Raw genomic sequence first — 57,671 nt, forward strand, 5'->3', positions numbered from 1 at the left:
CTCCCACAGGGTTATGTGTGCGCCGCAGACCCAATGTGGGAGCGAGCCTGCTCGCGAAGGGGCCGGACCTGCCTACCCCAGACTCTCACGCACCATCTCCAGAAACGTCGCCACAATCCGTCGCGAACTCTGCTCACGCAGGCACACCAGCGTCTCGGTCAACCGCCGCTTGCAATCGGTAATCGGCAACGCGCACACCCTGGAATCGGCACCGAATTCGGCAGCGGAAACCACCCCCACACCAATCCCCACCACCACCGCCTCCCGAGCGGCTTCGCGGCCTTCCACCTGAATCGCCGGTCGTATGCGAAACCCGGCGCCGGCCATTTCTTCTTCCAGTGTCTGCCGGGTCACCGAGCCGATTTCCCGCAGCACCAGCGGCGTGTCGTCGAGGTCCGCCAGGCAGATGGATTCGCGGTCGGCCCAAGGGTGATGGCGCGACACGAACGCCACCATCGGGTCATTGCGCAGCGGCAGGGAGATCAGGCGTTCGTCACTGACTTCGCGGCCCAGCAGCGCCAGGTCGGCCTGGTAATTGAACAACCGGTACAGCGACTCATCGGTGTTGCCGGTTTCGATCTTTACGCTAATGCCCGGGTAGCGCTCACAGAACCTGGCGATCTGCGGCAACACGTGCACGGGCGCATCCACCGCCAGGATCAGGCTGCCGGTCTGCAAGGCCTGGGAATCCTGAAGCAACTCCTGGGCCTCGGTCTCGATCACGAACAGTTTCTGGGTGACGCCCAGCAAGCGCTCGCCCAAGTCAGTGAGGCGCACCGAGCGTTTGTTGCGATGGAACAGCAGCACACCGTAGCGTTCTTCGAGTTTGCGCACCTGGTCGGAAATGGCCGGTTGCGTGAGGAACAGCCGCTCGGCGGCTTTGGTGAAGCTTCCGTGGACGGCGACGGCGTGGAACGCCTTGAGCTGGGCGTGGGAAACCGACATCGAAACCTCCAGTAACAAGCTGAGCTTATTTTTGAAATACGATAAATCGATTTCACTTATTAATCAGTAATTGTTTTTATCCACCTCAGCCCCGGTGACTGGTCAGTCGAACAGCAACGGCGGCCATGAGCCTGTGCGTGCAACAGCAGGACTCATCTGACCGGAATCGCCCACAGGGACCGGACGATTTCGCAGTGCTCAACAATAAAAACACAGGCGTTTTCTTCCAATTCTGCCGGCACACTCACACCCTGAGGTCAGAACCACAATGAACAAGCACATCGGCACCATCAAGCGTTGGCGCGTGCAGATCTTCGCGATCACCTGGCTCGCCTACGCCGCTTTCTACTTCACCCGCAAAGCGTTTTCCGTTGCCAAACTCGGGATCGGCGAAGACCCGACGTTCATGCTCGACAAAATGGCCATGGCCAACCTCGACGCCATCTACCTCACCGCATACGCCATCGGTCAATTCACCTGGGGCATCCTCGCCGACCGCTTCGGTCCGAGAGTGGTCGTGCTCGGCGGGTTGCTGATTTCTGCAGCTGCTGCGCTGGTGATGGGCAGTTTCGCCACGTTGCCGATTTTCGCCACCTGCATGCTGATTCAGGGGCTGGCACAGTCCACGGGCTGGTCGGGGCTGTGCAAGAACCTCGGCAGTTTCTTTCCCGCCGAGCAGCGCGGGCGGGTATTGGGCCTGTGGAGTTCGTGCTACGCCTTTGGCGGTCTGGTGGCGTCGCCGTTTGCCGGATGGTGGGCGTACACGCTGATCGGTTCCTGGCATGCAGCATTCATTTCCAGTGCGGCGGTGGTTGGGCTGGTCGCCGTGCTGTTTTTTATTTTCCAACGCAACAAACCCGAAGACGTGGGCTTGCCGGCCGTGGAGCCGGAACCCGAGCTGACCGCTGAGGAGGCGCACGCCCAGAGCAAGATCAGCGTGCTGGAGCCCCTGAAGGAAATCCTGCGCAACCGCACCGTGCTGATTCTCGGCCTCGCTTATTTCATGCTGAAACCGGCGCGCTACGCGATTCTGCTCTGGGGCCCAGTGATCGTGTTCGAACAGATGCCCTCGGTCGGCAAGGTGGGGGCGGCGATCATTCCCACCGCGTTTGAATTGGCCGGGCTGCTCGGGCCGATCATGATCGGCCTGGCCTCGGACAAACTGTTCGGCGCCCGGCGCATGCCGGCCTGTGTGATCAGCCTGCTGGCGCTGACCGTGTCGCTCGCCTTCTTCATGGGGGCTTTGCATACCGGGAGCGTGGTGCTGGTGGTGGCACTGCTGTTTGTGATGGGCCTGACGCTCTACGGACCGGACTCGATGATCAGCGGCGCGGCCGCCATTGATTTCGGCACCGCCAAGGCCGGTGCCACGGCGGCGGGCTTCGTCAACGGTTGCGGCTCGGTCGGGGCGATTCTCGGCGGGTTGCTGCCGGGTTACTTCGACACCGTGACCGTATTCATCGTCTTTGCCGGCTGCGCGATGTTCTCCGCACTGGTGCTGATCCCGCACTGGAACAGTCGCCCTGGTGGCCTGCGGACCCACTCCCCGTATGTGCCTAACCGGCCGATGACCGTAAAACCCCTGCGTACCTGAACCCAAGTCCCTCGTCGCCTGCTGCGCGTGCGGCAGGCTGGCGTGTGGAGATCTGACCGGAGATTGACCCATGAGACCCTTTTGGCTGGACCAGGCCCTGAAGGCTGAAACGTCCGAAACCTGCCCGCCACTGCAAGGCGATGCCCGCGCCGACGTGTGCATCGTCGGCGGCGGTTATACCGGGTTGTGGACCGCGATCATGCTCAAGGAGCAGAACCCCGAGCTGGATGTGTTGCTGATCGAAGCGGACATCTGCGGCGCCGGCGCCAGCGGGCGCAACGGCGGGTGTGCACTGTCGTGGTCGGCCAAGTATTTCACCCTCGAGCGACTGTTCGGCGTTGAAGAAGCGGTACGCCTGGTCAAGGAATCCGAGCGCAGCATTCACGCCATCGGCGCCTTCTGCGAGCAGTACGCGGTGGATGCCGATTACCGACTCGATGGCACCCTCTACACCGCCACCAACCGTGCCCAGGTCGGTTCGACCGATGCGGTGATTGCGGCGCTGGAGCGCCACGGCATCAACTCCTTCAGCCAGCGGCCGCTGGCCGATGTGCAGCGCATGGCCGGTTCCAGCAAGCATCTGGAAGGCTGGTTTTCCCCGGCCGCCGCCAGTGTGCAACCGGGGAAACTGGTGCGCGGTTTGCGCCGGGTGGCCCTGCAATTGGGGGTGAAGATTCATGAAAATACCGCCATGACCGGGTTGGAAGAGGGCAAACCGGCGGGGATTCAAACCGCGAACGGCACCATTCGCGCTGACCGGGTGGTGCTGGCGATGAATGCCTGGATGGCCCGGGCATTCCCGCAGTTCGAACGCAGCGTGGCGATCGTTTCCAGCGACATGGCAATCACCGAACCCCGCCCGGACCTGCTCAATGAGATCGGTTTGACCAGCGGTGTCACGGTGCTCGATTCGCGGATTTTCGTGCACTACTACCACAACACCCCGGACGGCCGGATCATGCTCGGCAAGGGCGGCAACACCTTCGCCTATGGCGGGCGGATGTTGCCGGTGTTCGATCAGCCATCGCCATACGCCGGCCTGTTGCAAAGCAGCCTGGCGGATTTCTTCCCGGCCTTTGCCGACGTCAAGGTCGAGGCGACCTGGAACGGACCGTCGGATCGTTCGGTCACGGGGTTGCCGTTCTTCGGTCAGATGAGTGCCAGTGGCAATGTGTTCTATGGCTTTGGCTACTCGGGCAGCGGGGTCGGGCCGTGCCATATGGGCGGGCAGATTCTCGCTTCAATGGTTCAGGGCCTCGACAACGCCTGGACCCGTTCGCCCCTGGTGAACGGGCCGTTGGGTTTCTTCCCGCCGGAACCGATTCGCTATCTCGGTTCGCTGATGGTGCGCAACGCCATCCGCCGCAAGGAACGCGCCGAGGATCACGGGCGCAGGCCGCGGCATCTGGACGTGCGTCTGGCGAAGTTTGCCGCGGCGGCGGGCAAGGCTGACAAGGGCTGATGCACTTGCTCCAGGGTTTAGGACTCAGGGTTCGCGGGCCTGATCAACCAATCGAGCAGCAAACGGGTATCGCTGCGCGGTGCCTGGGCGCGAAGGGGACGAGGGGCATGGTGTTGCCCCAGGGTTGCGCAAAACACCGGCCGGTCGGGGTCGCCGTCGAGAAAACTGACCAGCCCGTCGCTACCGGCCAGTGGCAGCCAGGACGGAGCCATACGGTTGTCCGACGCGGACAGGGCAACCGGTATCCAGAGACCGTCGCACGTCTGGGGATCATGCTCCGGCGTGGGCCACACACACACCTGAATTCGACCTTGATCATCCACTACCGTCGGCTGCCCGGTCGGACCACACACGCGTGCAGGCTGGTAGCCGGGGATGTTGGGTCTAGCCTGTTTGAGTGAAGGGCGGAACACGGTCGACCAAGGCACAGCCGTGAATCGGTTGCGATAACGCAGTGGCATGTCGGTCGTGTCCGATGCCAAAACAGAGCCCTGTTGCCCCTGGTGCCGCGCCTCGGTCACCAACCATTGATCGTTGAAACCCGGCAGCGGATGTTCGGCCACCTGCACGATGTGGGCGCTGCGCAATGGGGTGTGATTGCTTTGGCCGTGGAGCTGTACCTGCTGGCAACGCAGGCGCTCAAGGTGCCGACGGGCGATTTGATCGCGATGTCGTTGTTCGATGGTGGGGCGGGACATGGGCGGCACGGCCTGGGCAAAGGGATGATTGGCCGCACTCTTGTTGCCGCCCGCAACGCCACGGTTTCTGGCATCCAGGCTGTGTGAAAACGCAGGCGTGTCATGGCGCTGGAACAACTCACTGATCGTCGGTGGGTTGCCTGCGTTGGGCGCGTCGGTCTGGAACGGCATCAACAGCGGTTCCTGCGGGAAACTCAGGCTGTCTTCAGCGAACACCAGCACATGGGCGTCGTGATGATGTTCAAAGTGATAGTGAATGCCTTCTTCCTCGCACAGCCGCTGCAACAGGGCCAGGTCGGTTTCCTCGTACTGAATGCAGAACGGCCGCGGCGGATAGTGCCCGGTCGCCAGTTCAAAGCGATAGCTGCTGTTGGGCAGGTCATTTTCCACCAGCAATTGGCGCAGGATCATCGGCACGCTGAAGTGTTGAAAGACCCGTCGTGATCGGTGCTGATTCAGTGCCTGCAAGGCGGGCACCAATACCAGTTTGTAGCTGATCCACTGCGGCCCGCGATGTTCGCGACTGACGCTGTGCAGCACGCCATGAATACCCGCACCTTGCCCCAGGTTGAGGTGTGCCGGCTGTTGCAGCAAGCGCTCCAGCGGCATGGCTGGTGCCAGGCCGAGTGCTTCAATGTCGAATCGGAAGGGTTGGTTGAGAGCCTCGTGACCGCTGAACTGCACCACCTGCAGGCTCAAGTTGTCGTCGAGGAGGGTGAGGGTGAAGGGACTTTCCTTGTCGTTATGCATCGATTGCGCTTCTGCCATGGAGTACGGGCGAAGAGGGTACGAAACCACAACGTTGTGTAGTCATCGCAAATCGAAGTTTCAGAATCGCCCTACATCGATCGGTGAAGATGCCGATCCGAAATGCCGCCCTGACCGTGGGACCGATCATGAATTTTTGGTCGATTGCCGACTTTAGGCCGTATAAACTTGGCACCATGCGTCGGCCAATAGATGTCTCGGCGCCATAGACAAGAGAGTGAGTAATGGGCGCACAGTGGAAGGTTAAACACAAAGAAGCGGCAGCCAATGCCAAGGGCAAGATCTTCGGCAAACTGGTGAAGGAAATCACCATTGCTGCGCGCAACGGCGCTGATGTCGCCACCAACGCACACCTGCGCCTTGTGGTTGAACAGGCCAAGAAAGCCTCGATGCCCAAGGAAACCCTGGATCGCGCCATCAAGAAAGGCGCGGGTTTGCTGGGCGAAACCGTGCAATACCATCGCGTGACCTATGAAGGCTTTGCCCCGCATCAGGTGCCGCTGATCGTTGAGTGCGTGACCGACAACATCAACCGTACCGTCGCTGAAATCCGCGTCGCGTTCCGCAAAGGCCAGTTGGGCGCTTCCGGTTCGGTGGCCTGGGATTTCAACCATGTCGGCATGATCGAGGCCTCCCCGGACACCCCGGATGCCGATCCGGAAATGGCCGCCATCGAAGCCGGCGCCCAGGACTTCGAGCCTGGTGAAGACGGTGCGACCTTGTTCCTGACCGAGCCAACCGACCTTGATGCGGTACAGAAAGCCCTGCCTGAGCAAGGTTTCACCGTGTTGTCCGCCAAGCTGGGCTACCAACCGAAAAACCCGGTCAGCGGTCTGAGCGACGAGCAGATGGCTGAAGTCGAAGCCTTCCTCGAAGGCCTCGATAACCATGACGACGTGCAGGACATGTTTGTCGGGTTGGCGGGTTAATCTGTTTCTTCAGTAACACCGCCTTCGCGAGCAGGCTCGCTCCCACAATGGTTTTTGTGATCAGCATCGATCCAATGTGGGAGCGAGCCTGCTCGCGAAGCGGTCACTGAATATCAAGTAGTTGCAAAATTTCGCTGAACCCCGGCCTCGCAAGTACTTGCGGCTGACAGCAGCGCTGCTGCAAGTCTTCCAGCCGCACACGCTGTTCATCACTCAGCCCCGAGTCGATCCTCTCCAGCAATTCCCCCAGCAACACTCCGAACGCACGGACTTCGATTCGCTGCAGTGCGCGGCTTTCAAGGCTGTCCTCCGTGGCATGGAAAGACGCCGCGCCAAAGTCGCCCAGCAGGCAGTCGCCATGCTCGTTCCACAAAATATTGTGACCATAGAGGTCGCCGTGGGTGATGCCCTGACGGTGCAGGTGCCCGGCCACTGACGCGATGCCCCGGGCGATACGCAGGGCGCCTTCGGCACTGAAACGCGTGTCGTCGGCGTAGACGTCACGGCTGCATGACGCCAGGCTCGGCAATCCGGCGAGGTTACGAAAATCCGGGCCGATCAGTTGCATCACCAGTCCGGCCGTTTGTTGCGGATGATCGATGATCCGGCCTTCAATGCGGATCAGGTTGGGGTGAATGCCAGCGGTGATGCAGGCATTCATTTCGTGCAGGGGCGAGCCATCGCTGGTCATTCCGCCTTTGTAGAGTTTGACGGCAACGGGTGTGGCGGGTTGTCCCGGTGGTGTCCACGTGGCGCGATGGATGACGCCCGAAGCGCCTTCGCCGAGTGGTTGCTCCAGGCGCAGATCCGACCAGGGGATATCCGCCGTGGCTTGAAAAGTGGCTTCGGTTTCCAGTGGATTACCGGCGTAGGCCAGCCAGGTGAGGCTCGGCAGCGACAGCAGCCATTCAGGCAATTCGGTCAGGCGGTTGGCGGCGATGCGGATCAGTTCGAGTCGATGGCAGTGTCGCAAGCTGTCGGGCAAGCGTTGCAAGCGGTTGCCCGCGAGCATGAGCTTTTGCAAGTGCGGGCGTTCCCCCAGTTCAGCGGGCAGCTCGCTGATACGGTTATCGGTCAGGATCAGCCAGCGTAGTAAGGGCGGCAACGCCTCACCGGGAACGCGTTCGATACGGTTGGCCTTGAAGCCGACCATGGTCAGCGCTGCGCATTGACCCAGGCAGGCAGGCAGCTCGGTGAATGGGTTATCGGAGCAGAACAGCACACGCAGCCGTGTCAGACGGTGCAGGTCTTGCGGCAGGCTACTCAAGGCGTTGCCGCTGAGGTTGAGCACTTCCAGGGAGTCTGCCAGGTCAAAGATTTCCCGGGGAAACTCGGTCAGGCCTTCGCTGAGGTCCAGGCGAGTAATGCCTGTCAGCGTGCCGGCGCGCAGTTGTGCAAGGGTGTGCATGAGCGGGGATCGCTATCGGTCGAATGAATGGGCGGCATGATAGCGGGAGCAGGTGTTGCCTGTCAGGCCGCTTCGCGAGCAAGCCCGCTCCTACAGTAGACCGCGCTCGACCAGGCAACTCAGCCACCTGTGGGAACGAGCTTGCTCGCGAAGGCGGCCGCAACGGCACCACTTAACTTAAGGTTCCCGCACCTCAACCAACTGCCCCAACCGACTGCGCGTACGCCCCAGGTCGATGGCGTCGCCGTCCAGGCTTTCGCGCAACGAGCGCTGTCCGAGCAATATCAGGTGCTTGTCCTGATCGTACAAGACGTCCACCAGATTGATGAAGCGCTGCTGCGCGGCGATCGAGCAGTCGGCGAGGTTGGGCAGTTCGTCGATGATCCAGTGATCGAAGCGCCGACACAGTTCCAGGTAATCCATGACGGCAGTGGGGTGGTCGCACAGATCGCTGAAGGTAAAGCCCACAGTGCGTCCGTCGCAGTAACGGGCGGGCAGATGGCGGGTGCCGACCGACAGGGCAATGGCCGGTGCATCGACGGCAGGCAGGTTCGAGGCCTGACGCTGTGCCTGCGTGGCGGGCCAGATGTACTGGCCCTGGGTGAACAGCTGCTGCGCGTGGGTTCTGGCCTGGCTGCGGTAATCGTGCGGCCCGCCGACTTCCATCACCTGCATGCTCGCGTTAATCAGGTCGATCACCGGTTTGAAACGCGCGTGGTACAGCGGGTTGGGCAGCAGGCCTTCCGGCGGATAATTGGAGGTGACGAGCAGCAGGATGCCTCGGCGGAACAACGCCTTGAACAGCCGCGTGATCAGCATCGCATCGCCGATGTCGTGGACGTGGAACTCGTCGAAGCACAGGACGCGACAATCGCTCAGCAGCTCATCGAGGGCGGTCTCCAGCGCATCGGGTTGATCGCGATGCTTGAACATCCCTTGATGCAACCGGGCAAAAAACTCGTGGAAGTGCAGGCGCTGTTTTTCCGCGAGAGGGATGGCCTGGAAGAAACCATCGAGCAGCCAGCTCTTGCCGCGGCCCACTGCGCCATGCAAGTAGAGACCGGGCCGGGTTGGCGCCACGGCACCCAGCAGCGTCGTGGCGTGCTGCGCCATGCTGTCGATCACGCGTTGCTGGCTGGGGCTGAGGGTATAGCCCTGGGAACGGGCCTTGTGGTGAAAGTAGTCATGGATGACCTGACCACCGGCGCCACTGTGGGTCGATGCCTTGCCAAAGAGACGGCGCAACGATGTCCAGCGCGGTGTGAGTCGCGAACGGTTGGGCGGTCGAACGGCCACTGTGATTTCACCCCGTTGTCTTCAGGCAGGCTCCCCGAGCTGCGGCGGCGTAGTGTAACCAGAGGGTTAATTTGCTTCCAGTTGTGTCGACGAGTCGCCAGCTTTATTGAACAGAATACTGCGGTGTGTACAGCTTATTACCCGTCACTACGGGGATGTTTATCGATGGTAACCATACGAAACCACCATTTTTGTATGGATCCAATGTTAGTCGCCCTGACTGGCGATTTCCTCGCGTATTGCTAACTCGACCTCACTGCTGTTCGCGTTCCCCTGTGGGCGCGGGCTTGCTCCGGGCGGCGTTCCGACGATGGCGGCCTGAAAGCCGACCCATTTCTCTCAGATTCACGCGATCCAACTGTGGGAGCGAGCCTGCTCGCGAATACGTCTGGACAACGCGGTCTTTCAGACGGGGCGCGTGATCGATGACGTCCTGCGCGAGCAGGCTCGCTCCCACAGAAAAGCCCTTCTCAAAGGGATGTGTGGTGTGATCAGAACTGAACTGTTTGCCTCAGCATCCGCGCCGCCGACGTATCCGCCGGGCTGACCATCGCATAGTTGTAGCCACCCCCGGACCAATACTCGGCCTGCAAGCCACCGTCGCTACGACTGCCCCTGGGCAACAGGAAATTCTTCGGCCCCGGCGGACGCACGTAGAAGCTGATCTTGTGTCCGTCCTGATCCTCATACACCACCATCGCCGCCGGCCCCTGTTCGGTGCTGAGCAGGCGGCCGCTCACCGGTTTGAACCCGGCGCCGCTCAGGTCCGGCAAGCGATTGGCCTGGGTGAAATACCGGTCGAGCCAACCCTGCATGTCGCCGTCTTCGCCGGCCTTGTAGTCCGCCGGCAACAGCCCCTGCTCGGCAATCAGACGGTAAGCCTGCATGGCATCGGCCATCGGTTGCGCGGCGCTGAGCAGGGTCATTTCCCGGGCCTGCCAGCCGCTGACCCCACCGACACTGACGGCAATCAGGAGCACTGCTGCGCTGGCCAGGTGGCGGCGGGACTGGCGTTTGAGGCGCTGGCGGATCAGCGCCGGATCGAGGTCCGGATTGGCCGGTTGCTGCAAGGCACCGCTCAGGGCTGCGCGTAGTTGCTGGGCGTCCTGTTGCCAGGCCCGTACCTGTGCAGCCGTCTCCGGATTGCTGGCGAGAAAGGTTTCCACGAGTTGTCGGTCGGCATCGCTGAGTTGGTGGTCGACGTAAGCGTGCAGGTCACGTTCGCTGGGGGGCATGCTGATCATTTGAGTCTCCGCAGGGCAGGGCGGGTGATTTCGCCATCGCTGAGTTGGCGCAGGGCCTGGCGGGCCCGGGACAGGCGGGACATCACGGTGCCGGTGGGTACGTCGAGAATCTCGGCGACATCTTTATAACTCAGGCCTTCCACCGACACCCACAGCAGCAGCGCGCGCTGTTCGGTGGGCAGTTGGTCGAAGGCATTGAGGGTCGATTGGGCGATGACGGTGCGTTCCACCGAAGGCTGCGCATCCTCGCGCCCGGTAAAGAATTCGAGCATCCGCGCATAGCGTCGGGAGCGACGGTGAGCGTCGAGAAACTGTCGATACAGAATCGCGAACAGCCAGGCGCGCAAATCGCCTTCGGGATGTTTATCGCCCCAGCTCGACAACGCACGCTCCAGGCACGACTGCACCAGATCGTCGGCGCTGCTGGAGTTGCGCGTCAGCGATACGGCGAAGCGGCGCAATCTGGGAATGATTTCTCGCAGTTGTTCGTCGATATCGTTCATGAATTTCTGGTTACTCACTACGCTTTGAACCAGGAAGACGCCCGGCATTCGAGGTTATTCCACGCCCGAAAAAATAAATACCGGGCGATGGAATAAACCGCCGTGGGGTTCGTCTGCCTGATTCTTCTCACTTGAGGCCGATGGCCCTGGAGTCTTTCATGGTAGATCGATCATCACCGCCACCCTTGAGCGCCGCCAGCCTGACATTGCGCCTGGCGGGCATTGCCGTGGTCGTTGCCGCCGTGGCCGGGGCGTTTGCCTATGTCAACGGCACCTTTGACCCACAACGCTTGACCCCGAAAAAACTGGTCAACGTGCTGGAAACCAATAACGGCGTGCACCCTGGGTTTCGGCGCAATCACGCCAAGGGCGTCTGTGTGATCGGCCATTTCGAGAGCAGTGGCGAGGCGCGCAGTTATTCCACCGCGCAGGTCTTCAACGAAGCGCGCACGCCAGTGGTCGGCCGGTTGGCTTTGCCGCCGGGCAATCCCTACGCGCCGGATAGCGCTATTCCGATCCGCAGCATGGCGTTGCGCTTCACCCAGGCCAACGGCCAACAGTGGCGGACCGGGATGAACAGCATGCCGGTATTCCCGGTGGGCACGCCCGAGGCGTTCTATCAGTTGCAGCAGGCGCAGTCGCCGCTGCCCTCGACCGGAAAGCCGGACCCTGCGGCGGTGCCGGCATTCTTCGGTTCACACCCGGAAGCCGCGCCGTTCCTGGCCTGGATCAAGACCGCGAAACCTTCGGCCAGCTATGTGACGGAAACCTATAACAGCGTCAACGCGTTTTACCTGGTCAACGCCGCCGGGCAAAAGCAGGCCGTGCGCTGGAACATGGTGCCGCAGGCGGTGGATGCGCCGGGGGCGACCGCACCGGAGGGTAGCGATTTCCTCGAAAAAGACCTGGTGCAACGCATCGCCGCCGGCCCATTGCGTTGGCAGCTGATGATCACCCTGGCCAACCCCGGCGATCCGGTCAACGACGCCAGCAAGGCCTGGCCTGAAGGGCGCAAGGTACTGAACGCCGGCACCCTGGTGCTGGAAAGCGTGCAGCCGCAACTCAGCGGAGAGTGCCGCGACATCAACTACGACCCGCTGGTACTGCCGGCCGGCATCGAGGGTTCCGACGATCCGTTGCTGGCCGCGCGTTCAGCCGCCTATGCCACTTCTTACCTGCGTCGCACCAGCGAAGTCAGCCAATTGCCCGCCGCCAAACAGGAGGCCCAGCAATGAGCACCCAACCCAACCATTTCGCTCCCCTGGCGCGCCTGCTGCACTGGCTGATGGCGCTGATGATCATCGCCATGCTGTTTATCGGCGCGGGCATGGTCGCCTCGGTCTCCGAACGCCATGAATGGCTGATCAACCTGCATAAACCCTTGGGCGTTGCGATTCTGTTGCTGGTGATCGTGCGGCTGGCCGTGCGTTTCTCTACCCGACAACCACCGTTGCCGGCGGATCTGCCGGGCTGGCAAGCGCTCGCGGCCAAGGCCTCCCATGTGTTGCTGTACGCCTTGATGCTGATTCTGCCATTGCTGGGTTGGGCGATGATTTCGGCGTCCGGTGAACCGGTGATGCTCAGCAGTTCGCTGCAATTGCCGTCGATTGTGCCAGCGAGCGCGCAGGTGTTCGCGTTACTGCGCAAGGCCCATGGGTATCTGGCTTATTTGCTGTTTTTGACGGTGCTGCTGCATTTGGCGGCGGCGCTGTTCCATGGCTGGATACGCCGTGATGCTGTGCTGGACAGTATGTTGCGGGGTAAGGATCGCGGGTGATCGATAGAAGCAAAAAACTGTGGGAGCGAGCCTGCTCGCGATGACGGCGTCACATTCAGCATATTGACTGACTGATGCGCCGCTATCGCGAGCAGGCTCGCTCCCACAAGTCCGTGGTTTGCACTGAAATCAAGGTGGGGCAGCCTGGATCGATCAGCGCAACGAATCGACCATCTCGGCCACCGTCGTCAACACATCCTTGCCCAACTGCTTGGAACGCTTGCCCGACCAGCCGGTTTCCGCGTTCGGGTGGTCGTCATGATCCTTGAACGGCATTTCCAGGGTCAGGGACAGGCAGTCGTACTTCTGGCCAACGGCATTGCAGGCCAGGGTCATGTTGGCCTGACCCGGTTCGTCGCGGGTGTAGCCGTGTTTGGTCTGGAAGTCCTTGGTGGTTTTCTTCAGATGGCTGCGGAAGTGCTCTTCGAGTTTTTCGATCCGCGGCGTGTAGCCCGGATTTCCTTCGCAAGCGGCGGTGAAAACGTGGGGGATCTCCTCGTCGCCGTGGACGTCGATGAACATGTCGACGCCGTACTTTTCCATCTGCTGCTGGACGAAAAAGACTTCCGGGCTGATCTCCGGGCTGGCGCTTTGCCAGGCGCGGTTCAGGTCCTGGCCCATGGCGTTGGTGCGCAGGTGGCCGTGGAAAGCACCGTCCGGGTTCATGTTGGGCACCAGGTACAGGTCGGCGCTGGCCAGCAGCTTGTTCAGCACCGGGTCGTCGTGATGTTCCAGGCGCTCGATCACGCCTTCCATGAACCACTCGGCCATGTGTTCGCCCGGATGTTGCTGGGCAATGATCCACACCTTGCGTCGGCCTTCGGCACCGGTACCTTTGCGCAGCAGCTGGATGTCACGACCCTCGACGCTCTTGCCGGTGGCCAGCAGTTCGGTGCCGGCCTTGGTCAGCGCCTGCTCGATCAACCAGTCGTGGCGGCCACGGCTGTAGGGTTCGAAGTAGGCGAACCAGGCATGGGTTTGCGTGGCTTCAAGGCAGAAGCGCAAGCAATCGCCTTCGAAGATGGTCGGTACCTGGAACCAGTTGACGTGATCGTAGGAGGCTCTGGCCTGATAACCGTCCCACGCCTTGTTGTACGAGGACTGGCTGGCATTGTTCAGGCGGAACCAGTGCTCCTGGCCGACATGCAGGCCGCTGGCCTTGAAGTGGAACCATTGAAAATGAGCGCTTTTGGTATCGGGACGGATGGCCAGCAGGGGTTTGAGGGGGTCGCTGACATCGATCACCTGGATGTTGCCGCTGTCGAAGTTGGCAGTGATGTCGAGAGTTTTGGCCACGGTCAGGGTTCCTGATTAAGATTTTTATGGCGGCTACTTTACACGCAAGCGGAGGGGGTTAGGAGCGCAGAAAAAACGTTTCACCCATCATGCCGCAGATTTTGATGCAGCTGGGTCGGGGCTCGTGTGAAGTCTAATGTCTATAGGTAAAACCAACTAATCAAGGCAGGTAAAAAACTGGGCCGATGCTGCCGGCAAATTGATTACACTAATACTGAGATGGCAAGTAGCTATCACGCGCAGTGACCTGCGCATCGGCCAATGGATACGGCATAAATGCATTTTGGCAACGTACGTCGGCCCGAATATTCTCCCTCGCAAATTCCGTAGTAGTGTGTGCTCCCCTGAACTCCAAAGTCGCCTCCCGAACCTGAATCCGCCTGCCTGAAGGCTCGCCGATGATTGAGTGTCGCGTGCCCGGCACGTCGGATTTTTGCGGGGCCTTGGCCAATACCTCCTCATTACCCATGTTGAATCTGAGTTCCGGATTGTTATGCGAGTGTCGCGTCTGAAAACATCTATCCGCCCGGACTCACGCCCCTACCTGTTGATCTGGATCTGCTGCATTACCTTGCTCAGCCTCATTGTGGGGCTGGGTAGCCTGAGCCTGTGGCGCGACTATCACGATCGTCAGCGTACGATGGCCGTGCGTACCCAGGTGTTGACCGCGGCGATTACCGGCCATTTGGCCAACGTCCTGGAGCAGCGAAGGTTTGCCATGGATGCCCTGGCCAATCATTTGCTCAATCTGCAATGGCCATTGACGGACGCTGAGGTCGGTACCGAACTGGTGCGGTTTGTCCATTCCGATCCGCAGAATGGACCGCTGCTGGTCGGTGCCGGGCAAAGGCACTGGGCGTTGCCCGAAGCGGCTTACCAAGGCATTGACTGGCAGCCGCCGAAGGATGCCGGCCAGGAACTCTGGTTCGGACCCAGTCGACAACTGGACGGCAAGCTCTGGTTACCCGTGTTCCGACGTTACCGGTGCCCCAATGGCCAGTGGTTGACGGTGGGGGCGCTGGTGCCGCTGACCAGCCAGCGCGATTACTTTTTCAGCCTGGGCTACAACTTCGATGTTTCCCTGGTGCTGAGGGATCTGGAGGGCAATGTCTATCGACAGCAGGGTCGTTTGCCGAAGCAGGCATACAGGCCGGGCGAGGATGGCGTGCAGTGGCTGCGCAAGGGGTGGGGGCTGGATGTTCTGCTGGTGCGCCAGGCCGTCTCTCGGTATCCGTTGCAGATTGTCGTCGCCCGATGGCCGCAGGAGTACCTCGCGCAGTGGAGCGAACAGCGGCTCTTCACCCTTATTGCCTTGCTCCTGACATGTCTGGTGATCGTGTTGGCGTCCTTCGGTCTGGCGGCCGCCTGGCGACGAATCGGACGCAGCGAGTATCGCTACCGCCGTTTGTTTCAATCGATTCGCGATGGTGTGCTGGTGTTGGGTTCGTCCGGCATTCATGAGGCAAACGAGCGCGCCGCCCAACTGTTTGGCCTGGACAGTGCGCAGAGCCTGGGCGGGTATCAGTTTGTCGATCTTTGCTGTCCCGAACAGTTGAATAACCAGCAGGCTACCGCGTTGATTGCGCAGTTGCTGATCGACGTTCATAACGGTGCCGAGATGTGCGTCACCCTGAAATTCAGGCGCCTGAATCATCCTGGGGTATTTTTCTGCGAGGTGCAATTATCGCCGATCCGGCTGGGTAAAAATGTCTATGTCCTGGCCTGCCTGCATGACATTTCGGTCCAGCAACAAGCCGAAAACGAGCTGAAGGTTTCACAACAGAAACTGCTTGAAGCACAACTGATTGCGGGGTTGGGCGTGTGGTCCTGGGAACTCGGCGCCGAACACGCCACCTGGACGGATGAATGCGCGCGCATCTTCGGGCTGCCGGCCATTTCCGGCGAGTGTACCCACACCGACTTCTTCGACAGCATCGTGGACGAACAGCGCTGCCGTGCCCACCATGCGATCAACCGGGCGCTGGATGGCGAGCGGCTGGACATGGAATTGCAGATTCGTCGACCTGACGGGCGCTTGCGCGACATCCTGATTTGCGGCGAGTTACGCCCGCACAATGACACGCCCATTCTGCTGGGCGCCATGCTCGACATCACCGAGCAGAAACGCGTGGAGCAGCGATTAAGTGAAGGTGAGCGGCATTACCGCGAACTGGTCGAACTGCTGCCGGAAGGCTTGATGATCCTGCGCCGCTCGCGCGTGGTTTTTGCCAATGTGACGGCGGCAAGGCTGTTCGCCGCTGAATCGGTCGATCAGTTTATCGGCCAGAATGTTTACGACCTGGTCGCTCGTTGTTTTCACCCGCAGCTGCTGGATGATTTGGTCTGGGTGATGAAGCGCGACCATGTGCCGACCTTTTTGCCACGCCTCTATCGGCGGCTGGATGGCACCGATATCGAAGTCGAAATGGCTGCGCGACGGCTGATGATGGAAGGCGAAGTGTGCATTCAGGTGATGTTACGCGATGTCAGCGAACACCGTCGTTTGCAAAGTGATCTGGAAGCCGCCAATGGCCGTCTGCAACGGTTGTCCGGGCAAATCATCGAGGTGCAGGAAAGCGAGCGCCGTCATCTTGCTCGAGAACTGCACGACGATATCGGGCAACTGCTGACGTGCATCAAGATCAGTGCCGCCGGCATTCAACGCCACCTGGAAGGCGGAATTGAGCTGCGACAGGGGATGTTGGTGCGCATTGCCGACGAGGCCTTGAGCAAGGTGCGCGACCTGTCGCGGATGTTGCGTCCGGTGCAACTGGACAGCCTGGGGCTGGTGGCGGCCATGCGTTGGCAAATCGATAACTGTTTGCCGGATCTGCCGGGGGGCGTGAGTTGCCTGCTCGATTGCGTCGAGTTGCAACCACGCTGCGAACCCTGTGTGGAAATCACCTTGTTCCGGATCTTTCAGGAAGCGCTGAGCAATGTGCTCAAGCACGCCGCTGCCACGTGCGTCGAAATCAGCCTGGCCCGGATCAATGACAGCATTCACTTGAAGATCGTGGATAACGGACGCGGTTTTGACTATCACGCGGCTTTGTTGGATGGCAGTGGCATGGGATTGATGAGCATGACAGAACGAGCCAAGCTTCTGGGCGGTGAATTTGTTCTGACCTCGACCTGGGGGCAAGGCACTCAGATAGAGGTCGTCGTACCGGACAAGAGAGATTCCGAGCGAGGTGACGTGGCATGAGTGTGCGAATTGTCCTGGTGGATGATCACAACCTGGTGCGCGCGGGCATCCGCGTCCTGCTGGAGGATTGGGGCTATTCGGTGGTGGCCGAGGGGTGTGATGGCGACGATGTCGAAAGGCTGCTGGCGCTGCACACGCCGGACATTCTGTTGATGGATATCACCATGGAGCGTTTGTCGGGCCTGGAAGCCCTGACCCGTTTGCGCAGCCATTGGCCGACGCTCCCTGTCATCCTGCTGTCGATGCACGATACCCGCGATTTTGTCCTCAAGGCCATGCAGTTGGGGGCTTCGGCCTATTTGCTCAAGGACGCCGCCGAAGTCGAATTGCGCATGGCCATCCAGGCTGTATTGAGCGGTCATCGTTACTTGAGCCCGAGGATTTCCGGCCGTGTCATCGAGGCCATGAACACCCAGGGATCAGAGCCCGAGGAAGCCACCCTGACAGCGCGCCAGCGTGAAGTGCTCTACTGGCTGGTCAACGGCAAAACCAACAAGGAAATCGCTTACCAGCTCAATCTCAGCGTCAAGACCGTTGATGCCCATCGTGCGCAACTGATGGTGCGCCTGAATATCCGCGACCTGGCCGGCCTGGTGGTGTATGCCATCCGCCAAGGCATTCTGGACCTTGATAAATAGTCCCGGCAGGCATCTCCCAATTCCCTGTGGGAGCGAGCCGGCTCCGGGCGGCGTTCCGACGAAAACGGAGTGTCAGTCGACACAAAGCTGTCTGATAAACCGCCTTCGCGAGCAGGCTCGCTCCCACAGGCTGCGCTGTGTCTTCTACCGGGCCAGTTACCCGAAACCGTATAGGGTATTTTACCTAGTCACTCCCGGTAATTGGCTCGTAGTCGCTTTCAGGCTCGGCTTATAGACTTTGCCCGAAATGGCGTGGCCTTCTGCCAGCAATCTGCATCTGCTCGAACAGCGCTGTCCCGGCAGTAGAAGCCCCGCAATAAAAACAAGATTGGGGTGAGTCTGATGTCGCTGAACCCGGTACGCACACAAGTACGCAGTCCTCTCGCGCTGATCGCCGCATGGCTGCTGACGATCGCGCTTTGTAGCGCGCTGGCGGATGCGTGGTGGAAAGCGGGCGCGGCCGCTCTGATTCAAGGCTTGTGCCTTTGGTGGTGCTGGCGTCAAGCACCTGCCGTTGTTGCGCAAGGTGTCGAGGTGCTCGCGCAGAGCGAAACGCCGAGCGAACAGTCGAGCCTGCGCGAACTGCTATCGAGTGTCCTGCCGCTGTGGGAAAAGCAGGTCGAACTGGCGCGCACGCAAACGGAAAACGCGGCGGGCGGGTTAACGCAAAAATTTATCGCGATGAGTCGCCAGGTGGGCGAAACCATTGCGTTGAGCTCAGACGACAACGGAGAAAATGGCGTTGTCGAGGTTATCCGCAGCGCGCAAGTCGAACTGCCTAAAGCGGTCAACGCCCTGGATGCCACCCGTGCCGAGCGCGAGCATTTTCTGACCGAAGTCCGCACCCTGGGCAATGTCGTCGATGAACTGTTCGGCATGGCCGAAGATGTCGCCAAAATCGCCTCGCAAACCAATCTGCTCGCCCTCAACGCCGCCATCGAAGCTGCCCGTGCCGGCGAGTCCGGGCGCGGCTTTTCGGTGGTGGCCGACGAGGTGCGCAAACTGTCGACCCTGTCGGGTGCCACCGGTGCGCGAATCACCGAAAAGGTGCGTGTGATGGGCGGTTCCATGCATGAGCTGATCGAGCACGCCGGCCAGGTCGCCGACACCGAGCAGGCGATGATCCGCGAAGCCGAACACATCGTGAACCAGGTCTTGGGCGAGCTGACCCAGGGCATCGACCTGATGGAGCAACGCATCACGTTGCTGCAGACCTCCAGTCGAGAGGTGGAGCACAACGTCAATGAAGTCCTGGTGGACCTGCAATTCCAGGATCGGGTCAGTCAGATCACCACTCACATCACGACGGATATGCGTCGCCTGTTCGAGCGCCTGTACGACGAGGCGCCCCTGGATGCGCTGGCCTGGCTGCAGGAACTGGAGGCCGGTTACACCACGCTCGAACAAGTGCGCATCCACGGCGGTGAAAGCCAGGCACAGGTCGAACAGTCATCCGTGACCTTTTTCTGATCTTCCGAAGATAAAAACAAGGGGCAACCTCATGGCAAAGACAGTGTTGATCGTCGATGACTCCAGCAGTTTCCGGCAGGTCGTCGGCATCGCGCTCAGAAATGCCGGCTACAGCGTCGTGGAGGCGTTCGACGGTCGCGATGCCCTGGGCAAGCTGGACGGTCGCAAGATCAATCTGATCGTCTCGGACGTGAACATGCCCGTGATGGACGGCATCACCTTCGTCAAAGCGGCCAAGCAGCTGCCGGCGTACAAATTCACCCCCGTGATCATGCTGACCACCGAGTCGGGCGAAGCCAAAAAGAACGAAGGCAAGGCGGCGGGTGTGCGTGCGTGGGTCGTCAAACCGTTCCAGCCGCCGGTTCTCCTGGATGCCGTGTCCAAACTAATCCTGCCTTAGAGGTGCGACCGCCATGGCGACTATCAGTCACTTTGAATGCGCTGGAAAACACGGTCTGAGTCTGGTCGGCGAGCTGAACATCTACAGCGCCGCGACGATGCGGCAAGCGCTCTTGCAGGCGCTTGAGCCACACCCGCAGTGGCTGGTCGACCTGGCCGGTATCGAGGACTTCGACACCGCCGGCGTGCAACTCCTGCTGGTGCTGGAGCGCGAAGCGGCGCGGCAGAACAAAGTCGTCCATTTCGTGCGCCATTCGCCCGTCGTGTGGGAGGTGCTCGAGTTGCTCAATCTTGTTGCCGAGTTGGGCGATTCGACGTCGGGCGAGTCCGCTCAAGAGGAGGTCATCCAATGAACCTGGACAGCGCTCGCGGTGCGTTGGTGCAAGAGGGGCGGGAGTTGCTGGCGACCATGGAAGAGGCGCTGCTGGCGATTGAGGAGCAGGGGTTCAGCGAGGAACGGATCAACGCGATCTTCCGTGCGGCCCATACGATCAAGGGGTCTGCCGGTCTGTTCGGCCTGGAGTCTCTGGTCAGCTTCACGCACGTGGCGGAAAGTCTGCTGGACCAGGTGCGTACCGGCGAGCTGTTTGTCGAAGGGGCGATGCTCTCGCTGTTGCTGACCTGTGGCGATTACATCGGCAGCCTCCTCACGGCCGTGGAGGAGGGCAGCGAGATGCACGAGCCGAACGCGGTTCTGCGCGCCCATCTGCTGGTGCAACTGCAGGAGTATCTGGACCGTACACACAGCGATCCAGGACCTGAAGTCGAGGCGGCAGAAGCGGGTGAGCCCCAGGCGCAAGAGCCCGGTGATTCAGTCGACAACGCGTTCTGGCATATCTCCCTTCGCCTGTCGGCGGATGTGCTGCGCAATGGCATGGACCCGTTGTCCTTCCTGCGTTACCTGGGAAAGCTGGGGCGCATCGTCCAGCTGCACACGGTCACCGATCAACTGCCCATCGGCGAGCGCTTCGATGCCGAAAGCTGTTACCTGGGCTTCGAGCTGGAGTTCGATTCAGCGGCGAGCAAACAGGACATCGAGAGCGTATTCGAGTTCGTTCGTGATGACTGCCAGCTCAGCATCCTGCCGCCTTACAGCCAGGTTGAAGAATACCTGCGATTGATCAAGGCGCTGCCTGAGTCGCCGCAGCGCCTGGGCGAAATATTGCTGCAATGCGGCGCACTCACCCCAGCCGAACTCGACCGCGTGCTGGAGCGCCAGCGTCTGGAGTCGGCGCCCGTGCCGCTCCTGGGTTCACTGTTGCTGGACGATCATCTGGTGCCCCAACCGGTCATGACCGCGGCTCTGAACAAGCAGAAGCACAGTGAAGACAAGCGTGTTCACGAGCAGGTCTTCATCAAGGTCGAGGTGGGCAAGCTGGACCAGTTGATCAACCTGGTCGGAGAACTCGTGATCGCGGGAGCCGCCACCAATCTGCATGCCTTGCGACGGGATATGGACATGCTCGAAGAGTCGGCCCAGGCCATGTCGGTGCTGGTCGAGAGCATTCGCGATGCGTCATTGAGCCTGCGCATGGTGGCGATCGGCGAAGTGTTCCAGCGATTCCCGCGGGTCGTGCGGGACATCTCCAAAGAGCTTGGCAAGGACATTCAGCTACTGGTCACGGGGGCCGACACCGAACTCGACAAATCGATGGTGGAACGGCTCGCCGATCCGTTGATGCACATCGTGCGCAATGCCATGGATCACGGCATCGAGACGGCACAAGAGCGCCTGGTCAACGGCAAGGTCGCCAGCGGTTCGCTGCGCCTGAACGCCTATCACGAGTCCGGCAGCATCGTCATTGAAGTCAGCGACGACGGCCGGGGCCTGGATCGCCAGCGCATCCTGGCCAAGGCGTTACAGCGTGGCCTGGTGCAACAGGACCAGGCCTTGAGCGATGCAGAGGTTTACCGGTTGATTTTCGAACCGGGTTTTTCCACGGCCGAGCATGTGACCAACCTGTCCGGCCGAGGCGTGGGAATGGATGTGGTGCGCCGCAACATCGAACAGTTGCGCGGCGAAGTGGAAGTCCTCAGCGAGTTTGGTCGCGGCACCACCGTGCAGATTCGTTTGCCGCTGACGCTGGCGATCATCGATGGATTCCAGGTCCGGGTCGGCGAAGAACACTTCGTGCTGCCGCTGGAGCAGGTCATCGAGTGTGTTGATCTGCCGCCTCACGAGGGTCGTCACCACCTGATCCGCCTGCGCGGCGAACCCTTGCCCTTCTTGCGCCTGCGCGAAGTGTTCAGCATCACCGGCGCTTCCACCGGGCGTGAAAGTCTGGTGGTGCTACAGCATGGGGCACACCGTGCCGGCCTGGTGGTTGATCAGTTGGTGGGCGAGCTCCAGGCGGTGATCAAGCCGCTGGGCATGCTGTTTCAGAAAAGTCGTGGTTTGAGCGGTTCGACCATCCTCGGCGACGGGCGTGTTGCCCTGATCCTTGATGTGGCGAATCTGCTCCAGCGTGCCAACGCGGTATCGGTCGATACGCCTGGGCGCCCCGTGGAAGTTGCACCTGACGTCAATCGCAGTGTGATGAATTAACTTAAGTCGTCGGAGAGAAATGATATGCAGTGGTTCGTGAATCTGAAGTTGGGTGCAAAGCTTATCTCCACGTTCCTCGTGGTCGCCCTGGTCGCGCTGGTCATTGGCCTGGCCGCGGTCATCAACATCGGCAAGGTCAATGACCTGATGACCACGATGTACAGCGATCGACTGGTGCCGATTCGCGATCTGAACAAACTGGAAATCGAACTGGTTCAACACAATCGCCGGGCCTATGTTTCGGTGGCATTGAACGACAGGGCCATGACCACCTTTCAACAATCCGAGAATGCCAACTCGGTGCGCAAGATCGAAGAGTTGGTAGCGGCCTACCGTCAGACCTATCTGGTGGATGCGGAGAAACGTCTGCTGGAGCAGTACGACCAACAGATGCCGGCCTACCTGATTTCGGTCAAGGGCGTGACTGACCTGTTGCTGGAAGAGAAACCCGAAGAGGCGCTGCAACGGCTGCGCGGTGAAACCAAACCGTTGTTCGAAACCGTGCTGAAAACGGTCTCCGGCCTGGTCGAGGTCAATAGCACCACGGCTGAAACGGTCAACGCCGAAGCCGACCAGATCGTAGCCGGCATCAACAATTTCATGGTCGGCCTGATGATTGGCGGCTTCATTCTGGCGCTGGCGCTGGGGCTGCTGATCACCCGCATGATCTCGCGCCAGGTGGGCGGTGAGCCGGCAGATGCGATGAATGTCCTGCAACGCGTGTCGGGCGGTGACCTGACGGTAGACGTGCAACTGCGTCAAGGTGACAACACCAGCATGCTGTACAGCCTGCAACTGATGGTGGTTCGCCTGCGCGCGATCATGAGCGATGTGCGCATGACCGCCGACTCGCTGGCCTCCGCTTCGGAGCAAGTGGCGGCATCTTCCGAAGCCTTGAGCCAGAACGCGTCGGAGCAAGCAGCCAACGTGGAAGAAACCAGCGCGTCGGTCGAGCAGATTTCCGCGACCGTGGCGCAAAACACCGAGAACGCCAAAGTCACCGACAGCATGGCCAGCCAGTCGGCCAAGGATGCGGTGGAGGGTGGTGAAGCGGTAGGCCAGATGGTCCATGCGATGCGTCAGATCGCGCAGAAGATCAGCATCATCGATGACATCGCTTATCAGACCAACCTGCTGGCGCTCAACGCGGCCATTGAAGCGGCGCGCGCCGGTGATCATGGCAAGGGCTTTGCGGTGGTGGCTGCCGAAGTCCGCAAGCTGGCCGAGCGCAGTCAAGTCGCGGCCCAGGAAATTGGCGGCGTGGCGACCGACAGCGTCACCCTGGCCGAGCGTGCGGGCCAATTGCTGGATCAAATGGTGCCGTCGATTCGCAAGACCGCTGACCTGGTGCAGGAAATCACCGCGGCTTCCCGCGAGCAGAACACCGGGCTTGAGCAAATCAATCTGGCGGTCAGCCAGTTGGCGCAGACCACCCAGGTCAACGCTTCGGCCTCCGAGGAGTTGTCGTCCACTTCAGAAGAAATGAGCACCCAGGCGGTGCAACTGCAAGAGATGATTCAGTTCTTCCGGATTGGCGATGAAACCTTGAAGAAGGCGAGCCAGACGCTGGCCCCCGTGCGCAGACCGCAACGGGCCGAAGTGATTCCGATGCGACGTCCTTCGCAGGAAGAGATCGTCGATGAAGCAGCGTTCACTCGATTCTAAGAGGCTGTCGTCATGTCATCGTCAACACTGAATCAGAGCCGCGTGCCGGCTCTGCAAGATGCGCCGCTGATCCAGCAGTTCCTCACACTCACATTGGGGGAGGAACTGTACGCGCTGCCCATCGAACATATCCGCGAAATCATCGAGTTCGGCGGCCTGACAAAAATCCCGATGATGCCGGCTTTTTTGCGGGGGGTGATCAACCTTCGCGGGGCCGTGGTACCGGTGGTCGACCTGTCGCTTCGCTTCGGTTACGAGCGAACGGTGATTGGTCGGCGTACCTGCATCGTGATCGTCGAAGTGGTGCAGGAAGACGAAGCCCAGATGCTCGGCATCATTGTCGACGCGGTCAACGAAGTGTTGGCCGTCGATGCCGATCAGGTGGATGCGCGACCGACTTTCGGCGCACGCATCCGCGCCGATTTCATCGCCGGCATCCTCAGTCAGAACGAACAGTTCGTCATCGTCCTCGATATTCGCCAGGTCTTGTCGGTAGACGAAATCCGCGAATTGGTGGGTATGACTTCGCTCGACAAATAGGAAGCAGTACATGGCAGTCGAGAGTGCGGGTACGGCAATGGTTTCGTCCATCAGCGATCAGGAATTCGGTCTGTTCCAACGGTTTTTCCATGAGCGGATCGGGCTTCAGTTGACCACGGTGAAAAAACCGTTGCTGTGTGGCCGGCTGGCGAAGCGACTGAACGCATTGGGGTTGGACAACTACCGCGCTTATTACAATTTGCTGGTGTCGAAGGCGGGCGCGGAGGAGCGCGAAACGGCCATCGACCTGATCACCACCCATGAAACCTACTTCTTCCGTGAGCCCAAGCATTTCGAGCTGCTACAGAACAAAGTGATTCCCGCGCTGCACGCCAGCCCGGATTTGCGGGTGTGGAGCGCCGCCAGTTCGACGGGGGAGGAGGCCTATACCCTGGCCATGATTCTCGACAGTTTTCGCTCGCCGAAACCCTGGTCGATTACCGCGTCCGATATCAGCCGTCAGGTGCTGATCAATGCCCAGCGCGGGTTGTACCCGATGAGTCGTGGCGAGCGCATCCCTGCGCCTTATCTCAAACGTTATTGCCTGCGGGGCACCGGGCGTTATTCGGGGTATTTCCTGGTGGAAGCCGCGTTGCGTGAACGCGTGCAGTTCATACCGGGAAACCTGACGCAACAGGACAACACCCTGGGGTTATTCGATGTGATTTTGCTGCGCAATGTGCTGATTTATTTCGACCCGCCGACCAAGTTGCTGGTGCTGCGCAATGTGGTGGAGCGGTTGAAGCCGGGTGGCTGGCTGATGGTCGGTCATTCCGAGTCCCTACATGACACGCACCTGGCATTGGAACTGGTCACACCCTCGGTTTATCGCAAGGTCGGCGTATGAGCGAAAAACTGTTCATCAAACCGGGCGGCTGGTTTTTCGGCGGTGGCGACTGTCAGGTCGAAACGGTGCTGGGTTCTTGCGTCACGATCACGCTGTGGCATCCGGCGCACAAGCTGGGCGGGTTGTGCCATTTCATGCTGCCTAACCGGCTGCGTGACTCGGTGCAGAGGCTCGACGGCCGTTATGGCGAGGAGGCCATTCTCTGGTTGAAAGGCCAGGCTTGGGCGAACGGTCTGGACATTCGTGACTGTGAAGCCAAGCTGTTCGGTGGCGCGCGGGCCCTGGTAGGCGCCCAAGGGCATCAGAGTGTCGGCTTGCGTAATATTCGATTCGCCGAGCAATGCCTGCGTGCCGAAGGTGTCGCCCTGGTCAGCTCTGATCTGGGAGGGCAGGGGCATCGCTACCTTCGATTCGATCTGTCCAACGGTGACGTCTGGGTACGACACGGGGCGCCTTTGGCGTTGCCCGCCAGCTGGGGGAGGACGGTGCAATGACGATCAAGGTCATGATCGTCGATGACTCCGCTGTCATGCGCCAGGTCATGCAGGAACTGTTGTCCGGTCATAAAGATATCGAGGTGATCGGGACGGCCATCGATCCGCTGCTGGCCTTGCAGAAAATGCAGGGCAACTGGCCGGACGTGATTGTGCTGGATGTGGAGATGCCGCGCATGGACGGTATCACCTTCCTTCGCCAGATCATGGCCACTCGACCGACGCCCGTGGTGATCTGTTCCACACTGACCGAAAAGGGCGCCGATGTAACGCTCCAGGCGCTGGCGGCCGGCGCGGTCGAAGTCATCGCCAAGCCGACGGTGGGCTTGCGCGACTTTCTTCAGCAAAGCGCTCATGAGTTGGTGACAGCCATCCGCACGGCTGCCCAGGCGCGCCCGCGTCGCAGCCGAAACGAAGCAGCCAGCGACAGGGCGCCGGCGGTGCGACTGATGACTGACGCGTTGCCAGCCTCGGCCGTTGCCCTTCAAAGCCTGCGCACGACGCAAAAAATTGCGGTGCTGGGGACGTCGACGGGCGGAACACAGGCACTGGAACTCATTCTGCGAGAACTGGGTGTCACCTGCCCGGCGATTGCCATTGTCCAGCACATGCCCGAGCGCTTTACCCGCAGTTTTGCCGAACGCCTGAACTCGCTCTGTGCCATTGAAGTGCGCGAAGCGCGCGACGGTGATCGTCTGTTGCCTGGCCTGGCGCTGATTGCACCCGGCGGGCGGCACATGCTGATCAAGCGCAGCGGCGCGCAGTATTACGTAGAGGTCAAGGACGGGCCGCTGGTCAGCAGGCACCGGCCTTCAGTCGATGTGCTGTTTCGCTCCGCCGCCCAACAGGCCGGCAGCAATGTGCTGGGGGTGATCATGACCGGCATGGGGGACGATGGTGCTCGGGGAATGAAAGAAATGTTCGATGCCAAGGCGCGTACCTACGCGCAGGACGAGGACAGTTGTGTGGTGTTCGGCATGCCCAAGGAAGCCATCAAACTGGGAGGGGCCGAGCAGGTCATAGCGCTCGACGCCATTGCGGCGTTGTTGATGGGTTGGCAGTGAGACGAGAGGGATGGTTATGCAGTCGAGTATTACGCCAAAACGCATCCTGGTCGTGGACGACAGTCAGGTACAGCGTGAATTTGCAGTGGACCTGTGTTCGCGCCTGGGTGCTACGGAAATCCATCAGGCCGAAGATGGCTATCAAGCCATTGCCCTGTTGCGTGAAGTGCCGCATATCGATGTCGTGATTCTTGACCTGGAAATGCCGGGCATGGATGGCGTGCAGGTCTTGCACGAAATGGTCCGGCTTGGCCTGGACCCGGCCGTGATCGTTGCCAGTGCACGGGAGAGCGTATTGCTCACGGTTGTGGAAAGCATGGGCAAGAGCCTGGGGGTCAAGCTTCTGGGGGTGCTGCAGAAACCGGTCAACCTCAGTCAGCTGGCCTCCAGTCTCGGGCGTTTCTCGGCCGTGGTGCAGCAGCGCGATGCCTTTCAGGCCTTGGCTGAGCAAGGACCGGAATTGAGCGGGCAGGAGGTCATCGACGCGGTGGAGCAGAAGCAGTTCTGCGCCTATTTCCAGCCCAAGATTTCATTGCACGATGGCCGACTGAGCGGTGTAGAAGCGCTGATTCGCTGGCAGCATCCGCAGCACGGTTTGCTGCAACCCGGACACTTCCTCGATCTGGTCGAACGTAGCGAAAACATGTCGGCCATCACGATGCTGATCCTGGATTTGTCGTTGCGCCATTGCCAGAAATGGCATGCCGACGGGTTGCTGATCAGTGTCTCGATCAACCTGTCGGCACGCTCGCTGGCCGATTCGAAACTGGCAGACGCCATCATCGAACGGGTCGCGGCCAGCGGCATCGCTGCGCACTACATCATGCTGGAGATCACCGAAAGCGCGCTGATGACGGATCTGGCAATCACCCAGGGAACGCTGGCGCGTTTGCGCCTCAAAGGCTTTGGACTGTCGGTGGATGATTACGGGACGGGCTTTTCCTGCATGCTGCAGCTGTCTCGAGTCCCGTGCTCCGAGTTGAAGGTCGACCGTGCTTTTGTGAATGGCGCGAGTGAGAACGTCCATCTGCGCATCCTGCTGGAAAGTGCACTGGACATCGCCCGTCGGTTGAAACTCAAGGTGGTCGCCGAAGGCGTGGAAACACATAAGGACTGGGCGCTGCTTCGTGAACTGGGATGCGACGAGGCCCAGGGTTACTTCATTGCCAAACCCATGCCCGGCGAAGCATTGCTGCTCTGGTGGAGCGCCAATCAGCAACGGCTGCAGAAATTATTGAAACCAGGCGGTTTCTTTCGACGTATTTTTGGTAACGGTTGACGGGGGCGGGTGGGGCGGATAATCGGAGAATCCTGAAGGGGATTGGGTGTTGAAAACGGGGGGGCGTCCTCCTTGACGCCGACGCAGCTTAGAGATTATGCAATTGATTCTCAAGTGCTATTTGCCATTACTTTGCCCCACTGATCAACGGCTTCTCTTGCCAACAAATATTCTTTTGATATCATCCGCGCCATCGAATTTGCAGCACCTAAAGACTTCATTAGCCTGAAGCCATAAGCCAGAAAACTGGCAAAAAAAGACCCGGCCAAAAGCCGGGTCTTTTCCTTTCAAAGCATTGATATTATTTGTTTTATTCTTCAGAAGCTTTCTGTTTTCCCGCCTTCACCCTTCGGGTAGTGCTGCTCGATCAGCCCCTTGCGGGCATCCTCTGATCCGCCTCAATCAGGAACAATTCCTTGCAGGCCTGCCTGCGTTTACCCGTGCACTCCGCGTCGGCATCGGTGAAGGTCATTCGCTTCACCGGGAAACTCGGCGACAGGTGCCCTGTGGGTTTTGCCAAGTCGGGAAGTCTTTTCCAGGTTGTCCTTTATTTGATCAACTTTATGTACTAGCGTTCATTGGATCCATCGCTTCATCACAGGGCCAGCCGGCCGATTCACTCCCCAGGGAGAAAGTTAACTTCGCGTTCTGGCCAATGCACAAAACGGACCGGCTGGCCGCATTGCTTCAATTTTCACAATGCTGTCAATGAACGAAGTATGACGGTGGGGCGGCAGTGCCGTGGCAGTGCCGCGATGCAGCCTGAGGGCAACACCATGCGCGTTGCGCCTTCAGACACCGCAGGGTGAGGTGCAAGATGCGCGTCGTTCTGTACGAGGAAGATTCGCAGCGTCTTGGCAGGTCGTTACATGAGCACGGCTTGCCTGAGCATGTCGATGTGTCTGGCAGCGGAGAAGGCTTGCAAGTGGTCGTGGTGTTTTCGCATGCCAATCGTGTGAGCATGGCGGCGAATCAGTGGTTGCGTGGCCTTTCGCTCCCGGATGCGTTCATCGTCGGTTGCACGAGAGCCACGCGCAACCTTTGTTGTCCTGAACCGTGGTGGCCCGCATCGGTGTGCGACCTCGTCACGGCGTCCGATCATGAGGTGCTGCTGGGTGAAGTCGCGATGCGCCTGGCCCGCCTCGCGGAAATGGAGGCGGTGCTGAGCTCCAACTGGCTCAAGAGGCGAGCGGTCGGCGAGTCACCCATCTGGCGCAGCACCTTGCGCGCGCTCACGGAGGTGGGACGCTTCGGACATGGTGCATGCCTTTTGCTCGGTGAAAGCGGATGCGGTAAAGAACTGCTTGCGCGGCTCATTCACGATCTTGATCGCGATCGCCGGCGCGGGCCATTCATCGTCGTTGATTGCACCATGCTGAGCCCCGAGTTATCGGGTAGCGAATTGTTCGGCCACGCCAAGGGCGCGTTCACCCACGCCGTGGCAGCGCGCGAAGGCGCGGTCGGCCTCGCGAATCACGGTACGCTCTTTCTTGACGAGGTCGGCGAGCTCGAACCGCCTTTGCAAGCGCGGTTGCTTCGCGTCATCCAGGAACACGCCTACAAGCGCGTGGGGGAGGACAGCTGGCGGCAGTCGGATTTCCGGCTCGTCTGTGCGACCAACCGCGATCTCGAGGCGGAAGTGGGCGCGGGGCGCTTTCGCAGCGACCTGTACTTTCGCATTACCCAATGGACGATACGCGCGCCGAGCCTCGCTGAGCGGCGTGAAGATATTCCGCTGCTTGTCACTCATTTTCTCGCCGAAGAGGGTGATGCTGTGCCCGAGGTGATGCCGGAAGTGATGCGCAAACTCGTAGATGCCGAGTATCGCGGCAACGTGCGCGAGCTTCGCAATGTCGTGCGTCGCATGGCGGAACGCCAGCGCGGCTTTTGTGTTCTGAGCACGGGCTGCCTCGACGGGCTTGTCGTCGATACTGAGCGTGCAAATGATGATCAATGCTGGGAGAAAACCTTTGAACGTGCCGTCGAGCGCGCGCTCGATGCCGGATTGGGCCTCAAGCACATCGGGCAGATTGCGGAGGCGCTCGCGGTCCAGATCGCCGAGCGTCGCGCCGGCTCGACCGGCCGCGTCGCCGAACTGCTGCAAATCACACCGCGTGCATTACAGATGCGTCGGCAGATGCGTGGTCCAGAGGCGGGTCAATGATGGGTTCGGCTCAATAAACTGTTGAAGAGCGAGGCCACAGGGTCGACTTGCACGCGTACTCGCTTGATCAGCCGGATGGCGTTACCGCCGGCGATGTCGGCGAACTCGGCGGGCGTGGGCCGCAGCGCGCGGATTTTCGCCAACTCCAGGCCCGGATGCAGCCACGGTCCATCGGAGCCGAACAGGAGCTTGCCCGGGCCTGCCCGCACGAATGCTTCCTCGAGCAGATCGAAACGGCGCACACCGGCCGTGTCCGCGAAAAGGTTGGGGTGTCGGGCGATCAGGTCTATCACCTGTCGCTGTGCGGCCCAATCGTCGGCGAAGCTGCCGAGATGGGCGAACACGAACGCAACATCGGGATGGGTCTGCGCAAGCAGACTCAGTGCACCCGTTTCACCGCCGGGGTCGTAGAGCACGGGCAGGCGCCAGTGTCGTGCGGCATCGCAGACCTGGCGATGAATGCGCGCGTCGTGGCGATGTATCTTGATGCCGCGCAGGCCAAGCCGCAGCACGGCTTCTTCGATCATGCGGTGTACGCGATCGCGGTCGCGTTCTGCGTGCACCATTGCAAAGCCGATCCACCGGCGCGGATTCGTGCGCACGATTGCGGCAATCTCGCGGTTGCCTCGCACGTAGTCGGACTGGAACACGGGCAACAGCACCGAGCGGGTGATGCCTGCCGCTTGCGCACGCTGCGCATAGGCATCGAGCGGCGCTCGGGTGTCCCAAGGCCCGGTCATGCCGTCGCCCTCTCCGGCGTGCACATGGAAGTCGAGGATCATGATTCCCACTCGAATTGATCACCGCTGCGCAGGATCAGTTTGTTGTCGCTGATGTGACGAGAATTCAGGTCGGTGGGCAGGAGATGAGTGATCGCCAGGTTGCCAGGGCCGACAATCATCTGATTTTTTTGCAGTTGAGCGTTAGTCACGCGCCCTCGCAAAGCCCGCACGACCGTATGTTCGACGGCCGAGAGGTCCTTTCTAGGAACGTTGGTTACCCACGCGGCAAGCCCTGACTTGCGATGTCGCTCCGAGCACCACAGATGCAGTGCCAGACGCCGTTTCAGGTTCACCGCTTGTCCGACGTAGACCGGACGCCTGCCGCGTCGCAGGATATAAATGCCGGACCCGCTTGCCGCTTTGACTGCCGCATCGAGTGTTGGATAGCGTACCCATTTCAGTTCGATCGTTGCGGAGCGGGCGGCCGCCTCGAACTCCATCGTTGGTGTGACCGCTGCGCGTTGGTGAACCGCCTGAGGCAATGATTCGATGGCGAGGCCCAGCAGCGTGAGTACGCCATTCCTCTGTTGCGCGAGCAGGCATGCCTCGCAGCACGCGCCGGTACTTTTAAAGCGCGCTGTGCCGATGCGCGGTTGCGTATTCACACGGCGTGCGCGGGCGATGATCTGGCGCAGGTCCTGGACAAGTACGTGAGGTGGCGTACCGGCTGGATAGCGGCGTGCGTCGGCGAGGAGCCGTAAAAAGCGGCGCATGCGCCAGGGTGCGAGCTCCAGGGTTTCACCCTCTAATGTTTTGAACATGGCCGAACTCCTCCATCGATACGGGGTGAGTCAAATGCTCCCGGGTCTGCGACAAACGAGGTGCGAGCGCGCCTATTGCCGCGGTCAGCGCGTCGATGTCCGCAGCGCGATGGTTGGCTCGCACGACCACCGCCAGAGCGCAGTGGGACCCTCGCTGGCGCAACAGTGCCGTGCGAAAACCGCGTGCGTGTAAGGCCGTGTGCAAGCCAACCGTTCGCTCGGTGGAATCGAGGCGGATTTGCTGTAACGGATGAAAACGCCGCAGTGTCTGCAGATCGGGCAAGCGGTGACGCCCGAGCCAGCGCAGGCCGTCGTCGAGCCTGGCGACCAGACGCGACAGCGCTATGCGCAGGCGCTCGCCGTCGCGCTGGTTGATCGCTATTGCGTTCATCGCGGCCAGTAACGCGTTCTGGCTCGCGGTACTGCAGTGTGATTGCGTCGGGCCATCGCGTGCGATTTCGTTCACGAGGGCGGCGGGTCCGCAGAGTGTGGCGAGTGGTGCGCCAAATGCTTTTGCCCACGACGCGAGCAACAACACAGGCTCCGCCGGCGCGATATCGGCGTACCGCAGCACGCCACCACCACCGCGTCCCCACGGATGCGATGCGCAAGGACGCGCACCCAGCAATCCGAGCGTCTGGCTTTGATCAATGGCCAGCAATCCGCTATGGCGCCGGACGATTGCAAGGTACCGACGGATCGGCGTCGGTGAGCCCTCGACGCTGGTGGCGTCGATGATGACGGCCGGTGGTCGCGTGTGCGGCAACTGCCGGATATGCCGCGCGAGATCGGCAGCGTCGCCGTGACGAAACCAGGCGACCGGAACACCGAGGCCCATGATGCGCTCCAGGCCCCAACGCATCACCGGATAGAGCGCTTCGTCGGCGATGATCGCGTGCGTGCGCCCCAGCCGGTCGAGCACGTCGATCGACAGATGCAATGTCGACGACGCGACCATGCCGGCCTCGCAGCCCTGGAGCGCCGCCGCCTGCGCCGCGACCGTGACGGAGAGCGGCGACACCGCGAGCGATGCCGGCGTGCCCGTTGTGAGTGTGTCGTAGCTGCCCGTTTCCGTGGACGGATGCTGCATGCCCAAATAGAGCGTGGAGGCAAAGTCGATCATGGCGCCGTGCTCCGGCGCTCAACCTTGATCACCTGCTGCTCATGGAGACGACGCATCAGATGAATACCTGGTACCTGAACATCGACCGGTTCAGCACTCACGTCAATGCCGGTGACGGCACGGTAGGAGTGGATGTACGTCTGGATCTCGGGGCGGAAAAACACGGCCCAGTTCGCCGCATTGGTCGGGTCGTTGATCGAGTTCCAGTTGCCCCAGCGGATGGACGAGACAATCTGCTCGCCGGTCGTAGCCAGTTGCCAGAACTGGTAGGTGTTCGTGTCGCCCCAGCCTTGCAGCTTGCGCATGCTTTCCACCGAGTGCATCCATGGCTCGGGATACGCGATCATGGCGCGGCGCGGCAGGAATTCGCGCATCTCCTGCCGTGCGAGTATCCACTGCTGCATCATCATCTCGATGCGCGAGGTGCTCGGAAGATCGCGGAACTGATTGTGGGCGCCTTCCGAGAGGATCAGGTGTACTTCGCGCAGTGCGTTGAGCAGCGGAAAACCGTCCGGCACGACGGTGGTGTCGTCGGCCTGGCGGAAGAATGGCACGCACTGATTCAGCAGGGTGTGGAACGCCGCGAGGAACTTGCTGCGCACGTCTGCCGCGTGGGTGGTTGGCACGGCCCGGCCAAACAGCCGGAAGCCATATTCATGCTGATACTCGGCGGCTCGGCGCTCGATCGGCAGACGGTGTTGTTCATCCTGAACCCAGCCCCAGATCATGTTGCTGAGCGGGCGCACGGCATCGAGCTCGAACTGGGCCAGCGGATCACGGGGGCCGCTCGACACATTCTGGAAACGACGGGAGATCGCATTCATCGTTTGCACCAGTTGCATTTCCTCCATCCAGTAGCTCCAGATCAGCTCGGTAAGGGGAGGGCGGGCAAGTTTTGCGGAGAAGTCCTGATTCAGGTGGGCCAGCCATAAACAGGTCTCCCCGCAATAGGGGGGATCCTGGCTGATCTGTGTTTTCTCGACATGTTCCTTGGCGGCATTGGCGGACCGCTCTGCGTCCGTGCCCCGCAATCCCTCGACAACGCGGGTGAGATAGGGAATCGTCGGTGGGAACGAAGTGCCGAAGTATTGATCAGTCATGATCTTGACCAACTCACCTTGGCTGATATCGATGCCGAGCCGTTCCGACGCGATATTGATAGCGGTCGTGTCTTTCTGGATCAGGTCAAAGACCGAACTAATATTCTGTTTGTCCGGGACCACGCCGCCCCAGGTTACGACGAATGCCTCGGTGGCGACTTTGAGCGCGCGATAGGCATCGGTGTCTGTGAACGGCAGAAAACGGCGGCGGCTCAAACGTTGCGCGCCTTCGAGCAATCCATGGCCCACTGTGGGGTCAGAGCCGAATAGCAGGTCTAACTGAGCCGTGTAGTTGTCCCAATTGAGGTTGTTGGCGTTCATCTTGATCATCAGCCACAACGCAACGTCGCCGGTCAGCGGGCGAGTCGTTCTTTGCAGCGTGATCGGGTTCTGGACCTTGTAGCTGTCTGGAGGCAGCGGGGCGGAGTTTAAATCGGAGTCGTTGCTGTCGTTTACCGTAGGGCTGGTGTCGACTTTCCCTCCATCAGTGACGTGATCCGTGTTTTCGGGAGCATCGGGGCTGAGTACTGTGCCTTGGAGAGTAACATTGCCGAATTGGTACATCTGATTAATGATCTGCATTGCAATCTTCGACTCCGTCTTATTGAAGTCGATGAGATCCTCCAGAAAATCGATCAGACGTTCTACCAAGTTGCCTCCGGAGCGCAAATTGGTGCCTTTGCGGATCAGTTGGATAACTATGGTTAGCGATACGTTTTCTCCGAGGGGGAATGTGTTTTCGTGCCCAATTTTGGGCGTCACGGTCATTGAAATAAAACTCTCTAGCGGGGCATCAATCCTCGAGTGAGGGTCGGAAATAATTTCGTATTCATTCGAGTCAACGCCAACCTTCTGGGCGGTCAAATTGAAGTGCACAGTAAATTTGCTCATCGTACCTCTCCTTACGGATCAGAAATTGGAAGCAAGCGGAAACGGCCGCGCCTTGCGTTGGTTCAACACCACACTCAGTTGGGCGCTGCCTGCGCTCCAGGGCAGATAACCGGCGAGTGCCCAGCGTTGCAGCAGTTCGGCGATCACCTGCAGTTCCTGGCTGGCCGGCAACAGGCCGCTGAAGCGCGCCTGGCCCAGTACCGCGAAGGCGAGCGTCGGCGTGTCGGCGAGAAACTGCTGCGGCCGCGACTTCACGCGTTGCCACAGATCAAGCAGTTGATGCGGATGCCGCTCGGGCAGGCTGAGCGCTTGCCCCACGCTGCGACCGCCCAGAGCGGGAGGGCGCAGTGCGAGCAGTGATGCAACGAACTGGGGAATGGCCTGGTCGAGCATCTCGAACGCGCTGCGCTGACTGGCGCTCATCTGTGAACGCGGATAGAGCCGCTCCCACATGTGCTCCAGCTCTGTCCACTGCGGATGCGGATAGAGCGCCCGGCCCATCGCGACGGACAACTTGACCCGAATCCATGGCGCCGGATGCGGATCGTCCAGATTGATGCGCAGGACAAAGGCCCGCGGCAGGCTGACTACACTGATCAACCCGCAGGTCGCGCTGATGCCCACCCTCGAGACGGCCCAGAGATCGGCGACGATCTCGCTGATCCAGCGATCCCATGCGCGCCACCAGGGTGGCCCCTTGGAGACGTTGGCCGCCGTTGCCCGACGGTAGGTGTTGGCGAGGTCGAGCAGCGCCGAAGCCTGATGCCCGATTTCGTGGAACAGCGATGCAGCGATGCCGGTGCCGACCATTCGTTCACGCGGGATGCGGATCACGGCCACCGGATTGGCCCCACCTCCCGGCAAACGCGTGCGCGCACGCCTTATTGCACCGCCATGTCCGCGTTCCACGTAACAGATCACCGGCGGCACTTGCAGGTTCACACCCGGCTGCTTGAGGCCATCCTGAGCGGCGACATCGAGCCCCGCCAGCCATATTCCGGTACCGTGCTGACTGCGTTGCGTGAGCACTTCAGCGAATATTTCGAAGTGCGTGAGTGAGGCGTGGAAGTACAGTTTCAAGAGTGCGTAGTGGCGCTGAGCGAGTGCGATGTTGTGCGGAGTCGCATTCAAACTGCGCAACCGGTGCAGGAAGCGCGCAATACGTACACGCAACTGCTGGCGCGCTGCCTGCATGTGGCGCTCGATCGCCGACATGGCTTCGTCACTGACGTTGGCCGCCGGAACCATCGGCATCTGCAGGGCGTAGGGCAGTTGGGCGTCGAGACGTGCCCGAATGCCGAGTACTTCCTGTTCGATCAGCCGCAGGGCCATGGTGCAGGCGTTCATCGCACTCACCTCCCGGGGGCGTCTCAATAGCCAGGCCGAGGCGCGGCGAGATACAGGATGATCGTGCGACCGCTGCGTGAACGGCGCCAAACGCCACTGCTCGGTACGTTTGCAGCGAGAGGTTGTGCGCTGCCGCAAGACGGGCAGCTCGCCGGAGCGTCAGTCATCCCCTGGGCATGCCGTCTGGGGCCTCCATAGGCGGGCACCGACGCACCCACGGACGTGCCGGCCGGACCGAAGATCGGCGTGGCGGCCTGGCGTGCTGCCGCAATGCCGGTCCGGGCAATCTGCCGCATGACGGGCAGAAGGCCTGGCGCGACCTGGTTAGCACCGCGCAAAAACGCAATGCGTGCAGCCCGTGGTGGAGGGATGTGCGATGGCATCGTTACCAGGTGGTTGGCCGCGTGTTGACCGATACGCACGAGGCGGCGCGCAACCTCGAACTCGCGGTCCTCGTTGCTGAGTCCTTCCAGTTCAAGTCCGACGGCACTGCCAGCCATGCTCGCCAGCTTGCCGCCAATCAGGCCTCCCGCACCCGGCACGATGAGGTTGCCGAGGGCTCCCCCGACCACCGGCAATGCTGATTTCACCGCCGTGCGCAGAATGCCGCCAAGCGCCTTGCCTGCTGACGATTTCGCGAAGTTGGTCGCAACGCGGCCCACGGACTTGATGAGGCCTCCGAGGAACTGCTCCAATTCCTGTTCATTGTTGACCGCGAGCAGTTCGGCAGCGAGTTCGAGCTCCTGCATTTCGCCCGAGACTTCGGTCTCGAATTCGTTTTCGAACTCATTTTCAAATTCATTTTCGAACTCGGTTTCGCCTTGTCCGAATGGCGACTCGAACTCGAATTCGCTTCCCACTTCCTGGCCGAACTCGCCAGCCAGTTCCTGTTCAAGCTCGTTATAGCCAGGCCCCCAACCGCCTGGTCTGGATGTGCCGATGTCGTGCATTTTCTTCTCCTTGACTCAGGTTGGCGAGAGTAGGTCTCGCATGCGATGGGGGTAGCAGAGAGCGTGCCAGGCAGTCCCGCCGACTCGCACGCCCGCAGGGAAGGGGGTTCGCGCATTGGCGATGTACTGGAGGGCGAAGCGAGCTTCGTATTTGAGAGCAACGAGACTGGGGACGCGAAGCGACCTTCGCGCCCACGAGCAATAGCCTTATCGAAGACTGCCACTCGTTCGGGGTGTCGAGTCCGCATGACGTTGCCGAGTTAACCAGCTCCGGCAGGAGCGCATCGGCGTGATTGCGCAGAACAAGCTACGACCGCCAGCAGCGCTTCAATTGTGCGTGAACCGTTCGATGACTCGATTGAGTAACGAAGTCGCTCGACGTCTGGAGTTCGGCTCACCGCCTTGAAGTCGAAGATGCAGGAAAACGGCGAGTAAATCGGGTGGTTCAAGGGGGACGGTTTGATGCGAGAACTTGAGTCAGGTTGAACGCTTGCGGGCAGAAACTGAGTGGTATGCGCCGGACAATTCTAGCCTCACGGCACAATACGAAATGTGGCGGACAAAAAAAGACCCGGCAAAAGCCGGGTCAAAAACCTTGATTAGCCTGATGAGGAGATAGTCCAGGAGACCGACCTGAGGTCCCTTGGTCCATCGACTGATCTCGCGATCAGTTGGTGCAATAATAATCATTCTCGTTTGCAGGTCAAGCGATTTTACCTGCGCGATTGGAAAATTCTTTCCAGTCTTCTTTTTGCATCCCGCTTTCAACCCCTCTGATGTCGCTCCAGTGATCGATCCACCATGGCTTTGGCCATGTCGATCATGTGCACCGTCGAAAACGCCAGATCCCGGTTCGAACCCTGCAGGTGGCTGGCCGCTTCGAATGCCGTGGCGGCGGCACAGCGCAGCAGGTCCGAGGCATGGACCAGGGCTTCCTCGCTGCTGATGTTGAGGTTCACCTCAAAGAAGCGTGTCTCGACCCCTCCCTCTGAAACAGCCGGTTTCAAGTAGTAGTCCAGTGCGCGTTGGGCGGCGGCCGAGCCCAGGGGAGAGGTGAGGGAGGTGTCGATTTGCATATCAGGCAGGTCGTTGGCGGGTTGGGTCATGATGATGGCAAGCTCCGTGACAGGTTCAGATCCGTGAATTCATGCTAATACGAATTGTAGTTATTTCCATGAATCTAATACTACAATTTGTGTTTTGATGGCTGGAGTTCACCACGTATCGTGCCGCACATGGATAAATGGATTGAATTGGTCAAGGCCAAGATGAGTGAACTCAAAATCACTCAAGAAATACTCGCCGACCGCCTCGGGATGTCCCAGGGCGGCGTAGGTCACTGGCTCAATAAACGTCGCGAGCCGGGCATCGAGGACATGAATCGGGTGCTGAAAGCACTGGGAATGGACTTTCTCGAAGTGGCTCTGGTGATACGCGAGCCTGCGGACTCACTGGACGATGGAATGCCCCTGGCGCAAAAGTACAACCCGTACTTCCGCTACCCGGTCAGTGACTGGCGGGAAACAGGTGAAGTCCGTGAAGGCGAACAAGGACGGTACCGCTTCGAACTGTCCGACTATCACGCTCAGGGGGCGGCCTTCTGGCTGACGGTCGCGGGCGATGCAATGACCGCTCCCAGTGGCCCGAGCATCGCCGAAGGCATGTTGATCCTGGTGGATCCGGACGTGGAAGCGGTGCCTGGCAAACTGGTCATCGCGCAATGGTCGAACAGCAGCGAGGCGGTTTTTCGCAAGCTGATCGAAGAGGGCGGGCAGCGTTACCTGGTCCCGCTCAATCCGACCTATCCAAAGGCCCTGTACACCGAAGAATGCCGGATCATCGGCGTGGTGGTTCAGGCAACAGCCAAATTCTAATCAGAACGCCCTCCAGGGGCGTTCTTCATTTCACGCCTCTTCCAGCTCGACCAGCGCACTGCCTTCGCCGACCATTTCGCCTTCCTGGCAATACAGCGCCTTGATCACACCGGCGTGGGGCGCGCGAATGCTGTGCTCCATTTTCATCGCTTCCAGCACCACCAGTTGCGCCCCGGCTTCGACGGCTTGTCCGGCTTGCACCAGTACGCGCACGATGCTGCCGTTCATGGGCGCGGTCAGCCCGCCGTGATGGCTGTGACTGGCTTCAACGGCACTGATCGGGTCGTAGGACTCGATGCGGTGCAGTTCACCTTCCCATTGCAGGTACACGAAATCGCCACGGCGGATGGCCCGGTGCTGGCGGCGCAGGCCGTCATGTTCGGTCAGCAATTGCTCGCCGACCAGTCGTGCGCTGTGGGTGTGGGGACTACCCAGCGTCAGTGCGCGGTCCTGGCCTTCGCAACTCAGGTGCAAAGTGATTTCCGAGGGCAGTCCGGCACGGAAACCGTTGCCGATAGCCCACGGCGAACTCAAATCATCCCTACGCGGCGTATTGTGCTGGCTCTGGGCAAACGCCTGGGCAGCGGCTTGCCAGAACTCGTCGCTGAGCCCGGACGGTGCAGGCAGCAGTTGCTCCTGATAGCGCGGGATAAACCCGGTATCCAGTTCAGCCGCGGCAAACGCCGGATGCGCAATGATCCGCCGCAGGAAGTTGATGTTGGTCTTGAGTCCACCGATGGCAAACTCGTCCAGCATGCTCAGCAGTCGCAAGCGTGCCTGCTCACGGTCTTCGCCCCAGGCAATCAGCTTGCCGAGCATCGGGTCGTAGAACGGCGAAATCTCGTCACCTTCTTCGACACCGCTGTCCACCCGGCGACCCGCTCCCGGCGCGGATTCGCGATAGAGCTCCAGGCGACCGGTGGCCGGCAGGAAGTCATTGCCCGGATCTTCGGCATACAACCGTACTTCAATCGCATGGCCGTTCAGCGGCACCTGATCCTGGGTCATCGGCAACGCTTCGCCACGGGCCACGCGAATCTGCCACGCCACCAGGTCGAGACCGGTGATGGCCTCGGTGACCGGGTGTTCGACCTGCAGGCGCGTATTCATCTCCATGAAGAAGAATTCGCCGCGGGCATCGAGCAAAAACTCCACGGTACCGGCACCGACGTAACCGATGGCCTGCGCCGAACGCACGGCAGCCTCACCCATGGCGCGGCGCAGTTCAGGGCTCAGGCCTGGGGCGGGCGCTTCTTCGACGACTTTCTGGTGACGACGCTGAATCGAGCAGTCACGTTCGTTGAGGTACAGGCAGTTGCCGTGTTGATCGGCGAATACCTGGATTTCCACATGACGGGGTTTGAGCAGGTACTTCTCGACCAGCATCCTCGAATCGCCGAACGACGACAGGGCTTCACGCTGGGCCGAGGCCAGGGCTTCGGCCAGCTGGCTGACGTCCTCGACCACTTTCATGCCCTTGCCGCCGCCACCGGCCGTGGCCTTGAGCAGCACGGGATAGCCGATGCGTTCGCAAGCATCGCGGAAGGTGTCGAGGTCTTGCGCCTCGCCGTGATAGCCGGGCACGAGCGGCACGCCGGCAGTTTCCATCAGGGCTTTGGCCGCGGACTTGCTCCCCATGGCGTCGATGGCAGAAGCGGGTGGGCCAAGGAAGATCAGGCCGGCCGCTTCGATCGCGCGGGCGAACCCGGCGTTCTCCGACAGAAAACCATAACCGGGGTGAATCGCCTGGGCGCCGCTGGCCTTGGCCGCTGCAATCAGCTTGTCGATTTGCAGATAGCTGTCGGCGGCTTTGCTGCCACCGAGGTCGACGCGAATGTCAGCTTCGCGGCTGTGCCGGGCGTCACGGTCAGTGGCGCTATGCACGGCCACGGTGGTCAGGCCCAATGCTTTGGCGGTGCGCATCACCCGGCAGGCGATTTCGCCGCGGTTGGCCACCAACAGGGTAGTGAGGACGGGGGCGCTCATCAACGCGGCTCCTTGGGGGTGATTTCGGCTTGCCAGCTTGGCGGACGTTTTTGCAGGAAGGCACGCAGACCTTCCTGGCCTTCGGGGCTGACGCGGATGCGGGCGATGGCGTTCTCGGTGTAGCGACGCAGCGCCGGGAGCAGCGAGCCGTCGCCGACTTCACGCAGCAAGTCCTTGCTGGCGCGCATGGCGGCAGGGCTGTTGAGCAGGAGGTTGTCGATCCACTGTTCGACGCGCTGGTCCAGCTCGGAGGAGGGATAGCTTTCCGACAACAGTCCCAGTTCCCGCGCCCGTTGCCCGCTGAAGCGTTCAGCGGTCAAGGCGTAGCGCCGGGTGGCGCGTTCGCCGATGGCTTGCACCACGAACGGACTGATCACGGCGGGCGCCAGGCCGATGCGCACTTCCGACAAACAGAATTGCGCGTCATCGACACCGATGGCCATGTCGCAGCAACTGATCAGGCCCAATGCACCACCAAAGGCTGCACCTTGCACCACCGCCAGGGTCGGGATTTTCAGTTTGGCCAGGTTGTACATCAACTCCGCCAGTTCCCGGGCGTCGTCGAGGTTGGTGTGGTAATCGAGTTCGGCCGATTGCTGCATCCACGCCAGGTCGGCGCCGGCGCTGAAGTGCTTGCCACGACCGCGAACCAGCAGGAAACGCAGGCTGGCATCGCTCGACACCTGGTCCAGGGCGAGGATCAGTTCACGGATCATCTCGGCGTTGAACGCGTTGTTCTTTTCTTCGCGGCTGAGCCACAGGGTCGCAAAACCACGCGGGTCGGTCAGCAGTTCGAGGGTGTTGAAGTCGCTCATTTCTTCCGTTCTCCACGGTCTTTGTGGGAGCGGGCTTGCTCGCGAAGAACGATAACGCGGTGCATCAGATCAACCGCGGTGAATCCTTCGCGAGCAAGCCCGCTCCCACAAAAAAATCACATCCGGAACACGCCGAAGCGGCTCGGTTCGATTGGCGCATTCAGTGACGCCGACAAGGCCAGGCCCAGGACATCGCGAGTCTGGGCCGGGTCAATGACGCCGTCGTCCCACAAGCGAGCGCTGGAGTAGTAGGGGTGGCCCTGTTCTTCGTACTGGTCGAGGATCGGTTGCTTGATCTCGGCTTCCTGCTCGGCGCTGAAGCCATGACCACCGCGCTCGGCCTGTTCGCGCTTGACCTGCACCAGCACGCCGGCGGCCTGTTCGGCGCCCATCACGCCGATGCGCGCATTGGGCCACATCCACAGGAAACGCGGATCGTAGGCTCGACCGCACATGCCGTAGTTGCCTGCACCGAAACTGCCGCCGATGATCACGGTGAACTTGGGCACCTTGGCACACGCCACCGCCGTCACCAGCTTCGCACCGTGCTTGGCGATGCCGCCGGCCTCGTATTTCTGGCCGACCATGAAACCGGTGATGTTTTGCAGGAACAGCAACGGAATGCCGCGCTGGCAGGCCAGTTCGATGAAGTGCGCGCCTTTCTGCGCCGCTTCGGCGAAGAGAATGCCGTTGTTGGCCAGGATCGCGATCGGGTAGCCGTGCAGGTAGGCAAAACCGCACACCAGCGTGGTTCCGAACAGCGCCTTGAATTCGTCGAACACCGAGCCGTCCACCAGCCGTGCAATCACTTCACGCACGTCGAACGGTTGCTTGGCATCCGCCGGGACTACGCCGTACAGCTCATCGCTGGCGTAGAGCGGGGCGATAGGTGCGCGTTGCTGCACGTCGCCAAGCTTGCGCCAGTTAAGGTTGGCGACGCTGCGGCGGGCGATGGCCAGCGCATGTTCATCGCTCTCGGCGTAATGGTCGGCGACCCCGGAGATCTTGCAGTGCACATCGGCTCCGCCAAGGTCTTCGGCGCTGACCACTTCACCGGTCGCGGCTTTCACCAGCGGCGGGCCGGCGAGGAAAATCGTCGCTTGCTCGCGGACCATGATCGCTTCGTCGGCCATCGCCGGTACATAAGCGCCGCCAGCGGTGCAGGAACCCATGACCACGGCAATCTGCGGGATGCCCATGGCGCTCATGTTGGCCTGGTTGAAGAAGATCCGGCCGAAGTGCTCGCGGTCCGGAAACACTTCATCCTGACGCGGCAGGTTGGCGCCACCGGAGTCCACCAGATAGATGCACGGCAAGCGGTTCTGCAGGGCGATGGTCTGGGCGCGCAGGTGTTTCTTCACGGTCAGCGGGTAGTACGAGCCACCTTTTACCGTGGCATCGTTGGCGACGATCATGCATTCGACGCCTTCCACGCGGCCGATCCCGGCTATCACGCCAGCGGCGGGAACGTCTTCGCCATACACCTCGTAGGCGGCCAACTGGCTGATCTCCAGAAACGGCGAGCCCGGATCCAGCAGGCGATTGATGCGCTCGCGAGGCAGCAGTTTGCCCCGCGAGGTGTGGCGTTCCTGGGCCTTCGGCCCGCCACCTTGCGCCACCTGGGCGAGCAGGGTGTGCAGGGCGTCGACCTGTTTGAGCATCGCCGCGCTGTTGGCGGCGAACTCCGCTGAACGAGGGTTGAGCTGGGTATGCAGGATAGCCATGGGCAGCTCCGTTTAGCGGGTTTCGTTGAACAGTTCGCGACCGATCAGCATGCGACGGATCTCACTGGTACCGGCACCGATTTCGTACAGCTTGGCGTCACGCAGCAGGCGACCGGCCGGGAATTCGTTGATGTAGCCGTTGCCACCGAGAATCTGGATCGCGTCGAGGGCCATTTGCGTGGCGCGTTCGGCGCTGTAGAGGATCACGCCAGCGGCGTCCTTGCGTGCGGTTTCGTTGCGCTCGCAGGCCTGGGCCACGGCGTACAGGTAGGCGCGGCTGGCGTTGAGCTGGGTGTACATGTCGGCGACTTTGCCCTGGATCAGCTGGAATTCGCCGATGCTTTGGCCGAACTGCTTGCGGTCGTGGATGTACGGCACGATCAGGTCCATGCAGGCCTGCATGATCCCGGTCGGGCCGCCCGAGAGCACGACGCGTTCGTAGTCGAGGCCACTCATCAATACTTTAACGCCGCCGTTGAGCACGCCGAGGATGTTCTCTTCCGGTACTTCGACGTCATCGAAGAACAGCTCGCACGTGTTGGAACCACGCATGCCGAGCTTGTCGAACTTGTTACTGCGGCTGAAGCCTTTCCAGTCGCGCTCGACAATGAAGGCGGTGATGCCGTGGGGGCCTTTCTCCAGGTCGGTCTTGGCGTAGATCACATAGGTGTTGGCGTCCGGACCGTTGGTGATCCAGGTCTTGCTGCCGTTCAGAACGTATTTGTCGCCGCGTTTGTCCGCGCGCAGTTTCATCGATACCACGTCGGAACCGGCGTTCGGTTCGCTCATGGCCAGGGCGCCGATGTGCTCGCCGCTGATCAGCTTCGGCAGGTATTTGGATTTCTGTTCGTGATTGCCGTTGCGGTTGATCTGGTTGACGCAAAGGTTGGAGTGCGCGCCATAGGACAACGCCACCGAGGCAGATCCGCGGCTGATTTCTTCCATCACCACCACGTGGGCCAGGTAACCCAGGCCGGCGCCGCCGTATTCTTCCGGAACAGTGATGCCCAGCAGGCCCATGTCGCCGAATTTGCGCCACAGGTCGGCGGGGAACAGGTTGTCGGTGTCGATCTGAGCGGCGCGAGGGGCGATCTCTTTGGCGACGAAGGACTGAACCTGATCGCGCAGCATGTCGATGGTTTCACCGAGGGCAAAATTCAGGGATGGGTAGCTCATGGGTCACCTTTTGGCTTTTTTGTCGGGTGGGGAGAGCAGTGATTCGTCTCTCACCTTTACGTTAACGTAAGCCTGTGACGAATGGCTGTCAATCACCCTTTACGTTAACGTCAACTTGAGCGAGAGTAGAGGCAGTTCAAGATAGAACGCGGACGACCATTGTGGGAGCGAGCTGTGGTGAGGGGATTCATCCCCGTTGGGCTGCGAAGCGGCCCCAAAACCGAAGGGCGCGGTGTATCAGGTACTCCGCACGCAATGGTTTTACGACTGCTTCGCAGCCGAACGGGGATGAATCCCCTCGCCACAGTCGCTCCCACAGGGGACCGCGAGTAGCCCGTTAATAAAGACAATAGGGGTCATCATGGATCAACCCAGTGCAAATCCGCAGCGCAGCTACACCCGTGGTTCCCAGGACAAAGCCTTGCTGGCGATGACCATCGGCCAGGCGTTCGACAACACGGTGGCCAAGTACCCGAACGGGGAAGCGCTGGTCGTGCGCCATCAGCAGTTGCGCTACACCTGGCGGCAATTGGCGCAGGCTGTGGACCTGCAGGCCCGGGCCCTGCTGGCGCTGGGCCTGCAGGCCGGTGACCGCCTCGGCATTTGGGCGCCGAACTGCGCCCAATGGTGCATCACCCAGATCGCCACCGCGAAGATCGGCGTGATCCTGGTCAACATCAACCCGGCCTACCGCAGTTCCGAACTTGAATACGTGTTGAAGCAGTCTGGCTGCCAATGGCTGGTGTGCGCCGGGGCCTTCAAGACCTCCAACTATCACGCCATGTTGCAAGGCCTGGCGCCGGAGCTGGCCGAGCACGCTATCGGCAAGTTGCAGAGCGAACGCCTGCCCGACCTGCGCGGCGTCATCAGTCTGGATGCGCAACCGCCAAGCGGTTTCCTGCCGTGGTCGCAACTGACCGATCTGGCCGGCAGCGTGTCGGCCGAACAATTGCGCGAGCGTCAGGACAGCCTGCATTTCGACCAGGCGGTGAATATCCAGTACACCTCCGGCACCACCGGATTCCCGAAGGGCGCGACCCTCAGTCACTACAACATTCTCAACAACGGTTACATGGTCGGTGAAAGCCTCGGCCTGACCGCCGCTGATCGCCTGGTGATCCCGGTGCCGCTGTATCACTGCTTCGGCATGGTCATGGGCAACCTCGGCTGCATTACCCACGGCAGCACGATGGTTTACCCCAACGATGCCTTCGATCCATTGCTGACCCTGAACACCGTCGCCGAAGAAAAAGCCACCGCGCTCTACGGCGTGCCGACCATGTTCATCGCCATGCTCGATCAGCCACAGCGCGCCGAGTTCGACCTGTCGAGCCTGCGCACCGGGATCATGGCCGGCGCGACCTGCCCGATCGAAGTGATGCGCCGGGTCATCAATGAAATGCACATGAGCGAAGTGCAGATTGCCTACGGCATGACGGAAACCAGTCCGGTGTCGTTGCAGACCGGTCCGTCAGACGATCTGGAGTTGCGGGTCACTACCGTGGGTCGCACTCAACCGCAGCTGGAAAGCAAGATCATCGACGAGGCAGGGAATCTGGTCCCGCGCGGCACCATTGGCGAATTGTGCACTCGCGGCTACAGCGTGATGCTCGGCTACTGGAACAACCCGCAAGGCACGGCTGAAGCGATCGACCAGGCGGGATGGATGCACACCGGTGACCTGGCGAGCATGAACGACGAGGGGTATGTGTGCATCGCCGGTCGCAACAAGGACATGATCATCCGTGGCGGTGAGAATATTTACCCGCGAGAGCTGGAAGAGTTCTTCTTTACCCATCCGGCGGTGGCCGACGTGCAGGTGATCGGCATTCCTTGCTCGCGCTACGGCGAAGAGATCGTTGCCTGGATCAAGTTCCACCCCGGCCACAGCGCCACTGAGCAGGAGCTGCAAGCCTGGTGCAAGGAGCGCATCGCGCACTTCAAGACGCCGCGTTACTTCAAGTTCGTGGATGAGTTCCCGATGACCGTGACCGGCAAGATCCAGAAATTCCGCATGCGCGAAATCAGTATCGAGGAGTTGCGCATCAACAAGGCATGACTCATCCCCCTTGTGGGAGCGAGCCTGCTCGCGAAGGCGATAGCACATCCAACACGGATGTCGATTGAACCACCGCATTCGCGAGCAGGCTCGTTCCCACAGGGGCGGTGGTGAAAAATCCAAATCGCAGACAGCACAAAGGGGAGCCGAGGCTCCCCTTTAATTTTCGTTGCGTGTGCTCTTTTTTTATTATTGAGGGGCGGTCTGTTTTTGTTTTTGGCAACCGTTGCCCTTTACCGCTGTTTTTGGCGATCCCCATCCGGGATCAAGAGCAAACGTATTTTTTTGAGCGCTGATCTACTTTCTCGCTGAGCGATCCAACCAGTTCGGGAGCTACCTGAAGGTAGTTTTATTGTTCTCTGCCCGGTTGCGGGTTACTCCGAAAAGCACCCTGAAAAGCACATCTTCTCCAAAAAAATCTGTTAGCTGCGTCTCTGCCGTGTTGTTTTTGTTATGTCAGAGTCGTTACGTCTTGTTTTTATTGGTTATGCCGCTTTTTTTATTCTTGTTATGCCATAGAGATAGCAGGAGCCGTGCCAACTTTTAAAAACCTTTTAAAATCAAAAACTTAATATTTTGTAGGATTTTTCTCTCAGGGAATCCCTGACAATTTGTTTCCGTGTTACTCGCTTCCGCCCACGTTTTCACGGTGGGCGGTAACACCTGGACACACCCGCACACTCACTGTGCGCTTCGGGCCTTGGCCACGCGCGAACCGGTCGGGCGTCCCAGTACCGAGCAGATTTGTTGGCCGGCCAGGATCAGGGCGTCCAGGTCGATTCCGGTTTCGATGCCCAGGCCATTGAGCAGGTAAACCACGTCTTCGGTGGCGACGTTACCGCTGGCGCCCTTGGCGTAGGGGCAGCCACCGAGCCCGGCGATGGAGCTGTCGAACACCGAGATACCTTCCAGCAGGCTGGCGTAGATGTTGGCCATGGCCTGGCCATAGGTATCGTGGAAATGGCCTGCCAGTTTTTCCCGCGGCACATCGGCCGACACCACTTCGAACATCCTGCGGGTCGCGCCAGCCGTGCCGGTGCCGATGGTGTCACCCAGCGAGACTTCGTAGCAGCCCATGGCATAGAGTTCGCGGGCGACCATGGCAACTTGCTCGGGGGCGACGTTACCTTCATAGGGGCAGCCCAGCACACAGGACACATAACCGCGAACCGTCACGCCGTGCTGCCTGGCCGCGTCCATGATCGGCACGAAACGCTCCAGGCTTTCGCTGATCGAGCAATTGATGTTGCGCTGGGAAAAGGCTTCGGACGCGGCGGCGAACACTGCGACTTCCTTGACCCCGGAGGCGAGGGCGTCTTCAAAGCCGCGCAGGTTGGGGGCGAGTGCGCCGTAGGTGACGCCCGGCTTGCGCTGGATCTGCGCGAAGACATCGGCCGAGCCCGCCATTTGTGGCACCCATTTGGGCGAGACGAAACTGCCGACTTCTATATAGCCAAGGCCCGCGGCCGTGAGCGCGTCGACCAGTTGCACCTTGTCGGCGACGCTGATGGGTTGGGCTTCGTTTTGCAGACCGTCGCGGGGGCCGACTTCGACAATGCGTACTTGGGTGGGGAGGGACATGGGATTCGACCTGTTGTAGTTGTCTGAATGCTATGAAGGCCCCTGTGGGAGCGAGCCTGCTCGCGAATGCGGTGGGTCGGCCGACATCTATATTGGATGTGCTATAGCCATCGCGAGCAGGCTCGCTCCCACAGTAGGTTGTGTCGACCTATTGAATGGCCTGCTGGTTCTTGAGGGTTTGCTCCAGCGCCTGCACACACCGCTCTTCAGCGGTATCCAGCTCCAGTTTCATCTGCTCGATGTCCAGCAACTGCTGTTCCAGCTGTTCCCGGCGCTCGCTGATTTTCGCCAGCATGCTGTGCAGTTGCTTGGTGTTACCGCTGGACGGGTCGTACAACTCGATCAGCTCGCGGCATTCGGCCAGCGAAAAACCGATGCGCTTGCCCCGCAGGATCAGCTTCAGGCTGACCTTGTCGCGGGGTGAGTAGATGCGTTCCTGACCGCGGCGCTCGGGGCTGAGCAGGCCTTGTTCCTCATAGAAGCGAATGGCCCGGGTGGTGATGTCGAGCTCGCGGGCGAGGTCGGAAATGCTGTAGGTCTGGCTGCTCATGGAAGCGCTCACGAAAGGTCATGGCGCTAAGCTAATGGCAGGTTGACGTTTACGTCAAGGGGCAGGGTTTTTCAGTGTTCTCAATGGCCTCTTCGCGAGCAGGCTCGCTCCCACAGGGATCTCTGTTCTACACAAATATTGTGTTCACTGGAGACCCAATGTGGGAGCGAGCCTGCTCGCGAATCAGACGCTGCGGTGTAAAGCCCTACACCTTCTCCAGCTTCTTCTCATGCGCCGTCACCTGCTGGCACAACTCGATCATCTGCTCGCGCATCCAGCGGTTGGCCGGGTCCTGGTCGGTGCTTTCGTGCCAGTAGAGGTGGGTTTCCACCGGCGGTACATCGTTGACCGGAAGGCTGAAGGCGTGCAGGTCGTTACGGCGGGCGAAGCGTTCCGGCACGGTCATGACCATGTCGGTTTGCTGCAACACTTGCGAAGCCATCAGGTAATGCTGGGAGCGCAGGGCGATCTTGCGCTGGATGCCCATCTTGCCCAGGGCCAGGTCGACATGACCCAAACCGCTGCGACGGCTGGAAATATGGATGTGGGTAAGGCCCAGGTAATCATCGAGGGTGAATTTTTCCTTGGCCGCCAGCGGATGCCCCTTGCGCATGGCGCAGACGTAGCGGTCTTCCATCAACTTGACGTGGCGCACCTGCGGGTCGGTGTTCAGTGGCGCGTCGACCGCGAAATCGAGGCGACCGGCCGCCAGCTCCTTGGTGGTCTCTCGGCGCTTGGACAGGAAACTCTCGATGATCACCGTCGGCGCGAGGCGGCGCAGGCGCTGGAACAACGGCGGCAGAATCACCGCTTCGGTCAGGTCGGTCATGCTGATGCGATAGGTCTTGACCGCCTGCAGCGGGTTGAAAATGCGGCTTTCCTGCACCGAGACACGCAACAGTGAGAGGGCGTTGCGCACCGGGCCGATGATGTTCTGTGCCATCGGCGTCGGCACCATGCCTTGGGCGGTGCGTACGAACAACGGGTCGTTGAAGGTCTCGCGCAGGCGGGCCAGGGCGTTCGACACGGCCGGTTGGGTAATGCCGACAATCTGCCCGGCGCGGGTCAGGTTGGCTTCGGTGTAGATCGCGTCGAAGACGATGAAAAGGTTGAGGTCGACCTTGCTCAGATTCATTTACGCGGCTCTCTTATTGTGTGGACGGGTAGCCGTGGCTATCAGTCGATCATATATCGGTGATGAATGTTAATACACGCCGAGAATAGGCTAGGTAAATTTTCGTAGCTGTTCTAGCATCGATTGCATGATCTAAACAACCTCCCCCCAGAAGGTATCTTGCTCATGGATTTCGCTTATTCGCCCAAGGTTCAGGAACTGCGTGAGCGCGTGACTGCGTTCATGGACACCTACGTGTATCCCGCCGAAGCCGTGTTCGAACGTCAGGTCGCCGAGGGCGATCGCTGGCAGCCGACGGCGATCATGGAAGAACTCAAACTCAAGGCCAAGGCCGAAGGCCTGTGGAATTTGTTTCTGCCTGAGTCGGAGCTCGGCGCCGGCCTGACCAACCTCGAATACGCGCCGCTGGCGGAAATCATGGGTCGCTCGTTGCTGGGGCCCGAGCCGTTCAACTGCTCGGCGCCGGACACCGGCAACATGGAAGTGCTGGTGCGCTACGCCAATGAAGAACAGAAACAGCGCTGGCTCGAACCATTGCTGCGCGGTGAGATCCGCTCGGCATTCGCCATGACCGAACCGGACGTGGCGTCCTCCGATGCCACCAACATGGCGGCCCGCGCAGTGCGCGATGGCGACGAGTGGGTGATCAACGGCAAGAAATGGTGGACCTCCGGCGCCTGTGATCCGCGCTGCAAGATTCTGGTCTTCATGGGCCTGAGCAACCCGGATGCACCGCGTCACGCGCAGCACTCAATGATTCTGGTGCCGGTCGATACCCCCGGTGTGAAAATCGTGCGTCCGTTGCCGGTGTTCGGTTATGACGATGCGCCCCACGGTCACGCCGAAGTCTTGTTCGAAAACGTGCGGGTACCCTACGAAAACGTCCTGCTGGGCGAAGGACGCGGCTTCGAGATTGCTCAGGGCCGCCTGGGCCCGGGCCGGATTCACCACTGCATGCGTTCGATCGGCATGGCGGAACGCGCGCTGGAGCTGATGTGCAAACGCTCGGTGAACCGCACGGCGTTCGGCAAGCCGCTGGCGCGCCTGGGCGGCAATATCGACAAGATCGCCGACTCGCGGATGGAAATCGACATGGCTCGCCTGCTGACGTTGAAAGCGGCGTACATGATGGACACCGTCGGCAACAAGGTGGCCAAGAGCGAAATCGCGCAGATCAAGGTGGTGGCGCCGAACGTTGCTTTGCGGGTGATCGACCGGGCAATCCAGATTCATGGCGGGGCAGGGGTTTCCAATGATTTCCCGCTGGCCTACATGTATGCGATGCAGCGCACCCTGCGCCTGGCCGACGGCCCGGACGAAGTGCACCGCGCGGCGATCGGCAAGTTTGAAATCGGCAAGTACGTGCCGAAAGAGATGTTGCGTAGCGGGCAGTAAAATCGCGGCGCCTGCCATTCGCGAGCAGGCTCGCTCCCACAGGAGTGCGCTAAACCTGTGGGAACGAGCCTGCTCGCGAAGGCGGCAGCCCATTCAACACAGCAACACCTGATTCAATACACCCACACCTCAACCCGCCGATTCTTGATCCGTCCTTCATCCGCGCTGTTCGCCGCCACGGGCATCTCCGCGCCGAAGCCGCGAATCTCACGCAGCACCACACCGCTTTTCACCAGTTCCCGCCGCACCGCCATGGCCCGCAGTTTCGACAACAGGTCGGCGCGTGCCGGGTCGCTCTTGGCGTCGCCAAAACCCACCAGCGTGACTCGCCGATCGGTCTTGTCATGCTGCTTTATATAGTCGAGCACTCGCGACAGGTCCTGTCGGGCCTTGTTATCAAGGCTGGCGCTGCCTTCTTCGAAACGAAAGTTCACCGTCAATCGCTGGGCGTGACGGCTGAGTCCCTGGTAACCCTCGGGCATCAGCGCATTGGGGGTGACGGCCATGGCCTGCACGGTCTGGGCGATGAAACCGTTGGCGGCAACAATCGCCTGGCCCTGGCTGCTTTGGGCGAATGCGACCAGCGCCTCGGCCCAGGGATTTGTCCTGTCAGGCGGCAAGTAAAGGAACAAGCGGCGGGACAGTGGATAGTCTTCGGTGGCAATCAGGCTGTTGAGGGGAAGCATCGCCTGGGATTGGCCATCGACAATCGCCACGGCTTTGGCCTGGCGCACGTAAGGCAAGCCAATGAAGCCAATGCCTTGCGGGTCGAGGCTGACCGCATCGGATAATTGCTCGCTGGATTCGAAGCGTTTCGCGGTGCTGCTCAGGGTTTTCCCGCGGCCACTGAGTACCAATTCCTTGAAGGTGTCATAGGTGCCGGACTGATCATCCCGCGCATATAAATGAATCGTCCCGCCGCTGCCGCCGAGTTCTTCCCAGGTTTTGACTTCGCCGCTGAACAGGCGCGCCAGTTGTACCGTGTCGAGTTGGTTCAACGGGTTTTGCGGGTGAAGGATGATCGCCAACCCGTCGATGGCGATCACCTGTTCCGCACCGGGGCTTTTCAGATCGCCCAGGGATTGCAGACTCGCCAGTTCACTGTCCTTGATCGGACGCGAAGACGCCGCGAGATCGGCGCTGCCGGTTTTCAATGCGCTGAAACCGGTGCTGGAGCCGTGGGCCGCCAGCTCCACCTCGACCCGCTGCCCCTGGACGGATTCACCGACGATCCGCAGTTCATTGGTGTTGTCCGGGGTCTCACGGTGTACGTTGACCAGCCCCTGTTGGCGCAACAACCCCTCGACCAGCGCCGGCCCCAATGCCGCGCCGATGGTGTTGGAACCCTGGATGCGCAGCACCGGGCCCGGTCCGGACGTCGGCAAGTCACCGGCCGAAGCCGTCAGTGGCAGCCAGTGGCACAGCATCAACAGGATCAACACGCGCAGCGTCATGCCGGCACCTTACATAGCCAAAAGAGGTGTCGGGAGATTAAGTCAGTAAGGTTGCTGAAAGATGACAGTTTTCAGTGTGGAAGCCAGCGTGGACCGCGTTATCGTTCTTCGCGAGCAGGCTCGCTCCCACAGTTGATCTCCATGAGACAGGATTTTGATCCATTGTGGGAGCGAGCCTGCTCGCGAAGACGGCCTGACAGACGCTGAACCGCTTGAGTCAAACGAAAAAAACCGCGACCCTCCCCCAAGGACCGCGGTTGTTTCATGCCCCGCAATTAACGCTGGAACACCGTTGCCTGGTTGGCGTCGCCCATCTGTTGAATGGTCGCGGTCTGGGTCATGCCGGCCTGGTCGACGCTGGCGATGTTGCCGGTGCCGCCCTGGGTGACGTAGGCCACGTTCATGGTGTCAGCCTGTTTGACGGTGATCATGTTGTCGTCGCCATACAGCTGGGTGGTGTACGCCTGGTTGCCGGTGCCTTCCTGATTGAACTCGGTGCTGTTGCCGGTGCCTTCGGTGCTGCCCTGGGCCAGGTTGGTGGTGCCGCGCTGGTCGGCGATCAGGACGTTGTCGGTGCCGTTTTGATCGAAGTACAACTCGTTGTAGGCGTCGGCCTGGCTGACCGTGGTTTTGTTGCCGTAGCCGATCTGGTTGGTGGTCATGAGCTGGCCGACACCATCCTGTTTGAAGCTGGCGACGTTGCCGTCGCCGTTCTGGTTGACGGTGGCGACCTGGCCGCTGCCGAACTGGCCGCCCAGTTGCGGGCCTTTCCAGTTACTGGCGTAGACCTTGTTGTCGTTACCCACCGAGTTGGTGTTGAGCACGTGGCTGTCGCCGCTCTGGTAGGTGAAGTGCGTGTTGCCGGCGCCTTCTTGATAAATCCCGAGCGTGGAGCCGACGGATGCGTACTGGTCGGCGTAAACAGCGTTCAGGTCGCCGATTTGCAGAACAGTGGCGACGTTGCTTTCACCGAAGCTCTGGTCGACGATGGTTTCGTTGGTCTGCCCTTCCTGGTTGATGGTGGCCTGGCTGCCGACCTGGGTGTCTTGCCAGACTTCGGTGCCGTTGTAGTCGCCGTACTGGTTGATCGTCAGGTTACCCCCTACGCCGGAGCGCTGGTCGCCGTAGGCATAGTTGGTGCTGCCGGACTGGTTGATCTCGATCTGGCCGCCCATGTGATTGATCTGTTCGGCAGTGGCGTAGTTGGTGTCGCCGTACTGGATGATCACCGCGTTGTTGGCTGTACCCAGCTCGACCTGTTCGATGTTGGCTTCGTTGCTGTCACCGTACTGGTAGGTCTGGCCGGACGTGCCTTCCTGGGTGTCCTGATACACGAACGAGAAGTTGCCGTTGCCTGTCTGTTCCTGCAAGGCCTCGCCACCCCCGACACCGACGGACTGGCTGGCGTGGGCGGTGTTGAACGTGCCGACCTGGGTCTGGGTGATGGTGCTGTTGTCTTCGTACAGTTGCTCGGCGTAGCCGGCGTTGTAGTCACCGGTCTGGGTCTGGGTAATGGTGCTGGTAGCCGAGGTTTGCACGGCGGCCGCATCGTTGCCTTCACCCAGTTGCTCCTGGGTGGCGGTACTGAACGGCGCCAGGCTCTGTTTCACGTCGGCGATGTTGGCGGTACCGGACTGGTCTTGGGTGGACACGCTGTCGTCGGCCAAGGCCTGGGCACTGACAATGACCAGGATGGCGGCGGTGAGGGGCGTCAGTTTGAACATGATGAATCCTCCAGGTGGTGCAGTGCTTTAGCGATATTGAGTGACCGATACGCTCATTCCATTTCCTGCCTGGGTCACAGCACTTTGCTGCCCCGTGCCGGCCTGGACGATGTTGGCGTCGTTGTTGTTGCCGTTCTGGGATATCTGCGCGCGGTTGTGGCTGCCGGTCTGGGTAATCGACGCGGCGTTGCCGGAACCTTGCTGGTTGATCAAGGCCATCAGGTCGCTGCCTTGTTGCAGGATGTACGCTTCCTGATTGCTTCCCGACTGCACGATCTGGCCGAGTAGCGACTGGCCGTTCTGTTGCAACAGCGCGATGTTGGCCTGGCCGTTCTGGTCGATCAGGGCTTGCTGGCCCACCGGTGGTGGCAGCTCGCCGAGATCGGCGCCAGGCGCCAGGTCATCGTTTTCCATCAAATCGTCGGCACGCACGCCTGCGCTGCTGCAAAGCAGGAGCAGGCAGAGCAGGGCGGCGGTCGACGTTTTCATGGCATGCTCCTTTTGCTGGAGACCTGCCCCCATCGACTCGGCGAGTCGATGGGGCGCGGACTCAGTTCGAGATCACCTGCACCGTGCGCACGGTGCCTTGGGACGAGGTGATGGTGGCTGTCGGGTTCGCCGACGGGATCACCGTGGTGCTGTTGCTCACTGTCAGTCTCCAGCGTCCGGTCAGCGGCACCGTCGTGCTACCCAGGGTCACCAGCCCGGTCGGGGTGGTCACCTGGATGGTGATGGTGTTGCCGGTGGTCACCGATGACGTGCCAGTGAAGTCCCAGTTGAAGCGGTTGTTGGAGCGCGCCGTCACCGTGGCTGCCGTCACCGCGAAGGTTTCCGCGGCAGGCCGTGGCGAGACTTGCACCGTGACCGTGGCCGGCGACGTCGACACAGCTCCGAAGCTGTCCCGGACGAAGTAGGTGAAGGTTGTGGTGAAGGCCGTGGTGACGGTGGCCGGTGGGTTGTAGGTCAGGACCGTGCCGTTACTGGTGACGGTGCCGCGACCTGGCGTTGGTTGGCTGAAGCTGGCGATGGCGAGCGGCAGGTTGCCTTCCGGGTCGGTGTCGTTGGCCAGCACGTTGATCGGTACCGACACACCCAGGGTCGCGATGCCGTCAGCGACGGCCGTTGGAGCCTGGTTAGGCGCCACGGTGATGGTCACGGTCCCCGCCGTGGTCGAAGCCAGGCCCTTGGCGTCTTGAGCCTTGTAGGTGAAGGACGTGGTCAGCAGTGCGTTCACCACGGCCGGTGGGGTGTAGACCACGGCGGTGGTGCCGCTCATCGCCACGGTGCCCTGGCCGGGGGCCGGTTGGGTCAGCTCGGTGATGGTCAGTGGCGTGTTGCCGTCCGGATCGGTGTCGTTGGTCAGCGGGCTGAGGGTGATTGGCACGCCGAAGGTGGTGCTGCCGGTGTCGGCGTTGGAGATCGGCGCCTGGTTCTCGCCGGTGTCCGGTGCCGTGCCGACGACAACGACTGGTTCTGTATCGCTACCGCCCGCAGACGATTTGATCGTCACGGTGGCAGGTGGCTGCGGCAGGTCGGCAACCGTCAGGGTTTGCAGGGTGCCGGCTTTCGTCAGCCGTCCGTAGCCCTGGGCGACCATGTCCGGCACCAACACTTCATCGGTGGAGGTGGCTTCGATCAGCAGGCTGTGATTGCTCCAGCTGTAGCGAGCGGTCTGGACTTTCACCACGTCGGTGACTTTGCTCGACACGGCCGTCGGTTTTTTTATGCCACTCGGATCGGTCGCGGTGACCACCACTACCGGAGGCACGGAGGCACCCGTCAGGCGACTGGCGAAGAACTGGCCGTTGTTGTCGCCGAGCATGTTGGTCAGGCAAGGTGTCGGTGGCGTTCCGGGAACCAGTGCCACGGTTTCGCGGAAGCACAGGGTCGAACTGGCGGCCGATTTGCCAAAGACTTCGACTCGAGTGCTGCTGCTGCCCGGACCCGAAGAAGTGCGACGGTACGTGGCGCGGCCGATTTCCGCGATGGTTGGCGCGCGGCTGTCGAGGATCTTGCCGGAAACGGTAAACAGACTGGTCTCGATGGTCCCGGGCGGGCCCTGGACGCGCAGGAAGTTGGTGTTGAACGGGCTGCCGGTGACGGCTTCGGAAAGGTTCGGGTCGCCGACGAATCTATCCATGGTCTGGGTGTCTGGGTTCAATTCGGGGTAGGGGCCGTTGACACTTTGCAGGAAGGGCCCGACCTGACCGCTAAGGGCACCGGAGAAGTTGCCCGGTGCGCCAATGCCGATGTCGCGGGTGATGTTGATCGCCCGACGGCCCGGGGTGGTGACGGTGACCGTTTCCACGCCGTATGGGTGGGTGATGGTGTAGGTCCCGGCCACAGGTACGTTCACCCGCAGGCGAATCCGCGCGAAGCTGGCCTGATCGCCGTCGACAGGGTTTTCCGCAGCAAATGCCGCTTCGATCCCGGCCACGTAGGCATCCACGCCGTAGCCGGCGACATCGTTGATGCTGGTCTCGGCAAGGAACCAGAACGCCTCTGGTGGCCAGTTATCCGGGAACACCATCGGCTGGGTGTCGTCGAAGACCCCTGGCTCAGGGTTCAGGATGCACATATAGGCGGGCGCGCCAGGAGCGCCGGGTGCCCGCGAACTGGTCGCCCGTGACTGGCACAGTTCCAGCTTCAGCAGATTGTTGTCCTGATACCACATGGGGAATTTCCCCGTGGCAAAGGTGTAGGGGCCGGGGTCGACGGCAGCGAGTTGCGCGAACGCACTGCCCGACAGGGAGAGAGTCAGCCCGAGCGCGTTGAGCGCGAAGCGTGGCCACTTGTTCATGATGCCTCCTGATGCGGATTTGGGCATGAGAGCGTTCATTCCACGATGACCACTGGTTCGGTATCGCTGCCGCCGTTGGATGACGTCACGGTGACCCTGGCCGGTGGAATCGGCGTGATGCCGGTCGACAGGATTTTTTCCGCGCCATCACCGAGCAGATCGCCGATGGTGGCACCGCTGCCGGAAGTGGCGGTGAGTACGGGGGGGGAGGTTT

The 57,671-nt window shown here is 60.8% G+C and carries 46 protein-coding genes and 2 pseudogenes (1 of these 48 running past the window's edge); 21 read left to right on the forward strand and 27 right to left on the reverse strand.

Annotated elements, in window-relative coordinates:
- Window positions 1-72: 72 nt before the first annotated feature.
- Window positions 73-945 carry a LysR family transcriptional regulator gene (locus tag HNQ83_RS22115; RefSeq protein ID WP_175390903.1) on the reverse strand — a complete coding sequence of 291 codons (873 nt, stop codon included), beginning with the start codon at window positions 943-945 and terminating at the stop codon, window positions 73-75.
- 268 nt (window positions 946-1,213) lie between these two features.
- Between HNQ83_RS22115 and HNQ83_RS22120 the strand changes: the two genes are divergently transcribed.
- Both HNQ83_RS22120 and HNQ83_RS22125 read left to right on the forward strand, forming a co-directional pair.
- Window positions 1,214-2,539, forward strand: a complete 1,326-nt coding sequence (locus tag HNQ83_RS22120) for an MFS transporter (RefSeq protein WP_175390904.1) — start codon at window positions 1,214-1,216, stop codon at window positions 2,537-2,539.
- A gap of 70 nt (window positions 2,540-2,609) precedes the next feature.
- On the forward strand, window positions 2,610-4,001 hold the full coding sequence (locus HNQ83_RS22125; protein WP_175390905.1) for an FAD-dependent oxidoreductase: 1,392 nt from the start codon (window positions 2,610-2,612) through the stop codon (window positions 3,999-4,001).
- 17 nt (window positions 4,002-4,018) lie between these two features.
- On the opposite strand, the gene HNQ83_RS22130 is transcribed toward HNQ83_RS22125, so the two are convergent.
- Entirely contained in the window at window positions 4,019-5,449 is a 1,431-nt protein-coding gene (locus HNQ83_RS22130) for a type VI secretion system Vgr family protein (protein ID WP_175390906.1), read from the reverse strand.
- A 242-nt stretch (window positions 5,450-5,691) separates the two neighbouring features.
- On the opposite strand from HNQ83_RS22130, the gene HNQ83_RS22135 reads away from it, so the two are divergent.
- Window positions 5,692-6,396, forward strand: coding sequence for a YebC/PmpR family DNA-binding transcriptional regulator (locus HNQ83_RS22135; protein ID WP_008020881.1), 705 nt, complete (start codon window positions 5,692-5,694; stop codon window positions 6,394-6,396).
- A gap of 103 nt (window positions 6,397-6,499) precedes the next feature.
- Here the strand turns inward: HNQ83_RS22135 and HNQ83_RS22140 are convergent, their stop codons facing one another.
- The 4 genes from HNQ83_RS22140 to HNQ83_RS22155 form a co-directional block, all read right to left on the reverse strand.
- Window positions 6,500-7,804 carry a leucine-rich repeat-containing protein kinase family protein gene (locus HNQ83_RS22140; RefSeq protein ID WP_175390907.1) on the reverse strand — a complete coding sequence of 435 codons (1,305 nt, stop codon included), beginning with the start codon at window positions 7,802-7,804 and terminating at the stop codon, window positions 6,500-6,502.
- Window positions 7,805-7,981: 177 nt separating this feature from the next.
- Window positions 7,982-9,100, reverse strand: coding sequence for a cell division protein ZapE (gene zapE, locus HNQ83_RS22145; RefSeq protein ID WP_175390908.1), 1,119 nt, complete (start codon window positions 9,098-9,100; stop codon window positions 7,982-7,984).
- A gap of 491 nt (window positions 9,101-9,591) precedes the next feature.
- On the reverse strand, window positions 9,592-10,344 hold the full coding sequence (locus HNQ83_RS22150; RefSeq protein WP_175390909.1) for an anti-sigma factor: 753 nt from the start codon (window positions 10,342-10,344) through the stop codon (window positions 9,592-9,594).
- On the reverse strand, window positions 10,341-10,847 hold the full coding sequence (locus HNQ83_RS22155) for a sigma-70 family RNA polymerase sigma factor (protein WP_175390942.1): 507 nt from the start codon (window positions 10,845-10,847) through the stop codon (window positions 10,341-10,343). Before HNQ83_RS22155 ends, HNQ83_RS22150 begins: the two co-directional genes overlap by 4 nt.
- Before the next feature lie 158 nt (window positions 10,848-11,005).
- Here HNQ83_RS22155 and HNQ83_RS22160 point away from each other — a divergent pair, with 158 nt between their 5' ends.
- Window positions 11,006-12,082: a catalase family peroxidase gene (locus tag HNQ83_RS22160; RefSeq protein WP_175390910.1), complete on the forward strand. Its 1,077-nt coding sequence runs from the start codon at window positions 11,006-11,008 to the stop codon at window positions 12,080-12,082.
- The gene (locus tag HNQ83_RS22165) at window positions 12,079-12,624 is read left to right on the forward strand and encodes a cytochrome b (RefSeq protein WP_175390911.1); all 546 of its coding nucleotides are present in this window, start codon (window positions 12,079-12,081) and stop codon (window positions 12,622-12,624) included. Before HNQ83_RS22160 ends, HNQ83_RS22165 begins: the two co-directional genes overlap by 4 nt.
- Window positions 12,625-12,777: 153 nt before the next feature.
- On the opposite strand, the gene HNQ83_RS22170 is transcribed toward HNQ83_RS22165, so the two are convergent.
- Window positions 12,778-13,926, reverse strand: coding sequence for a carboxypeptidase family protein (locus HNQ83_RS22170; protein WP_175390943.1), 1,149 nt, complete (start codon window positions 13,924-13,926; stop codon window positions 12,778-12,780).
- Between the two features lie 493 nt (window positions 13,927-14,419).
- Between HNQ83_RS22170 and HNQ83_RS22175 the strand changes: the two genes are divergently transcribed.
- The 12 genes and pseudogenes from HNQ83_RS22175 to HNQ83_RS22230 all read left to right on the forward strand — a co-directional run bounded on the left by HNQ83_RS22175 (window position 14,420) and on the right by HNQ83_RS22230 (window position 28,066).
- Window positions 14,420-17,125 carry a PAS domain S-box protein gene (locus tag HNQ83_RS22175; protein ID WP_175390912.1) on the forward strand — a complete coding sequence of 902 codons (2,706 nt, stop codon included), beginning with the start codon at window positions 14,420-14,422 and terminating at the stop codon, window positions 17,123-17,125.
- Window positions 17,122-17,763 (forward strand): response regulator transcription factor, encoded by a 642-nt coding sequence (locus tag HNQ83_RS22180; RefSeq protein ID WP_175390913.1) that lies wholly within the window; start codon window positions 17,122-17,124, stop codon window positions 17,761-17,763. Before HNQ83_RS22175 ends, HNQ83_RS22180 begins: the two co-directional genes overlap by 4 nt.
- 885 nt (window positions 17,764-18,648) lie before the next feature.
- Window positions 18,649-19,233: pseudogene (locus HNQ83_RS31285) on the forward strand (methyl-accepting chemotaxis protein); the annotation flags it as partial.
- A gap of 31 nt (window positions 19,234-19,264) precedes the next feature.
- Window positions 19,265-19,633 carry a response regulator gene (locus HNQ83_RS22190; protein ID WP_175390914.1) on the forward strand — a complete coding sequence of 123 codons (369 nt, stop codon included), beginning with the start codon at window positions 19,265-19,267 and terminating at the stop codon, window positions 19,631-19,633.
- Between the two features lie 13 nt (window positions 19,634-19,646).
- The gene (locus HNQ83_RS22195) at window positions 19,647-19,985 is read left to right on the forward strand and encodes a lipid asymmetry maintenance protein MlaB (protein ID WP_175390915.1); all 339 of its coding nucleotides are present in this window, start codon (window positions 19,647-19,649) and stop codon (window positions 19,983-19,985) included.
- Window positions 19,982-22,177: a chemotaxis protein CheA gene (locus tag HNQ83_RS22200; protein ID WP_175390916.1), complete on the forward strand. Its 2,196-nt coding sequence runs from the start codon at window positions 19,982-19,984 to the stop codon at window positions 22,175-22,177. The genes HNQ83_RS22195 and HNQ83_RS22200 overlap by 4 nt, the downstream gene beginning before the upstream one ends.
- Before the next feature lie 24 nt (window positions 22,178-22,201).
- Complete coding sequence (locus HNQ83_RS22205; RefSeq protein WP_175390917.1) at window positions 22,202-23,842, forward strand: methyl-accepting chemotaxis protein; 1,641 nt, start codon at window positions 22,202-22,204, stop codon at window positions 23,840-23,842.
- 12 nt (window positions 23,843-23,854) lie between these two features.
- A complete protein-coding gene (locus HNQ83_RS22210; RefSeq protein ID WP_175390918.1) occupies window positions 23,855-24,382 on the forward strand; it encodes a chemotaxis protein CheW in 528 nt (175 codons plus the stop codon).
- A gap of 10 nt (window positions 24,383-24,392) precedes the next feature.
- Window positions 24,393-25,229 (forward strand): protein-glutamate O-methyltransferase CheR, encoded by an 837-nt coding sequence (locus HNQ83_RS22215; RefSeq protein WP_175390919.1) that lies wholly within the window; start codon window positions 24,393-24,395, stop codon window positions 25,227-25,229.
- Window positions 25,226-25,723: a chemotaxis protein CheD gene (locus HNQ83_RS22220; protein WP_175390920.1), complete on the forward strand. Its 498-nt coding sequence runs from the start codon at window positions 25,226-25,228 to the stop codon at window positions 25,721-25,723. The genes HNQ83_RS22215 and HNQ83_RS22220 overlap by 4 nt, the downstream gene beginning before the upstream one ends.
- Window positions 25,720-26,787 carry a chemotaxis response regulator protein-glutamate methylesterase gene (locus HNQ83_RS22225; RefSeq protein WP_175390921.1) on the forward strand — a complete coding sequence of 356 codons (1,068 nt, stop codon included), beginning with the start codon at window positions 25,720-25,722 and terminating at the stop codon, window positions 26,785-26,787. Before HNQ83_RS22220 ends, HNQ83_RS22225 begins: the two co-directional genes overlap by 4 nt.
- Window positions 26,788-26,803: 16 nt before the next feature.
- Window positions 26,804-28,066: an EAL domain-containing protein gene (locus HNQ83_RS22230; protein ID WP_175390922.1), complete on the forward strand. Its 1,263-nt coding sequence runs from the start codon at window positions 26,804-26,806 to the stop codon at window positions 28,064-28,066.
- Between the two features lie 332 nt (window positions 28,067-28,398).
- On the opposite strand, the pseudogene HNQ83_RS22235 reads toward HNQ83_RS22230, so the two are convergent.
- Window positions 28,399-28,547: pseudogene (locus HNQ83_RS22235) on the reverse strand (IS5/IS1182 family transposase); the annotation flags it as partial.
- A 336-nt stretch (window positions 28,548-28,883) separates the two neighbouring features.
- On the opposite strand from HNQ83_RS22235, the gene HNQ83_RS22240 reads away from it, so the two are divergent.
- Entirely contained in the window at window positions 28,884-30,230 is a 1,347-nt protein-coding gene (locus HNQ83_RS22240; RefSeq protein WP_175390923.1) for a sigma 54-interacting transcriptional regulator, read from the forward strand.
- Here HNQ83_RS22240 and HNQ83_RS22245 read toward each other — a convergent pair.
- The 7 genes from HNQ83_RS22245 to HNQ83_RS22275 form a co-directional block, all read right to left on the reverse strand.
- The gene (locus HNQ83_RS22245) at window positions 30,224-31,012 is read right to left on the reverse strand and encodes an amidohydrolase family protein (RefSeq protein WP_175390924.1); all 789 of its coding nucleotides are present in this window, start codon (window positions 31,010-31,012) and stop codon (window positions 30,224-30,226) included. The two genes, HNQ83_RS22240 and HNQ83_RS22245, sit on opposite strands and share 7 nt — an antisense overlap.
- Window positions 31,009-31,773 (reverse strand): hypothetical protein, encoded by a 765-nt coding sequence (locus HNQ83_RS22250; RefSeq protein ID WP_175390925.1) that lies wholly within the window; start codon window positions 31,771-31,773, stop codon window positions 31,009-31,011. The genes HNQ83_RS22245 and HNQ83_RS22250 overlap by 4 nt, the downstream gene beginning before the upstream one ends.
- A complete protein-coding gene (locus tag HNQ83_RS22255) occupies window positions 31,751-32,896 on the reverse strand; it encodes an aminotransferase class I/II-fold pyridoxal phosphate-dependent enzyme (protein WP_175390926.1) in 1,146 nt (381 codons plus the stop codon). Before HNQ83_RS22255 ends, HNQ83_RS22250 begins: the two co-directional genes overlap by 23 nt.
- Entirely contained in the window at window positions 32,893-34,887 is a 1,995-nt protein-coding gene (locus HNQ83_RS22260) for a hypothetical protein (RefSeq protein ID WP_218585549.1), read from the reverse strand. Before HNQ83_RS22260 ends, HNQ83_RS22255 begins: the two co-directional genes overlap by 4 nt.
- An 18-nt stretch (window positions 34,888-34,905) precedes the next feature.
- The gene (locus HNQ83_RS22265; protein WP_175390927.1) at window positions 34,906-36,234 is read right to left on the reverse strand and encodes a hypothetical protein; all 1,329 of its coding nucleotides are present in this window, start codon (window positions 36,232-36,234) and stop codon (window positions 34,906-34,908) included.
- A gap of 23 nt (window positions 36,235-36,257) precedes the next feature.
- Window positions 36,258-37,184 (reverse strand): hypothetical protein, encoded by a 927-nt coding sequence (locus tag HNQ83_RS22270; RefSeq protein ID WP_175390928.1) that lies wholly within the window; start codon window positions 37,182-37,184, stop codon window positions 36,258-36,260.
- Between the two features lie 764 nt (window positions 37,185-37,948).
- Entirely contained in the window at window positions 37,949-38,290 is a 342-nt protein-coding gene (locus tag HNQ83_RS22275; RefSeq protein WP_175390929.1) for a DUF6124 family protein, read from the reverse strand.
- 129 nt (window positions 38,291-38,419) lie between these two features.
- On the opposite strand from HNQ83_RS22275, the gene HNQ83_RS22280 reads away from it, so the two are divergent.
- Window positions 38,420-39,058 carry a LexA family transcriptional regulator gene (locus HNQ83_RS22280; protein ID WP_175390930.1) on the forward strand — a complete coding sequence of 213 codons (639 nt, stop codon included), beginning with the start codon at window positions 38,420-38,422 and terminating at the stop codon, window positions 39,056-39,058.
- Between the two features lie 30 nt (window positions 39,059-39,088).
- Here the strand turns inward: HNQ83_RS22280 and HNQ83_RS22285 are convergent, their stop codons facing one another.
- The 4 genes from HNQ83_RS22285 to HNQ83_RS22300 form a co-directional block, all read right to left on the reverse strand.
- Window positions 39,089-41,044, reverse strand: coding sequence for an acetyl/propionyl/methylcrotonyl-CoA carboxylase subunit alpha (locus HNQ83_RS22285; RefSeq protein ID WP_175390931.1), 1,956 nt, complete (start codon window positions 41,042-41,044; stop codon window positions 39,089-39,091).
- On the reverse strand, window positions 41,044-41,859 hold the full coding sequence (locus HNQ83_RS22290; RefSeq protein ID WP_175390932.1) for a gamma-carboxygeranoyl-CoA hydratase: 816 nt from the start codon (window positions 41,857-41,859) through the stop codon (window positions 41,044-41,046). Before HNQ83_RS22290 ends, HNQ83_RS22285 begins: the two co-directional genes overlap by 1 nt.
- Window positions 41,860-41,975: 116 nt before the next feature.
- Window positions 41,976-43,583: a carboxyl transferase domain-containing protein gene (locus HNQ83_RS22295; protein ID WP_175390933.1), complete on the reverse strand. Its 1,608-nt coding sequence runs from the start codon at window positions 43,581-43,583 to the stop codon at window positions 41,976-41,978.
- 12 nt (window positions 43,584-43,595) lie between these two features.
- Window positions 43,596-44,759, reverse strand: a complete 1,164-nt coding sequence (locus tag HNQ83_RS22300) for an isovaleryl-CoA dehydrogenase (RefSeq protein ID WP_096510090.1) — start codon at window positions 44,757-44,759, stop codon at window positions 43,596-43,598.
- Between the two features lie 361 nt (window positions 44,760-45,120).
- On the opposite strand from HNQ83_RS22300, the gene HNQ83_RS22305 reads away from it, so the two are divergent.
- A complete protein-coding gene (locus HNQ83_RS22305) occupies window positions 45,121-46,818 on the forward strand; it encodes an AMP-binding protein (RefSeq protein ID WP_175390934.1) in 1,698 nt (565 codons plus the stop codon).
- A gap of 681 nt (window positions 46,819-47,499) precedes the next feature.
- Here HNQ83_RS22305 and HNQ83_RS22310 read toward each other — a convergent pair.
- From HNQ83_RS22310 to HNQ83_RS22320, 3 genes are all read right to left on the reverse strand, one after another.
- Window positions 47,500-48,399: a hydroxymethylglutaryl-CoA lyase gene (locus HNQ83_RS22310; RefSeq protein ID WP_175390935.1), complete on the reverse strand. Its 900-nt coding sequence runs from the start codon at window positions 48,397-48,399 to the stop codon at window positions 47,500-47,502.
- Between the two features lie 148 nt (window positions 48,400-48,547).
- Window positions 48,548-48,949, reverse strand: coding sequence for a MerR family DNA-binding transcriptional regulator (locus HNQ83_RS22315; RefSeq protein ID WP_150768427.1), 402 nt, complete (start codon window positions 48,947-48,949; stop codon window positions 48,548-48,550).
- 205 nt (window positions 48,950-49,154) lie between these two features.
- Window positions 49,155-50,084 carry a LysR family transcriptional regulator gene (locus HNQ83_RS22320; protein WP_150768428.1) on the reverse strand — a complete coding sequence of 310 codons (930 nt, stop codon included), beginning with the start codon at window positions 50,082-50,084 and terminating at the stop codon, window positions 49,155-49,157.
- Window positions 50,085-50,249: 165 nt separating this feature from the next.
- Here HNQ83_RS22320 and HNQ83_RS22325 point away from each other — a divergent pair, with 165 nt between their 5' ends.
- Window positions 50,250-51,479 carry an acyl-CoA dehydrogenase gene (locus HNQ83_RS22325; RefSeq protein ID WP_137805779.1) on the forward strand — a complete coding sequence of 410 codons (1,230 nt, stop codon included), beginning with the start codon at window positions 50,250-50,252 and terminating at the stop codon, window positions 51,477-51,479.
- 113 nt (window positions 51,480-51,592) lie between these two features.
- Here the strand turns inward: HNQ83_RS22325 and HNQ83_RS22330 are convergent, their stop codons facing one another.
- The 5 genes from HNQ83_RS22330 to HNQ83_RS22350 form a co-directional block, all read right to left on the reverse strand.
- A complete protein-coding gene (locus tag HNQ83_RS22330) occupies window positions 51,593-52,933 on the reverse strand; it encodes a substrate-binding domain-containing protein (protein WP_175390936.1) in 1,341 nt (446 codons plus the stop codon).
- 275 nt (window positions 52,934-53,208) lie between these two features.
- A complete protein-coding gene (locus HNQ83_RS22335) occupies window positions 53,209-54,657 on the reverse strand; it encodes a curlin (protein WP_175390937.1) in 1,449 nt (482 codons plus the stop codon).
- A gap of 27 nt (window positions 54,658-54,684) precedes the next feature.
- Complete coding sequence (locus tag HNQ83_RS22340) at window positions 54,685-55,146, reverse strand: curlin (RefSeq protein ID WP_175390938.1); 462 nt, start codon at window positions 55,144-55,146, stop codon at window positions 54,685-54,687.
- A 61-nt stretch (window positions 55,147-55,207) separates the two neighbouring features.
- Window positions 55,208-57,457: an Ig-like domain-containing protein gene (locus HNQ83_RS22345; protein ID WP_175390939.1), complete on the reverse strand. Its 2,250-nt coding sequence runs from the start codon at window positions 57,455-57,457 to the stop codon at window positions 55,208-55,210.
- Window positions 57,458-57,492: 35 nt separating this feature from the next.
- Window positions 57,493-57,671, reverse strand: partial view of a hypothetical protein gene (locus tag HNQ83_RS22350; protein ID WP_175390940.1) — the 3' end only. It continues 1,168 nt past the right edge of the window; 179 of the gene's 1,347 nt are visible here — the last part of the coding sequence; the start codon falls outside the window, past its right edge — the gene reads right to left on this strand; it ends in the stop codon at window positions 57,493-57,495.

The sequence above is a fragment of the Pseudomonas sp. C2B4 genome (assembly GCF_013359695.1).
GTDB lineage: Bacteria > Pseudomonadota > Gammaproteobacteria > Pseudomonadales > Pseudomonadaceae > Aquipseudomonas.

Coding starts and splice junctions, on each gene's coding strand:
- HNQ83_RS22125 (WP_175390905.1), top strand. CDS start 2,610: ATGAGACCCTTTTGGCTGGACCAGGCCCTGAAGGCTGAAACGTCCGAA.
- HNQ83_RS22305 (WP_175390934.1), top strand. CDS start 45,121: ATGGATCAACCCAGTGCAAATCCGCAGCGCAGCTACACCCGTGGTTCC.
- HNQ83_RS22325 (WP_137805779.1), top strand. CDS start 50,250: ATGGATTTCGCTTATTCGCCCAAGGTTCAGGAACTGCGTGAGCGCGTG.
- HNQ83_RS22295 (WP_175390933.1), bottom strand. CDS start 43,583: ATGGCTATCCTGCATACCCAGCTCAACCCTCGTTCAGCGGAGTTCGCC.
- HNQ83_RS22320 (WP_150768428.1), bottom strand. CDS start 50,084: ATGAATCTGAGCAAGGTCGACCTCAACCTTTTCATCGTCTTCGACGCG.
- HNQ83_RS22190 (WP_175390914.1), top strand. CDS start 19,265: ATGGCAAAGACAGTGTTGATCGTCGATGACTCCAGCAGTTTCCGGCAG.
- HNQ83_RS22210 (WP_175390918.1), top strand. CDS start 23,855: ATGTCATCGTCAACACTGAATCAGAGCCGCGTGCCGGCTCTGCAAGAT.
- HNQ83_RS22205 (WP_175390917.1), top strand. CDS start 22,202: ATGCAGTGGTTCGTGAATCTGAAGTTGGGTGCAAAGCTTATCTCCACG.
- HNQ83_RS22315 (WP_150768427.1), bottom strand. CDS start 48,949: ATGAGCAGCCAGACCTACAGCATTTCCGACCTCGCCCGCGAGCTCGAC.
- HNQ83_RS22245 (WP_175390924.1), bottom strand. CDS start 31,012: ATGATCCTCGACTTCCATGTGCACGCCGGAGAGGGCGACGGCATGACC.
- HNQ83_RS22230 (WP_175390922.1), top strand. CDS start 26,804: ATGCAGTCGAGTATTACGCCAAAACGCATCCTGGTCGTGGACGACAGT.
- HNQ83_RS22225 (WP_175390921.1), top strand. CDS start 25,720: ATGACGATCAAGGTCATGATCGTCGATGACTCCGCTGTCATGCGCCAG.
- HNQ83_RS22140 (WP_175390907.1), bottom strand. CDS start 7,804: ATGCACACCCTTGCACAACTGCGCGCCGGCACGCTGACAGGCATTACT.
- HNQ83_RS22275 (WP_175390929.1), bottom strand. CDS start 38,290: ATGACCCAACCCGCCAACGACCTGCCTGATATGCAAATCGACACCTCC.
- HNQ83_RS22270 (WP_175390928.1), bottom strand. CDS start 37,184: ATGCACGACATCGGCACATCCAGACCAGGCGGTTGGGGGCCTGGCTAT.
- HNQ83_RS22310 (WP_175390935.1), bottom strand. CDS start 48,399: ATGTCCCTCCCCACCCAAGTACGCATTGTCGAAGTCGGCCCCCGCGAC.
- HNQ83_RS22335 (WP_175390937.1), bottom strand. CDS start 54,657: ATGTTCAAACTGACGCCCCTCACCGCCGCCATCCTGGTCATTGTCAGT.
- HNQ83_RS22330 (WP_175390936.1), bottom strand. CDS start 52,933: ATGACGCTGCGCGTGTTGATCCTGTTGATGCTGTGCCACTGGCTGCCA.
- HNQ83_RS22265 (WP_175390927.1), bottom strand. CDS start 36,234: ATGAACGCCTGCACCATGGCCCTGCGGCTGATCGAACAGGAAGTACTC.
- HNQ83_RS22195 (WP_175390915.1), top strand. CDS start 19,647: ATGGCGACTATCAGTCACTTTGAATGCGCTGGAAAACACGGTCTGAGT.
- HNQ83_RS22160 (WP_175390910.1), top strand. CDS start 11,006: ATGGTAGATCGATCATCACCGCCACCCTTGAGCGCCGCCAGCCTGACA.
- HNQ83_RS22115 (WP_175390903.1), bottom strand. CDS start 945: ATGTCGGTTTCCCACGCCCAGCTCAAGGCGTTCCACGCCGTCGCCGTC.
- HNQ83_RS22240 (WP_175390923.1), top strand. CDS start 28,884: ATGCGCGTCGTTCTGTACGAGGAAGATTCGCAGCGTCTTGGCAGGTCG.
- HNQ83_RS22200 (WP_175390916.1), top strand. CDS start 19,982: ATGAACCTGGACAGCGCTCGCGGTGCGTTGGTGCAAGAGGGGCGGGAG.
- HNQ83_RS22155 (WP_175390942.1), bottom strand. CDS start 10,847: ATGAACGATATCGACGAACAACTGCGAGAAATCATTCCCAGATTGCGC.
- HNQ83_RS22120 (WP_175390904.1), top strand. CDS start 1,214: ATGAACAAGCACATCGGCACCATCAAGCGTTGGCGCGTGCAGATCTTC.
- HNQ83_RS22180 (WP_175390913.1), top strand. CDS start 17,122: ATGAGTGTGCGAATTGTCCTGGTGGATGATCACAACCTGGTGCGCGCG.
- HNQ83_RS22285 (WP_175390931.1), bottom strand. CDS start 41,044: ATGAGCGCCCCCGTCCTCACTACCCTGTTGGTGGCCAACCGCGGCGAA.
- HNQ83_RS22340 (WP_175390938.1), bottom strand. CDS start 55,146: ATGAAAACGTCGACCGCCGCCCTGCTCTGCCTGCTCCTGCTTTGCAGC.
- HNQ83_RS22300 (WP_096510090.1), bottom strand. CDS start 44,759: ATGAGCTACCCATCCCTGAATTTTGCCCTCGGTGAAACCATCGACATG.
- HNQ83_RS22165 (WP_175390911.1), top strand. CDS start 12,079: ATGAGCACCCAACCCAACCATTTCGCTCCCCTGGCGCGCCTGCTGCAC.
- HNQ83_RS22345 (WP_175390939.1), bottom strand. CDS start 57,457: ATGAACAAGTGGCCACGCTTCGCGCTCAACGCGCTCGGGCTGACTCTC.
- HNQ83_RS22130 (WP_175390906.1), bottom strand. CDS start 5,449: ATGCATAACGACAAGGAAAGTCCCTTCACCCTCACCCTCCTCGACGAC.
- HNQ83_RS22135 (WP_008020881.1), top strand. CDS start 5,692: ATGGGCGCACAGTGGAAGGTTAAACACAAAGAAGCGGCAGCCAATGCC.
- HNQ83_RS22290 (WP_175390932.1), bottom strand. CDS start 41,859: ATGAGCGACTTCAACACCCTCGAACTGCTGACCGACCCGCGTGGTTTT.
- HNQ83_RS22255 (WP_175390926.1), bottom strand. CDS start 32,896: ATGATCGACTTTGCCTCCACGCTCTATTTGGGCATGCAGCATCCGTCC.
- HNQ83_RS22220 (WP_175390920.1), top strand. CDS start 25,226: ATGAGCGAAAAACTGTTCATCAAACCGGGCGGCTGGTTTTTCGGCGGT.
- HNQ83_RS22260 (WP_218585549.1), bottom strand. CDS start 34,887: ATGAGCAAATTTACTGTGCACTTCAATTTGACCGCCCAGAAGGTTGGC.
- HNQ83_RS22215 (WP_175390919.1), top strand. CDS start 24,393: ATGGCAGTCGAGAGTGCGGGTACGGCAATGGTTTCGTCCATCAGCGAT.
- HNQ83_RS22250 (WP_175390925.1), bottom strand. CDS start 31,773: ATGTTCAAAACATTAGAGGGTGAAACCCTGGAGCTCGCACCCTGGCGC.
- HNQ83_RS22150 (WP_175390909.1), bottom strand. CDS start 10,344: ATGATCAGCATGCCCCCCAGCGAACGTGACCTGCACGCTTACGTCGAC.
- HNQ83_RS22280 (WP_175390930.1), top strand. CDS start 38,420: ATGGATAAATGGATTGAATTGGTCAAGGCCAAGATGAGTGAACTCAAA.